The organism is Solilutibacter pythonis (assembly GCF_003697345.1).
GTDB classification, from domain to species: Bacteria; Pseudomonadota; Gammaproteobacteria; order Xanthomonadales; family Xanthomonadaceae; genus Solilutibacter; species Solilutibacter pythonis.
Map to the genome: position 1 here is coordinate 167997 of NZ_RFLY01000001.1, position 54943 is coordinate 222939.

54 protein-coding genes and 4 tRNA genes (2 of these 58 only partly in view) are annotated in these 54943 nt (G+C 65.8%); 34 read left to right on the forward strand and 24 right to left on the reverse strand.

What is annotated here, in order from left to right:
- Together EBB59_RS00805 and EBB59_RS00810 are read left to right on the forward strand one after the other, a co-directional pair.
- Positions 1-789: the 3' portion of a di-heme oxidoredictase family protein gene (locus tag EBB59_RS00805; RefSeq protein ID WP_122100252.1), read on the forward strand. It extends 516 nt beyond the left edge of the window; only the last 789 of its 1305 coding nucleotides appear in the window; the start codon falls outside the window, past its left edge; its stop codon occupies positions 787-789.
- A gap of 153 nt (positions 790-942) precedes the next feature.
- Positions 943-3018 carry a TonB-dependent receptor plug domain-containing protein gene (locus EBB59_RS00810; protein WP_122100253.1) on the forward strand — a complete coding sequence of 692 codons (2076 nt, stop codon included), beginning with the start codon at positions 943-945 and terminating at the stop codon, positions 3016-3018.
- Positions 3019-3042: 24 nt separating this feature from the next.
- Here the strand turns inward: EBB59_RS00810 and EBB59_RS00815 are convergent, their stop codons facing one another.
- The 3 genes from EBB59_RS00815 to EBB59_RS00825 all read right to left on the reverse strand — a co-directional run bounded on the left by EBB59_RS00815 (position 3043) and on the right by EBB59_RS00825 (position 4705).
- Positions 3043-3411: a winged helix-turn-helix domain-containing protein gene (locus EBB59_RS00815; RefSeq protein WP_122100254.1), complete on the reverse strand. Its 369-nt coding sequence runs from the start codon at positions 3409-3411 to the stop codon at positions 3043-3045.
- A gap of 163 nt (positions 3412-3574) precedes the next feature.
- Entirely contained in the window at positions 3575-4054 is a 480-nt protein-coding gene (locus EBB59_RS00820) for a glycine zipper 2TM domain-containing protein (RefSeq protein WP_122100255.1), read from the reverse strand.
- Positions 4055-4252: 198 nt separating this feature from the next.
- Positions 4253-4705, reverse strand: a complete 453-nt coding sequence (locus tag EBB59_RS00825; RefSeq protein WP_122100256.1) for a cytochrome c — start codon at positions 4703-4705, stop codon at positions 4253-4255.
- Positions 4706-4768: 63 nt separating this feature from the next.
- Here EBB59_RS00825 and tcdA point away from each other — a divergent pair, with 63 nt between their 5' ends.
- Positions 4769-5554, forward strand: a complete 786-nt coding sequence (tcdA, locus tag EBB59_RS00830) for a tRNA cyclic N6-threonylcarbamoyladenosine(37) synthase TcdA (RefSeq protein ID WP_122100257.1) — start codon at positions 4769-4771, stop codon at positions 5552-5554.
- A gap of 15 nt (positions 5555-5569) precedes the next feature.
- Here the strand turns inward: tcdA and EBB59_RS00835 are convergent, their stop codons facing one another.
- Positions 5570-6346 carry a TatD family hydrolase gene (locus EBB59_RS00835; RefSeq protein WP_122100258.1) on the reverse strand — a complete coding sequence of 259 codons (777 nt, stop codon included), beginning with the start codon at positions 6344-6346 and terminating at the stop codon, positions 5570-5572.
- 9 nt (positions 6347-6355) lie between these two features.
- Positions 6356-6586 (reverse strand): DUF6116 family protein, encoded by a 231-nt coding sequence (locus EBB59_RS00840; protein ID WP_122100259.1) that lies wholly within the window; start codon positions 6584-6586, stop codon positions 6356-6358.
- A 155-nt stretch (positions 6587-6741) separates the two neighbouring features.
- Between EBB59_RS00840 and EBB59_RS00845 the strand changes: the two genes are divergently transcribed.
- From EBB59_RS00845 to EBB59_RS00855, 3 genes are all read left to right on the forward strand, one after another.
- Entirely contained in the window at positions 6742-7596 is an 855-nt protein-coding gene (locus EBB59_RS00845) for a glycine zipper 2TM domain-containing protein (RefSeq protein ID WP_342769016.1), read from the forward strand.
- Positions 7597-7708: 112 nt separating this feature from the next.
- Positions 7709-8872: an acyl-CoA dehydrogenase family protein gene (locus EBB59_RS00850; protein ID WP_122100261.1), complete on the forward strand. Its 1164-nt coding sequence runs from the start codon at positions 7709-7711 to the stop codon at positions 8870-8872.
- Between the two features lie 262 nt (positions 8873-9134).
- A complete protein-coding gene (locus EBB59_RS00855) occupies positions 9135-11411 on the forward strand; it encodes a thiamine pyrophosphate-dependent enzyme (protein ID WP_122100262.1) in 2277 nt (758 codons plus the stop codon).
- Positions 11412-11775: 364 nt separating this feature from the next.
- Here the strand turns inward: EBB59_RS00855 and EBB59_RS00860 are convergent, their stop codons facing one another.
- Together EBB59_RS00860 and ygfZ are read right to left on the reverse strand one after the other, a co-directional pair.
- Positions 11776-12531 (reverse strand): YggS family pyridoxal phosphate-dependent enzyme, encoded by a 756-nt coding sequence (locus tag EBB59_RS00860; protein ID WP_122100263.1) that lies wholly within the window; start codon positions 12529-12531, stop codon positions 11776-11778.
- Entirely contained in the window at positions 12528-13352 is an 825-nt protein-coding gene (gene ygfZ / locus EBB59_RS00865) for a CAF17-like 4Fe-4S cluster assembly/insertion protein YgfZ (protein ID WP_122100264.1), read from the reverse strand. Before ygfZ ends, EBB59_RS00860 begins: the two co-directional genes overlap by 4 nt.
- A 40-nt stretch (positions 13353-13392) precedes the next feature.
- On the opposite strand from ygfZ, the gene EBB59_RS14050 reads away from it, so the two are divergent.
- From EBB59_RS14050 to EBB59_RS00960, 19 genes are all read left to right on the forward strand, one after another.
- Entirely contained in the window at positions 13393-13566 is a 174-nt protein-coding gene (locus EBB59_RS14050; RefSeq protein ID WP_211327665.1) for a DUF1674 domain-containing protein, read from the forward strand.
- A gap of 103 nt (positions 13567-13669) precedes the next feature.
- Positions 13670-14068 carry a succinate dehydrogenase, cytochrome b556 subunit gene (gene sdhC / locus EBB59_RS00875; protein WP_122100265.1) on the forward strand — a complete coding sequence of 133 codons (399 nt, stop codon included), beginning with the start codon at positions 13670-13672 and terminating at the stop codon, positions 14066-14068.
- Entirely contained in the window at positions 14065-14463 is a 399-nt protein-coding gene (gene sdhD / locus EBB59_RS00880) for a succinate dehydrogenase, hydrophobic membrane anchor protein (protein ID WP_122100266.1), read from the forward strand. Before sdhC ends, sdhD begins: the two co-directional genes overlap by 4 nt.
- 9 nt (positions 14464-14472) lie before the next feature.
- Entirely contained in the window at positions 14473-16260 is a 1788-nt protein-coding gene (sdhA, locus tag EBB59_RS00885; RefSeq protein ID WP_122100267.1) for a succinate dehydrogenase flavoprotein subunit, read from the forward strand.
- Between the two features lie 15 nt (positions 16261-16275).
- Positions 16276-17058, forward strand: coding sequence for a succinate dehydrogenase iron-sulfur subunit (locus EBB59_RS00890; RefSeq protein ID WP_122100268.1), 783 nt, complete (start codon positions 16276-16278; stop codon positions 17056-17058).
- 320 nt (positions 17059-17378) lie between these two features.
- Complete coding sequence (locus tag EBB59_RS00895) at positions 17379-17633, forward strand: FAD assembly factor SdhE (RefSeq protein WP_122100269.1); 255 nt, start codon at positions 17379-17381, stop codon at positions 17631-17633.
- On the forward strand, positions 17584-18033 hold the full coding sequence (locus EBB59_RS00900) for a hypothetical protein (protein WP_122100270.1): 450 nt from the start codon (positions 17584-17586) through the stop codon (positions 18031-18033). The genes EBB59_RS00895 and EBB59_RS00900 overlap by 50 nt, the downstream gene beginning before the upstream one ends.
- A gap of 25 nt (positions 18034-18058) precedes the next feature.
- Entirely contained in the window at positions 18059-19303 is a 1245-nt protein-coding gene (locus EBB59_RS00905; RefSeq protein WP_122100376.1) for a lipoprotein-releasing ABC transporter permease subunit, read from the forward strand.
- Positions 19296-20018, forward strand: a complete 723-nt coding sequence (gene lolD, locus EBB59_RS00910; RefSeq protein ID WP_122100271.1) for a lipoprotein-releasing ABC transporter ATP-binding protein LolD — start codon at positions 19296-19298, stop codon at positions 20016-20018. The genes EBB59_RS00905 and lolD overlap by 8 nt, the downstream gene beginning before the upstream one ends.
- A gap of 3 nt (positions 20019-20021) precedes the next feature.
- On the forward strand, positions 20022-22400 hold the full coding sequence (locus tag EBB59_RS00915; RefSeq protein ID WP_122100272.1) for a DNA internalization-related competence protein ComEC/Rec2: 2379 nt from the start codon (positions 20022-20024) through the stop codon (positions 22398-22400).
- A gap of 108 nt (positions 22401-22508) precedes the next feature.
- Entirely contained in the window at positions 22509-23120 is a 612-nt protein-coding gene (locus EBB59_RS00920) for a MotA/TolQ/ExbB proton channel family protein (protein WP_122100273.1), read from the forward strand.
- A gap of 3 nt (positions 23121-23123) precedes the next feature.
- On the forward strand, positions 23124-23567 hold the full coding sequence (locus EBB59_RS00925; protein WP_122100274.1) for an ExbD/TolR family protein: 444 nt from the start codon (positions 23124-23126) through the stop codon (positions 23565-23567).
- Positions 23564-25306, forward strand: coding sequence for a lipid A export permease/ATP-binding protein MsbA (gene msbA / locus EBB59_RS00930; RefSeq protein ID WP_122100275.1), 1743 nt, complete (start codon positions 23564-23566; stop codon positions 25304-25306). The genes EBB59_RS00925 and msbA overlap by 4 nt, the downstream gene beginning before the upstream one ends.
- Entirely contained in the window at positions 25303-26316 is a 1014-nt protein-coding gene (gene lpxK / locus EBB59_RS00935; RefSeq protein WP_122100276.1) for a tetraacyldisaccharide 4'-kinase, read from the forward strand. The genes msbA and lpxK overlap by 4 nt, the downstream gene beginning before the upstream one ends.
- Positions 26313-27077, forward strand: coding sequence for a 3-deoxy-manno-octulosonate cytidylyltransferase (kdsB, locus tag EBB59_RS00940; protein ID WP_122100277.1), 765 nt, complete (start codon positions 26313-26315; stop codon positions 27075-27077). The genes lpxK and kdsB overlap by 4 nt, the downstream gene beginning before the upstream one ends.
- On the forward strand, positions 27074-27550 hold the full coding sequence (locus tag EBB59_RS00945; RefSeq protein WP_122100278.1) for a low molecular weight protein-tyrosine-phosphatase: 477 nt from the start codon (positions 27074-27076) through the stop codon (positions 27548-27550). The genes kdsB and EBB59_RS00945 overlap by 4 nt, the downstream gene beginning before the upstream one ends.
- A gap of 7 nt (positions 27551-27557) precedes the next feature.
- Positions 27558-29396, forward strand: coding sequence for an excinuclease ABC subunit UvrC (uvrC, locus tag EBB59_RS00950; RefSeq protein WP_245978868.1), 1839 nt, complete (start codon positions 27558-27560; stop codon positions 29394-29396).
- A gap of 2 nt (positions 29397-29398) precedes the next feature.
- The gene (gene pgsA, locus EBB59_RS00955; protein ID WP_122100280.1) at positions 29399-29995 is read left to right on the forward strand and encodes a CDP-diacylglycerol--glycerol-3-phosphate 3-phosphatidyltransferase; all 597 of its coding nucleotides are present in this window, start codon (positions 29399-29401) and stop codon (positions 29993-29995) included.
- 93 nt (positions 29996-30088) lie between these two features.
- A tRNA-Gly gene (locus tag EBB59_RS00960) sits at positions 30089-30164 on the forward strand.
- 819 nt (positions 30165-30983) lie between these two features.
- Here the strand turns inward: EBB59_RS00960 and EBB59_RS00965 are convergent.
- The 9 genes from EBB59_RS00965 to EBB59_RS01005 form a co-directional block, all read right to left on the reverse strand.
- On the reverse strand, positions 30984-32066 hold the full coding sequence (locus EBB59_RS00965) for a hypothetical protein (RefSeq protein ID WP_147455469.1): 1083 nt from the start codon (positions 32064-32066) through the stop codon (positions 30984-30986).
- A gap of 374 nt (positions 32067-32440) precedes the next feature.
- Entirely contained in the window at positions 32441-33775 is a 1335-nt protein-coding gene (gene mbnM, locus EBB59_RS00970) for a multi antimicrobial extrusion protein MatE (RefSeq protein ID WP_158601675.1), read from the reverse strand.
- A complete protein-coding gene (gene mbnC, locus EBB59_RS00975; protein ID WP_211327666.1) occupies positions 33754-34308 on the reverse strand; it encodes a methanobactin biosynthesis protein MbnC in 555 nt (184 codons plus the stop codon). Before mbnC ends, mbnM begins: the two co-directional genes overlap by 22 nt.
- Before the next feature lie 7 nt (positions 34309-34315).
- The gene (mbnB, locus tag EBB59_RS00980) at positions 34316-35140 is read right to left on the reverse strand and encodes a methanobactin biosynthesis protein MbnB (protein WP_122100284.1); all 825 of its coding nucleotides are present in this window, start codon (positions 35138-35140) and stop codon (positions 34316-34318) included.
- A 63-nt stretch (positions 35141-35203) separates the two neighbouring features.
- Positions 35204-35299: a methanobactin gene (gene mbnA, locus EBB59_RS14440; RefSeq protein ID WP_122100285.1), complete on the reverse strand. Its 96-nt coding sequence runs from the start codon at positions 35297-35299 to the stop codon at positions 35204-35206.
- A gap of 199 nt (positions 35300-35498) precedes the next feature.
- A complete protein-coding gene (locus tag EBB59_RS00990; protein ID WP_245978886.1) occupies positions 35499-36614 on the reverse strand; it encodes a methanobactin export MATE transporter MbnM in 1116 nt (371 codons plus the stop codon).
- 20 nt (positions 36615-36634) lie between these two features.
- The gene (locus tag EBB59_RS00995) at positions 36635-37525 is read right to left on the reverse strand and encodes an MbnP family copper-binding protein (protein ID WP_211327668.1); all 891 of its coding nucleotides are present in this window, start codon (positions 37523-37525) and stop codon (positions 36635-36637) included.
- Between the two features lie 12 nt (positions 37526-37537).
- Positions 37538-39724 (reverse strand): TonB-dependent hemoglobin/transferrin/lactoferrin family receptor, encoded by a 2187-nt coding sequence (locus tag EBB59_RS01000; protein WP_122100288.1) that lies wholly within the window; start codon positions 39722-39724, stop codon positions 37538-37540.
- 73 nt (positions 39725-39797) lie between these two features.
- Positions 39798-40175 carry a DUF2946 domain-containing protein gene (locus tag EBB59_RS01005; RefSeq protein WP_158601676.1) on the reverse strand — a complete coding sequence of 126 codons (378 nt, stop codon included), beginning with the start codon at positions 40173-40175 and terminating at the stop codon, positions 39798-39800.
- A 427-nt stretch (positions 40176-40602) separates the two neighbouring features.
- On the opposite strand from EBB59_RS01005, the gene EBB59_RS01010 reads away from it, so the two are divergent.
- The 3 genes from EBB59_RS01010 to EBB59_RS01025 all read left to right on the forward strand — a co-directional run bounded on the left by EBB59_RS01010 (position 40603) and on the right by EBB59_RS01025 (position 43156).
- Positions 40603-40676: transfer RNA gene (locus EBB59_RS01010), tRNA-Cys, on the forward strand.
- Positions 40677-41380: 704 nt separating this feature from the next.
- A tRNA-Leu gene (locus EBB59_RS01020) sits at positions 41381-41467 on the forward strand.
- A 60-nt stretch (positions 41468-41527) separates the two neighbouring features.
- Entirely contained in the window at positions 41528-43156 is a 1629-nt protein-coding gene (locus EBB59_RS01025) for an FMN-binding glutamate synthase family protein (protein WP_122100290.1), read from the forward strand.
- Positions 43157-43166: 10 nt separating this feature from the next.
- Here the strand turns inward: EBB59_RS01025 and arsC are convergent, their stop codons facing one another.
- The 3 genes from arsC to EBB59_RS01040 form a co-directional block, all read right to left on the reverse strand.
- The gene (arsC, locus tag EBB59_RS01030; protein ID WP_122100291.1) at positions 43167-43511 is read right to left on the reverse strand and encodes an arsenate reductase (glutaredoxin); all 345 of its coding nucleotides are present in this window, start codon (positions 43509-43511) and stop codon (positions 43167-43169) included.
- Positions 43512-43684: 173 nt separating this feature from the next.
- Positions 43685-43759, reverse strand: a tRNA-Val gene (locus EBB59_RS01035).
- A gap of 62 nt (positions 43760-43821) precedes the next feature.
- Positions 43822-44097 carry a polyhydroxyalkanoic acid system family protein gene (locus tag EBB59_RS01040; RefSeq protein WP_122100292.1) on the reverse strand — a complete coding sequence of 92 codons (276 nt, stop codon included), beginning with the start codon at positions 44095-44097 and terminating at the stop codon, positions 43822-43824.
- 97 nt (positions 44098-44194) lie between these two features.
- Here EBB59_RS01040 and EBB59_RS01045 point away from each other — a divergent pair, with 97 nt between their 5' ends.
- From EBB59_RS01045 to aroA, 5 genes are all read left to right on the forward strand, one after another.
- A complete protein-coding gene (locus tag EBB59_RS01045) occupies positions 44195-45010 on the forward strand; it encodes an FHA domain-containing protein (protein WP_211327669.1) in 816 nt (271 codons plus the stop codon).
- Positions 45011-45080: 70 nt separating this feature from the next.
- Positions 45081-46166 (forward strand): 3-phosphoserine/phosphohydroxythreonine transaminase, encoded by a 1086-nt coding sequence (serC, locus tag EBB59_RS01050; protein WP_122100294.1) that lies wholly within the window; start codon positions 45081-45083, stop codon positions 46164-46166.
- Positions 46159-47292, forward strand: a complete 1134-nt coding sequence (pheA, locus tag EBB59_RS01055; protein ID WP_122100295.1) for a prephenate dehydratase — start codon at positions 46159-46161, stop codon at positions 47290-47292. The genes serC and pheA overlap by 8 nt, the downstream gene beginning before the upstream one ends.
- A complete protein-coding gene (gene hisC, locus EBB59_RS01060; protein WP_122100296.1) occupies positions 47289-48416 on the forward strand; it encodes a histidinol-phosphate transaminase in 1128 nt (375 codons plus the stop codon). The genes pheA and hisC overlap by 4 nt, the downstream gene beginning before the upstream one ends.
- Positions 48409-49716: a 3-phosphoshikimate 1-carboxyvinyltransferase gene (aroA, locus tag EBB59_RS01065; RefSeq protein WP_122100377.1), complete on the forward strand. Its 1308-nt coding sequence runs from the start codon at positions 48409-48411 to the stop codon at positions 49714-49716. The genes hisC and aroA overlap by 8 nt, the downstream gene beginning before the upstream one ends.
- 3 nt (positions 49717-49719) lie before the next feature.
- Here aroA and EBB59_RS01070 read toward each other — a convergent pair whose 3' ends face one another.
- The 4 genes from EBB59_RS01070 to purB are packed head-to-tail and all read right to left on the reverse strand — an operon-like array spanning position 49720 to position 53179.
- A complete protein-coding gene (locus tag EBB59_RS01070) occupies positions 49720-50196 on the reverse strand; it encodes a DUF7931 domain-containing protein (RefSeq protein WP_122100297.1) in 477 nt (158 codons plus the stop codon).
- A 4-nt stretch (positions 50197-50200) separates the two neighbouring features.
- Positions 50201-51391: a cupin domain-containing protein gene (locus EBB59_RS01075; RefSeq protein WP_122100298.1), complete on the reverse strand. Its 1191-nt coding sequence runs from the start codon at positions 51389-51391 to the stop codon at positions 50201-50203.
- 3 nt (positions 51392-51394) lie between these two features.
- Complete coding sequence (locus EBB59_RS01080) at positions 51395-51796, reverse strand: VOC family protein (RefSeq protein ID WP_342769017.1); 402 nt, start codon at positions 51794-51796, stop codon at positions 51395-51397.
- Between the two features lie 18 nt (positions 51797-51814).
- Complete coding sequence (gene purB / locus EBB59_RS01085) at positions 51815-53179, reverse strand: adenylosuccinate lyase (protein WP_122100300.1); 1365 nt, start codon at positions 53177-53179, stop codon at positions 51815-51817.
- Positions 53180-53389: 210 nt separating this feature from the next.
- On the opposite strand from purB, the gene EBB59_RS01090 reads away from it, so the two are divergent.
- Entirely contained in the window at positions 53390-54787 is a 1398-nt protein-coding gene (locus tag EBB59_RS01090) for a class II fumarate hydratase (RefSeq protein ID WP_122100301.1), read from the forward strand.
- A 15-nt stretch (positions 54788-54802) separates the two neighbouring features.
- Here the strand turns inward: EBB59_RS01090 and EBB59_RS01095 are convergent, their stop codons facing one another.
- Positions 54803-54943: the 3' portion of a hypothetical protein gene (locus EBB59_RS01095; RefSeq protein ID WP_122100302.1), read on the reverse strand. The gene runs 102 nt beyond the window's last position; only the last 141 of its 243 coding nucleotides appear in the window; the start codon falls outside the window, past its right edge; the stop codon is at positions 54803-54805.

The following is a 54943-nucleotide window of genomic DNA, read 5'->3' on the forward strand; positions in this document are numbered from 1 at the left end:
GGCGGGCCGCCGCCCGCCGACCTGGTGGTGATGCCACGGATGGCGCCGCAGGTGCTGGGCAGCGGGCTGCTGGAGCGGGTGCCGGAAGCGGCCATCCTGGCTTATGCCAGAAGCGTGGTCGTTGGAGGCGTGCCGGCATGGGTGGACGATGCCGAGGGGCGGCGTCTCGGGCGCTTCGGCTGGCAGGGAACCGAGCCGGATATCGCCAGCCAGACCGCCGCCGCGTTCGCGCGGGAGATGGGGTTGACCACGCCGCTGATCGCGACCGACGACTGCACCACGCGTGATGACGCCTGCCGCGAAGCCGCCGATGGCGGACACCCGGAAGTGACAGCGGATCTGTTCGAGGCGGTGGTCGCCTTCCAGCAATGGGAGCGGATGCGGCAGACGCCGGAGGGCGCGCGTCTACAGGCGGCCAGCGTGCATGGCGCGGAGCTGTTTGAGCGCAGCGGTTGCGTCGATTGCCACCGTGGCGAACTGCCGCTGGCCGATGGCCGCCGCATCACGCCTTATACCGATCTGCTGCTGCACGACCTGGGCGAGGAACTGGCCGATCGCGATGTCGCTGGCCGGTCGGTGCCCAGCCTGTGGCGAACCGCGCCGTTGTGGGGGCTATCCACCGCGCGGGAAGGCGGCCGCGAATTGCGCCTGATGCACGACGGCCGCGCCCGCAGCATCGACGAGGCCGTCGGCTGGCATGGCGGCGCGGCGGCCGCGGCGCGCGAACGCTATGACCGGCTCGACCAGACCGAGCGGCAGTTGTTGCTGGAGTGGCTTTCTTCGCTATGACGCGCGTGAGGAACGTCCCTGTCCACTGCCGTGCCCGCGCTTGTCGTCATATGAAATTGGATATGACGCTCACTGAATCATGAACAGGTCATTGCCCAGGCCGGGACGACCGCGTGGGCCACGAATCAGAACAACCACGAGGACTTCCACATCATGCAACGACCTCACCGCCTGGGCCTGGCCATCGCGTGCATACTGGCCTTGCCGTTTGCCGCTCAAGCCACCACTCCCGACGACGCCAAGCCCCCCCGCGACGAAGAAGCGTTCACCCTGGGCCGGGTCACGGTGGTTGGACAGCGCCCGGCGTCTGTCGCAACCGGCGATGCCACCATCACCCGCGAAGAGATGTGGACCTTCCATGCGTTGACGTTGGACGAAGCGATCAAGCTCACCCCGGGGGTGACGACCTCGCAGGACAGCAATGGCCGCCGCAACGAGCACGACATCTTCATCCGTGGCTTTGGTCGCTGGCATGTGCCGCTGTCGATCGACGGCGTGCGCATCTATCTGCCGGCCGACAACCGGCTGGATTTCCGCCGCTTCCTGACGGCCGACCTGGCCGAAGTGCAGGTACACAAGGGGCTGGTGCCGGTGATCGACGGCCCGGGGGCGATGGGCGGTGCGATCAATCTGGTCACGCGCAAGCCGACCCGCGCGTTCGAGGGCCAGTTTCAGGCCGGTATCGACCTGGACCGCGGCGGTGAGATGGCGGCCTGGAATACCTATGCCTCGATGGGAACGCGCCAGGACCGCTTTTACCTGCATGCCAGCGTCAGCGCCCAGGATCGCAATTACTGGCGGCTGCCGGGCGGCTATGCCGGCACCTCGATCCAACCGGCCGGCAAGCGAAACCGTTCGTCGACGGACGACTCGCGCATCAATCTGAAGCTGGGCTTCGAGCCGAACGCCACCGACGAATACTCGCTGTCCTACACCCGTCAGGCGGGCAGCAAGGGCGCCCCGCTGAACGTATACAACGATCCGCCAAACCCGCCCAACAGCTACTGGGACTGGCCGGTCTGGAACATCCGCAATCTCTATTTCCTGTCCAACACAAGCCTTGGCGACGAGGCTTACGTGAAGACCCGGCTCCACCACAACACCTTCGACAACGCGTTATACGCCTACGACGACGCGCGTTACGCCATCCAGTCGAACAGGGGGCGCTTCAGGAGCATCTACGAAGACAGCGGCTACGGCGCCAGCGTCGAGGCCGGTTTCCGCGTCTCGCCGGCCAACCGCATGCGGCTGGCCGCGCACTGGCGCAGCGACCGCCACAGCGAATACAACGTCAACCGGCCCACGCATCCGACGCTGTCCTCGCGCGAGCCAACTCAGTACAGCCGCGAGGACACCTGGTCGCTGGCGGTGGAAAATACCTGGACGCCGAGCGAGGCGTTGGAGGTGCTTCTTGGCCTCAGCCACGACCGTAACGATGTCAAACAGGCGCAGGAATACAACGCCCGCAAGGGCCTGTATGAATATCCGAAGGGCGGCAGCAGCGCCTGGAACGGGCAGGTCGGGGTGTACTGGCAGCGCGACGCGGACACCCGGCTGGGCGCCAGCCTGTCCTCGCGCACCCGTTTCGCGACCTTGTTCGAACGCTTCAGTACCCGCTTCGGCACCGCCATCCCCAATCCCGGTCTGGGCGGCGAGCGCGCCACCCAGTTGGAACTGTCCTGGCAGCGGCGGCTTTCGGAACGCACGCGTTTCAACGCTGCGATATTCCGCGCCGAAGTCGGCGACATGATCCAGACCGTGGTGGTCGATGCCGGGCCGCCGCAAATGACCCAGACCCGCAACGTCGGCGATGGTGTCTACCAGGGCGTGGAGTTCGGTGGCGAATCGCGCCTGTCCGAGCGCTGGGTGATCGGCGGCAACGCCACCTGGCTGGAGCGCCGGATCCGCGACGCGCTGCAACCCGATTACCGCCCGACCGGCGTACCCGGCCGTCAGCTCTTTCTGTACGCCACCTGGTCGCCGCTGCCGAAGTGGTCGTTCACCCCCAGCGTGGAACACGCCAGCGACCGTTGGAACAGCGGACCGGGCGCCAGTTACCTGCGCACCGGCCGCTATACCTTGGCCAATCTACAGGCGCAGTGGACGCCAAGGCCGAACCTGGTCGTCGCCCTTGGCGGCCGCAACCTACTGGACCAGGAATACGAACTGGCCTGGGGCTTCCCCAACGAAGGCCGTAACTGGTACGGGAAGTTGCAGATCAGCTTCTGACATCGTGCCCGCTGCCCGCCACGCCTAACCGCCGGTGGGCGGCGTCATATGGCGATGCAGGTAGCCGATATGGCTGGATGCCGCTTCGACGGCGCCGGCTTCCAGGTGCCGGTAGCGGCGTACCACTTCCTCGCCCCATGCCGTCAACCGCGCGCCGCCGCCGCCGTTGCCGCCCTTGGCGGTTTCCACCACCGGCGCGTCGAAGTGCCGGTTCATCGCGTCGATCAGGTCCCAGGCGCGCTTGTAGCTCATCTTCATGCGTCTGCCGGCCGCCGAAATCGATCCGGTCTCGCGGATCCCTTCCAACAGATCGACCTTGCCTGGGCCGAGCACCAGCCCCGAGTCGAATACCAGCCGGATCCGCATCCGTGCAGGAAGTGCTTTAGCCGCCATCAAGGCGTCCCTCAACGTTCATCATGTCGCTGCCCTGGTCGTCCGCGGCGGGGAGCGATGTTTTAGCACGGGGAAATCGGTGGCGGCCCCGGGGCGCGTCATGAACTTCAATACGGACAAGCGCCGGTAAAGCGGGCCGCGGCGAATGCGGCCCGCCCATGCCTCAGCGCGCCCAGGCGCGACCGTTGTAGACCCGGACGGAGGACCCCTCGCGGATGCCGCCGATGTCGTTCTGGCTGACCACGGTGCTCTGGCCGTTGTTCATGCGCACGTAAACGTTGTAATGGGCGCCGCCGCCGGCACGGTTCTGGATGGCGTTGCCGACCGCCGCGCCGGCGGCGGCGCCGGCCACGGTGGCGGTGTTGCGGCGGCCCTGGCTGTCGGTGTTCTGCTTGGCGATCTGGCGGCCGGCCACCGCGCCCACGATGCCGCCGATCACCGCGCCGGTGGCGGGCGGGGCGCTGGCGCCGCCGGAGATCATCTCGATCCGGGTCACGGTGCCGCAGTCGTAGCAGTTGGCGCCGGGGCCGGGCGGCGGCGGTGCGTTGCCGTAACCGCCGCCATGGCCGGGGGAGGTGGCACAGGCGGACAAGGCGAGCGCGGAAGCCGCGGTGGCGGCCAAGGTCAGGGTGCGGACGTTCATGACTTCTCTCCTCGGTGGCAAACGTGGATGTCGCGCGTCGACATCCTTGGCGTGGCCCGATGAATATCGGGTCAATCCATCGGCTGCTGGCGGCGAGGCGTCAGCACGGGTTCATGCCGTTGGCGCGGAGGTGAAGCCCCGCAACGAAAACGCCCGGCGCGGGGCCGGGCATTCGGTCGGGTGAAAAGTGCTTGGAAATCAGCCTTTCTTGAAGTCGTCGTGGCAAGCCTTGCACTGGCCGCCGATGTCGCCGACGGTCTTCTTCAGGCTTTCGCAGGACAGGGGAGGATTGGCCTGGGCGGCATCGAGCACGGCGCGAAAGTTGGCCGAATGCTTGGCGAAGCGCTCGTCGCTGGCCAGATCGGGGTAGGCGAAATCCACGTCGTCGCCCATCCGGCGCAGGGTTTGCAGGTGCGGCAGGCTGTCGGTGGCGTTGCAGCGGTTGATCTCGATGTTCTTCTTCAGCCGCCCCATGTGCCAGGCCTGCACCGTCATCACGCTGTCGGGGAAGCGATCCTTGCGGGCATCGAGCGCGCGCATGGCCATCACCGCGGCGATGGCGCCCAGCACCAGACCCAGCAACAGCATGAAAAAGTAGCGGCTGGCGGCGGAGGATTTCTTTCTTGGGGTTTCGTTGGCTGGCGTAGACATGCGGGCTCTCCCTCGTGAATGGCCGGCACGATATCACGGTGGCCGTGCCGGTAAAATTCATCGATGAAGATCGCAAGGGAAAGGTTCGCCGGCATCGACCGGCTATACGGCCGTGGCGCGCTGGAGCGGCTGGCCGGCGCGCATATCTGCGTGGTGGGTATCGGCGGTGTCGGGTCGTGGGCGGTGGAGGCGCTGGCTCGCAGCGGCATCGGCAGGCTTACGCTGATCGACGCCGACGACCTCTGCCTGTCCAACACCAACCGCCAGTTGCCGGCGCTCGATGGCCAGTACGGACGCAACAAGGTGGAGGTGATGGCCGAACGCTGCCGGGCGATCAATCCCGCGATCGAGGTGAGGGCCATCGCTTCGTTCCTGACGCCCGCGAACATGGCGCAATGGCTGGACGAGGGCTTCGATCTGGTGCTGGATGCCTGCGACAGCTTCCGGGTGAAGGTGGAGATGATCGCGTTCTGCCGGCGTCGCAAGCAGCCGGTCGTCACCGTTGGCGCCGCCGGTGGGCGCAGCGATGTCACCCAAGTGCGCGTGCGCGACCTCTCGCGCACCGAGCATGACGCGATGCTTTCGCTGATCCGCAAGAAGCTGCGCGGCGAATTCAATTTTCCGAAGAATCACGACCGCTATTTCGGCGTCCCCGCGGTGTATTCGCTGGAGAACGTGCGCTATCCGCAGGCCGATGGCTCGGTGTGCGGCGTGCGTCCCGTGCTCGGCAGGGACGAAGCGTTGAAACTCGATTGCGGTGCCGGCCTGGGCGCGGCCACGCACGTCACCGGTACGTTTGCCTTTGCCGCCGTGGGCAAGGCGCTGGAAATGCTGCTGAAACGACGTTAATCCGGCATCTCCGTCTCATCCGGTGACGGAGATGCCGAACAGGCGCTCGGCGTTGGCCGTGGTGGCGGTGGCGATGGCCTCGCGGCCGTCGCCGCGCAACCTGGCGATGGCATCGAGAACGGCGATGAGCCGGGCCGGCTCATTGCGGCGGCCAAGCCATTCGCTGTCCGGCTGGTCGGGAGCGTCGGTTTCCAGCAATAGCTGGTCGAGCGGCATCTCCGCCACCGTGCGCCGCAGCCGTTGCGCCCGCGCGTGGGTCACGGGGCCGCCGATACCGAGTAGAAAGCCAAGCGCATGCAGCTGGCGCGCCTGCTCCGCGCTGCCGGAGAAACTGTGCACCACGCCGCGCAGGCCGGGATACCGGCGCAGCGTGGCGATCACCGCCTCGAAGGCGCGACGGGCGTGGACGATCACCGGCAGGCCGAATTCGCGGGCCAGCTTCAATTGCTCCTCGAAATAGAATTGCTGCGCTTCGCGGTCGAGCTCGGCCATGAAGTAATCGAGGCCGATCTCGCCGATCGCGACGCGCGGCGTGGCGCCGGCCAGCAGCTCGCGCAATTGCCGCAAATGCGCCGGCCGGTGCTCGGGCAGATAGACCGGGTGCAGGCCGTAGGCCGCGTACAGGCCCGGGTAAGCCGCGCGCACTTCGGTCAGGCGCGGCCAGCCGGCGGCGGCGGTGGCCGGCAGCACTTGGGCGACGATGCCGGCTTCGCGCGCGCGCGCCAGCGCTTCGGCGCGGTCGGCACCGAAGGCATCGACATCGAAATGGCTGTGCGAATCGACGAGCCGCATGGGACGGACTCAGCGGCGGGTGGCCTGGCCTTCGATCGGCTCGACGGCGGCCGGCTTGTTGCGATCCTTCCAACTGGCCAGCAGCAAAGTGCCGAGGCCGAGCAGGATCTCATCGATGAACGGGATCGGGTCGGGCAGGAGCAAGGTCAGCACGAACAACGCGCCGACCAGCTTGAACAGCGCCGGAAACTTGAGTTTTCGGGCCCATGCGAGGAAGGGGCCGAGCAGCAGGTGACGCATGGCGATGACTCCATGAGGGTACGGGCACGCTAGCACGCGGGCGTTGGCCGAGATGTGTGGGCGACCTGGCGAAACCGGGCGTTTGGCGGGTCGTCGGTTCAGGAGGGCGTCAGTTCGGCGAGGGCGTGGCGTGCACTCGTTCAGTCTCGGCGCGCTTGAATGGCGCCGTGGCAGACAGGCGGGATTTCCCGCCGAAGGAGAACACGATGTACATCGACAACAAACTGCTTTCCGTGGCTCTGGGTTCGCTGCTGGTCGGCGGTGGCGCGGTGGCGGCATATCACAGCCTGAGCCGCCCCGATGCGCCGGCCGGCCAGCCCACGCTGGCGAGGGCCGGAGTCCCCAAGCCTCAGCCCACGCCGGAAGTGGCGCCACTTGAGCTGCGAACCGGTCCGGACGTGTCGTATGCGCCGATCGTCTCGGTGAAGCCGGTGACGCGCAGCGCGCCGCAATATGCCAGCGTCATCGGTATCGACCCTGTGACCCGTGCCGGTGAGCAGCAGCGTTCGCGCGAAGTCTGCGACGACGTGCCCGTGACGAAGCGCCTGCCGGAGCGCGACGGCAATGTCGGCGGCACCGTCGCCGGGGCGGTGATCGGCGGCCTGGTGGGCAACCAGTTGGGCAAGAACAAGGGCGGCGATCGTCGCAAGATCGAGACGGCCGCCGGTGCCGTGGGCGGCGCCTTCCTTGGCCGCTACATCGACCAGCGTCACGTTGGCGGGCAGGTGGTGCAGGCCACCGAGCGCCAGTGCCGCACGGTGACGGAGAGCGTGCCGTCGAACCGGGTCGTCGGCTATGACGTGACGTTCCGTAACCCGGACGGGTCGACCGGCATGAAGCGGATGGACAAACGACCGGGTTCGCGCATCGCGCTGGGTAGCAAAAGCGTTACCGAAAGCTACGACGTGACTTATGAGCTGGATGGGCGAAAGCGCGTAGTGCGGATGGATCGGCGTCCCGGCGTCGACCGTTTCAAAGTGGTGGATGGCGAGGTGATCACCCGCATCTGATTTCCCGCCCGCAACAGACGATGGCGAATGGAAAACGGGAGCCGGCAATGGCTCCCGTTTCCCTTGGGGCCATGGGTAGAATGCGGGATCAATCCGAACCCGATGGAAGACCATGGCTCTGCATCCTTACGACCTCTTCGACATCCGTTCCCTGCTGTCCGAGGAGGAACGCGCGGTGCAGGATTCCGTGGCCCGCTTCACCGACGAGCGGGTGCTACCGATCATCGGTGAATGCTTCGACAAGGGCGAGTTTCCGAAGGAACTGATCCCGGAGATGGCCGAGCTGGGCCTGCTGGGTTCCTCGTTGCCGGAGGAGTACGGTTGCGCCGGCCTCAATGGCGTCAGCTACGGCCTGATCTGCCAGGAATTGGAGCGTGGCGATTCCGGTATCCGCAGCTTCGCCAGCGTGCAGAGTTCGTTGTGCATGTATCCCATCCACGCCTATGGCAGCGAGGAACAGCGTCGCCGCTGGCTGCCCGACATGGCCGCCGGCCAGGTGATCGGCTGCTTCGGCCTGACCGAGCCGCACGGGGGCTCCGACCCGGCCAACATGAAGACCCATGCCCGGCGCGATGGCGACGACTGGCTGCTCAACGGCTCGAAGATGTGGATCACCAACGGCAACCTGGCCGACATCGCCATCGTCTGGGCGCAGACCGATGAGGGTATCCAGGGTTTTATCGTCGAGAAGGCCATGCCGGGCTTCACCGCGCAGGTGATCAAGCACAAGATGAGCTTGCGCGCTTCCGTCACCAGCGCGTTGTTCTTCGACAACGTGCGCTTGCCGGATGCCAGCCGCCTGCCCAACGTCAAGGGGTTGAAGGGGCCGCTCGGCTGCCTGACGCAGGCGCGCTACGGCATTACCTGGGGGCCGATCGGCGCGGCCATCGCCTGTCTGGACGAGGCGCTGACGTATTCCAAGGAGCGCATCCTGTTCGGCCGCCCGGTGGCGGCGACGCAGAGCGCGCAGATCAGGATGGCCGATTGGGCGCGCCGCATCACCGCCGCGCAATTGCTCTCCTTGCAACTGGGGCGCCTCAAGGATGCCGGTGCCATGCAGCCGACGCAGGTCAGTCTCGCCAAGTGGAACAACGTGCGGATGGCGCTGGACGTCGCCCGCGAAGCGCGCGACCTGCTGGGCGGCGCCGGTATCACCACCGAGCATTCGCCGATCCGCCACGCGTTGAACCTGGAATCGGTCATCACCTACGAGGGCACCGAAACCGTGCATCAACTGGTGGTGGGGCGCGAATTGACGGGTATCAATGCGTTCTGAGCCGGCCATCGCGGCCGTTGCGCCGGTACCTGTGTCGGGAAGCGGGCGCCTCATCCCGCGCCCTTGCGCATCGTCGATGTCGGGTGCGATTTCGAGCCGTTCGGCGATGCCGGGGCGGCACGCCATGTCGATCATCGGTGGCGCCCCATTCCGCGGCATGGCTTGGCGGCGCTTCGATGCGCGTGTCGTGGATGGCCGGGACCATATCCGCGACGAATGGCGCGCTCGCCGTGCCGTCCCCATTTAGTCAGACGAACAATCCATGACATTCGCCCAAGTTCCGAATCCGATCCCGGCCCGCATGAAGGGTCTTAACCGCGCGGAAATCTGCGACGTCAATTTCAGCGAGTTCGTCGAGAATTGGGCGGGGGCGAAGGACGTGCGTCCGGCCGCCGGCGAACCGATCCTCGACGGTAGCGCGCTTGATGCGGGCGGCTTCCGCGAATTGTTCGAATCGCAGTTGATTTCCCGCCATCTCGATTTGATGGCGCGTGTCTTGCGGGTGCAGAACAAGGTCTTCTACACCATCGGTTCCAGCGGCCACGAAGGCAATGCGATGGTGGCCCGCGCGGCGCGGCATACCGATCCGGCTTTTCTGCACTACCGCAGCGGCGGCTTCATGGCGGAGCGCTTCCGCAAGTTGCCGGGCATGGACCCGATCATGGATTCGGCGCTGTCGTTCGCCGCCAGCATGGAGGACCCCGCCAGCGGCGGCCGTCACAAGGTCTGGGGCTCGAAGCCGTTATGGGTGTTGCCGCAAACATCGACCATCGCCTCGCACTTGCCGAAGGCGCTCGGCACCGCGGTGGCCATCGAGGCGGCGAAACGGCTGGGCCATGCGCTGCCCGTCCCGGACGACAGCATCGCCATCTGTTCCTTCGGTGATGCCAGCGCCAACCATGCCACCGCGCAGACCGCGTTCAATGCCGCCTCGTGGACGGCCTACCAGAAGCTCCCCGCGCCGGTGCTTTACGTCTGCGAGGACAACGGCATCGGCATCTCGGTGAAGACGCCGAACGGCTGGATCGCCGAATCGTTCCGCCAACGTCCCGATCTCGACTACTTCTTCGCCGATGGCCTCGACCTCGCCAACGGCTATGGCGACGTGCTGCGCGCGGTCGAGCACTGCCGCCGGAGCCGCCGCCCGACCTTCCTGCATCTGCGCACCACGCGGATCATGGGGCACGCCGGTACCGATTTCGAGATCGAATGGCGTTCGATCGAGGAACTGTGCGCGGTCGAGGCCACCGACCCGCTGTTGCGCAGCGCCGCCATCGCGCTGGAATCGGGGTTGATGTCGAAGCCGGAAATCCTCGCCCTGTACGAGGAAACCCGGCAGAAATGCTTTGCCGCCGCCGAGGCGGCCGATCGCCGCCCGCGCATCGAGACCTTGCCGGAGGTGCTGCGTCCGCTGGCGCCGTACACGCCGGAGGCGGTGCGGGCGGAGGCGGTGCGTGAGCCAACCCGCGAGGCGCGCGTGAAGGCGTTCGGCGGCGAGGAGAAACTGCCGGAAAAACAGCCGCCGCGGCATCTCGCCATCCAGATCAACAACGCGCTACACGACCTGTTCGCCAAGTACCCCGAGACGCTGCTGTTCGGCGAGGACGTGGCCCAGAAGGGTGGCGTCTACACCGTGACCAAGGGCTTGCAGAAGGCGTTCGGTCCACGCCGCGTCTTCAACACATTGCTCGACGAAACCATGATCCTCGGCATGGCGCAGGGCTTCGCCAATGTCGGCCTGCTGCCGGTGCCGGAAATCCAGTACCTGGCCTATCTGCACAACGCCATCGACCAACTCCGCGGCGAGGCGTGCAGCCTGCAATTCTTCAGCAACGGCCAGTACGCCAACCCAATGTTGGTGCGTATTGCCGGCCTCGGTTATCAGCGCGGCTTCGGCGGCCATTTCCACAACGACAATTCCGTTACCGCGCTGCGCGACATACCGGGGCTGGTCGTGGGGTGCCCGAGCCGTGGCGACGACGCGGCGATGATGCTGCGCACGCTGGCCGCGCTTGCGAAAATCGACGGCCGCGTCGCGGTCTTCCTCGAACCGATCGCGCTGTACATGACCAAGGATCTTCACGCGCCCGGCGATGGCCAATGGCTGACCGAATACCCCGCGCTCGATCGGGCGCTCGAGATCGGCGAGCCGCGCGTCTACGACGCCGAGGCGAAGGATTGTGTCATCTTCACTTTCGGCAACGGGGTGCCCATGAGCCTGCGCGCGGCACGCGAGATCGAGAAGAAGCACGGTTGGCGATGCCGGGTGGTCGATCTGCGCTGGCTGGTGCCGCTCAACGCCGAGGCCATCGCCATGCATGCCGACGATTGCGCACGGGTGATCGTGGTCGATGAAGGCCGCCATAGCGCGGGTATTGGCGAAGGCGTGATCACCGCGCTGGCCGAGGCCGGGCAGGGCGGCAAGCCGATGCGCAGGGTGGTCGGTGCCGATACCTACACGCCGCTGGCGGGCGCGGCTTTCCTGGTGATCCCAAAGGACGAGGACATCGTGGTCGCCGCCGACGAACTGGCGGGCTGAGGCGTTACATATTCGGTTCGCCGTCCTGGGCGTGCGCCGGCGCTCCAAGGCCGGATCGTTTTCACCGCGCCGTGTAGCGCCGCCGCACGCGAGGGGCTGGCCCGGGAAGTGCATGCGGACGATGGCCATGCGCACGTCCGCCGCCTCGGGATGGCCATGATGGTGGGTGCGGATTGTCGGGAAGGCGATGCCGTGGCCGCTGGCGGGATGGTTTTGCCCGTGCCGTCGGCCGCTTGGCGGCACGCCCCGCCGACTCCGGCATGGACATGAGTGGATTGCGCCACGGCACCGCTCTCCGGCGAAGATTCGTGGATGCCATCCACCACCGATGGGTGGGTGGATCAGTCGTGTGGTGTCTGGTTATTCACGCGGCGATGGTGGGCCAATAATGGCTGTCCGGAGTCGTGCGGGCGCCAAAGATGGCCTGACCGATCCGCACCACGGTGGCGCCTTCGGCAATGGCGATGGGAAAGTCGCTGGACATGCCCATCGAGAGCTCGTCGAGGCCGATGCCGTCCGGTACTTCCTGGCGCAATTCGTCGCGCAGTCGGGCGAGGCGCCGGAAGCAGGCACGGACGCGGGCTTCGTCGGGGTCGAAGACCGCCAGTGTCATCAGGCCGCGCACGCGCAGGCTGGAGAATGCCGGCAACTCGCGCAGGAAGTCGCGCGCCGTTTCCGGCGCAATGCCGTATTTCTGCGGCTCGTCCGAGGTGTTGACCTGCACGAAGACATCGAGGCCGCGCCCGGCGGCCTGCAAGCGGCGATCAAGCTCGGTGGCGACGCGTAACGAATCCAGTGCCTGGAACTCGTGGGCGAAGCGCGCCACGTATTTGGCCTTGTTGACTTGCAGATGTCCAATGACGCACCAGCGCAGCGGCAGGTCGGCCAGCGCTTCGGCCTTGGTCTGCGCCTCCTGCACCTTGTTTTCGCCGAATTCGTCGATGCCGATGGCGTGGGCGGCGCGCAAGGTCTCCACGGGCCAGGTCTTGCTGACCGGCAACAGGCGGACCTCGGCGGCGGCACGCCCGGCATCGCGGCAGGCAGCGGCGATGCGCGCGCGGACCTCGGCTAGATTGGCGCGGAGCTCCTCGGGCGTGGCCGGGGGCGGCTGTACGTTCATACCAGCACCTCGACGGCCTGTTCGCCGATGCGCAGCGCGCTTTCATCGCACTCAAGCGGCAATACTGCCAGCGCCAGCGTTCCAGCGGTCGATACCACTTCGCCGATGCCGCGTTCGCCCGTCGTCACCGTGTCGCCCGTCGCCACCGCGCTGGCTGTTTGCAGCAGGCGCGGCCCGCGCTTGGCCTGGCCCAGGAAATGGGTGCGGGCGACGATCTCTTGTCCCGGATAGCAGCCCTTTTTCACGCTGTAGGCATCGAGGCGATCGAGCGAGAGCTGCTGGGGTGTCCACTTTTCCCGTTGGCTGTCGTTCAGCCGTGGCAGGCCGGCCCGGAGGTCGGCCGCGCGCCAGCGAGCGAGGGCGGGGGCGTTGCCGGTCGCCACCGCCGGGCCGATACGCAGTTCGCGCTGGTCGGGCCAGTCCAGGCGCAGAGCGTTGGCGGCATCGCCTTGGAATGCGCGGCACCCGATGGCGCCGGCATAGAGGCGACCGGAAACTTGCAGCTCGTCGCGGGGTTCCAGCTTCACCTTGCTGCGAAACACGTATCGCTTCAGCGTCCCGGCCAGTTCGGAGGGAGGGAAGTCGGGCAGTACCAGCCACAGGGTTTCGGCATCCAGCCGGAGCAGGGCGAACAGGGCGATAACGCGGCCTTTCGCGTTCAGCCATCCGTTCCATTGCCAGCCGCCGTCGGCGAGCGTGGTGACATCGTTCATGAATTGCGCCTGGGTGAATTTCAGCGCATCGGCCCCGGTGATCGCCAGCAGGCGGTGATCGGGCAGGGCGATGAAGGCGGATTCGACTTCGGTTGGGTTGTCTGACATTGTTGCAACGCCGTAAAATAAACGGATTGTGAAGAAGACGATGATAGGCCAAGACCTCCCCGATGCCGCTTCGCCCCGCGAAGCGGAGGCCGGAGCGCCCGCGCAATCCCGCCCCGAAGCCATGCCGATGCCGGTCGAGATCGGTGGCCGAGAGGGGCCGGAGCCGACGCGCTACGGCGATTGGGAGAAGAACGGCCGCTGCATCGATTTCTGACCGAGCGTCTTCGGCCTGCCGCGCTCGGCGACGCCGACGCGGGCAGGCCGGGGCGAACCCATGCCACGCGGCCACCGCCGCCCAGCCCGGAGACTGCCACGTAATGGCAAGCCAAAAACGTCCACTCTCGCCCTTCATGCTGGGGCAGACCTACAAGTTCCAGATCACATCGGTGATGTCGCTGATGCACCGCATGACCGGCGTGGTGCTCGCGCTGTCGGCCTTCGGTTTTTCCTGGTGGATCATGTCGATGGCATTGGGCGGCGTGTATGCCGAATGCGCGGCGGCGGTCACGGGTTCGTTGCCCGGCAAGGTCGTGCTGTTCCTGATCTCGCTGGCGCTGATGTATCACCTATTCAACGGCATCCGTCACCTGGCCTGGGATGCGGGGCTGGGCTTCAGGATTCCGCAAGTCTATGCCTCGGGCTACGCCGTGCTGGCGGCGACGGTGGTCTCCACCACCCTGGTCTGGTTCCTGGCGCTGTCCGGAGGCGCGGCATGAGCGACAAGAAATATCCGAAGTTCCGTACCCCGCTGCATCAGGCCAAGGGCTGGGGTTCGGCCAAGTCCGGCACCGGGCACTTCTGGTGGCAGCGCGTCACCGCGGTGATCCTGGCGATTCTGGTGCCTTACATCGTGTTCCTGCTGGCCAGCGCCGCCGGACGTGATGCGGAAAGTCTGCGTGCGCTGGTCGCCAAGCCGTGGAACGCGATCATCTTCAGCGTGTTCTCCATCGCGCTGTTCTGGCACGCCAAGCTGGGTCTGCAAGTGGTGATCGAGGATTACATCCATGACCGCACCATGCACATCACCCTGCGCATCCTCCTCATCCTGGGCAGTCTGGTCGGCGTGTTGAGCGCGATCTACGCCATCGCCCGCATCGCCATGACGGCCTGAGAAAAGATCATGACCGATTACAAGATCACCGAACACAAATACGACATGGTCGTGGTCGGCGCCGGCGGTGCGGGCCTGCGCGCCACCTTCGGCCTGGCTCAGAAGGGTCTGAAGACCGCCTGCATCACCAAGGTGTTCCCGACCCGCTCCCACACCGTGGCGGCGCAGGGCGGCATCTCGGCCGCGCTCGCCAACATGGGCGAGGACGATTGGCGCTTCCACTTCTACGACACCATCAAGGGTTCGGACTGGCTGGGCGACCAGGACGCCATCGAATACATGTGCCGCGAGGCGATCCCGGCGGTCATCGAACTGGAGCACCAGGGCGTACCGTTCTCGCGTACCGACGAGGGCAAGATTTACCAGCGTCCGTTCGGTGGCATGACCACTCACTACGGCAAGGGCATCGCCCAGCGCACCTGCGCCGCCGCCGACCGTACCGGTCACGCCATCCTGCATACGCTTTACCAGCAATCGCTGGCGCATGAGGCCGAGTTCTTCATCGAGTACTTCGCGCTCGACCTGATCATGGATGCCGAAGGCGTCTGCCGCGGCGTATTGGCGCTGGACATGGCCAATGGCACCTTGCACCTGTTCCGCGCCCACGGCACCGTGCTCGCCACCGGCGGCTATGGCCGCGCTTACTTCTCGGCCACCTCGGCGCATACCTGCACGGGTGACGGCGGCGGCATGGCCCTGCGCGCCGGGCTGGCGTTGCAGGACATGGAGTTCGTCCAGTTCCACCCGACCGGCATCTACGGCGCGGGCTGCCTGATCACCGAGGGCGTGCGTGGCGAGGGCGGGATTCTGCGCAATTCCAATGGCGAACGCTTCATGGAGCGTTACGCGCCGAACGCCAAGGATCTGGCCTCGCGCGATGTGGTATCGCGTTCGATGACCATCGAGATCCGCGAGGGGCGCGGCGTCGGCGAGCACAAGGATCACATCTTCCTCGATCTGACCCACCTCGACCCGAAGGACATTCATGCCAAGCTGCCCGGTATCGCCGAGAGCGCCAAGATTTTCGCTGGCGTGGATGTGGAAAAACAGCCGATTCCGGTGATCCCGACCGTGCACTACAACATGGGCGGCATCCCCACCAACTATCACGGCGAAGTGGTGCAACTGAAGAACGGCGACCCGGATTCCGTGGTGCCGGGGCTGTACGCCATCGGCGAGGCCGCCTGCGTCTCGGTGCACGGGGCCAACCGTCTCGGCTCCAATTCGCTGCTCGACCTGGTGGTGTTCGGCCGCGCCGTCGCCAACCGTGCGGCGGAAACGGTCAAGGCCGGCAGCCTGCATCCGAAGCTGAGCGGCGATGCGGTGGACAAGTCGCTCTCCAACCTCGACAGCCTGCGCAACGCCCAGGGCTCGCTGCCGACCGCCACCATCCGCGACAACATGCAGCGCACCATGCAGACCGATGCCGCGGTGTTCCGTACCGGCGAGACGCTGGCCGAGGGCGTGAGGAAAGTCAACGAGATCTACAGCTCGTTCGCCGATGTCGGCATATCCGACCGCTCGCTGGTCTGGAATTCCGATCTCATCGAGACGCTGGAGTTGCAGAACCTGCTGGGCCAGGCGCTGGTCACGATCACCTCGGCGGAAAACCGCACGGAGTCGCGCGGCGCCCATGCCCGCGAGGATTTCCCGGATCGCGACGACGTGAACTGGCACAAACATACCGTCTGCGCGCTGGACGAGGCCGGCAAGGCCCATATCGACTACCGCCCGGTGCACATGTACACGTTGACGGACGATGTCGAAGTCGTGCCGCCGAAGCCGCGCGTTTACTGATCGGGGAGAACAGACATGGCTCAATTCACGCTTCCGAAGAACTCCCAGGTCAAGAAGGGCAAGCACTTCGCCGCACCCGCCGGCGCCAAGGCCGTTCGCACCTTCAAGATTTACCGCTGGAACCCCGACGACGGGCAGAACCCGCGCACCGACACCTACGAGGTCGATCTGGCCAGCACCGGCCCGATGGTGCTCGACGCCCTGTTGAAGATCAAGAACGAGATCGACCCGACCCTGACGCTGCGCCGCTCTTGCCGCGAGGGCATCTGCGGCTCCTGCGCGATGAATATCGACGGCACCAACACACTGGCCTGCACCAAGGCCATCGAGGACTGCGGCAAGGGCGAGATTCCGATCTATCCGTTGCCGCACATGCCGGTGATCAAGGACCTGGTGCCTGACCTGACGCATTTCTATGCGCAGTACGCCTCGATCCGCCCGTGGTTGCGTACCCAGAGCGCCACCCCGACCCGCGAGCGCCTGCAATCGAAGGAAGACCGCGAGAAGCTTGACGGGCTGTACGAGTGCATCCTGTGCGCCTGCTGCTCGACCTCCTGCCCGAGCTACTGGTGGAACGGCGATCGCTATCTCGGCCCGGCGATTCTGTTGCAGGCATACCGCTGGATCGTCGATTCCCGCGACGAGGACACCGGCAGCCGCCTGGACGATCTGGAAGACCCGTTCAAGCTCTATCGCTGCCACACCATCATGAACTGCGCGCGTACCTGTCCGAAGGGCCTCAACCCGGCCAGGGCGATCGGCGAGATCAAGCAGTTGATGCTGGCGCGGACGATGTGATTGCTGCGCTCTCCCCTGTAAAGGGGAGAGCGGTGGGGTGGCGGCGTCATTGCTGCCGACGTGGCGCAAGCGACCCGGTGGTTGGGCATCGCTCGAAGCAATAGCCTTGGATTGTCCAAGGTCGAGAGGATTGCGTTTCTTTGCCCGCACAAGAAATGTAGCCAAGCGGCTGTGCGCTCGACGAAGCCACGGCGCGCGGATGGATGTCTCGGGGGAGTTTTCAATTCGGCATGCTTGCCTCACCCGGAAACGGCGAGCATCCGTCCGCCAGCTTCCGGGCTATCCACTCTGCGGGCCAACAATCAATCAGGAACTGGGCGATGACCGAGACCGAAGCTACCGAACTGCGCCGTATCCGCTGGCGTTGTCGGCGCGGGATGCGCGAGCTGGATCAATTGTTCGAACGTTATCTGGACCGCGTCTGGGCAACGGATTCCGAAGACCAACGCGTGGTTTTCCTACGGCTCCTGGATTGCGAGGACGACAAACTGTGGCGATGGTTCATGGGCTACGAGGCCGCGGAAGATGTCGAAATCGCATCGTTTGTACAACGCATCGGCGACCTGCCGCCTTGAGTGGCGGCCATCCCGGGTAATTGCCGGCTGGTGGCTGGCGCTGGCCGTGCTGGCGCCGCTTTCGTCGATCGCTTCCGGCTTGCCGCGGCCGGCCGCCTGGGCACTGGCGATGGTGGCCTGTCTGCTGGCGCTGCGCGGCTGGCGGGCGTTCCGTAGCCAGCCGCGGCGGCAACTGGTGGTACGCGTGGAAGGCCCGTTGAGCGTCGATGGCGCGAATTTCCATGACTGGCGATTGCAATGGCGTGGCCCGCTGGCCTTCATCCAGTGGCGCGATGGGGCGGGGCGGCTTGCCGCATTGTCGTTCTGGCCGGACACCCTGCCGCCCGGTACCCGGCGTGAACTGCGACTGGCTTCGCCGTTGAACGCCGCTGTCTCGACCGCCGTCGGGATGGCAACATAGCCAGCTGACTCGCACGATGCCCGCCATGTTCAAACCGCTTCCCGTCGCCATCGGTCTGCGCTACCTGCGCGCCAAACGCCGCAACGGTTTCATCTCCTTCATCTCGATGGCTTCGATCCTCGGCATCGCGCTGGGTGTGGCGGTGCTGATCACCACGTTGGCGGTGATGGGGGGCTTCCAGCGCGAGATTCGCGACCGCATGTTGCAGATGGTCGCGCACGCCACCATCGCCGCCGATGGCGCCGAGATGCCGAACTGGCGCGAGGTCATCGACCATGCGCGCAAGGACAATCGGGTCGCCGGCGCCGCGCCCTACGTCGATACCCAGGGCTTGATCCAGGGGCCGCGCGAGCAGCCGGCGATGATCCGGGGCATTGATCCCGCGCAGGAAAAGCAGGTCTCGGTGATCGCCGACAAGATGCGCCGCGGCACGCTGGAAACGTTGGCGCCGGGCGGGTTCAACATCGTCCTCGGCCGCGAACTGGCGGCTTGGCTTGGGGTCGGCGTCGGCGACAACGTGGTGGTGATGACCTCTAAGATCAGCGCGACGCCGGTCGGGGCGGTGCCGCAGACCAAGCGCTTTACCGTTTCCGGCATCTTCGACGCCGGCTACAACGAGTTCGACAAGGGGCTTGCGCTGGTCAACATCCAGGACATCCAGCGTGTGTTGCGCATGAACGGCGGCGTGACCGGCGTGCGCCTGAGGATGCACGACATGGACGATGCCGGACGCGTCGCCACCGATCTGGCGCTGGGTCTTGGCGGCCCGTACCGGGTCAGCGACTGGATGTACGAAAACGCCAACATGTTCCATGCGCTGAAGATGGAGAAGACGGTGATGGGCATCCTGCTCTCGCTGATCATCGCCATGGGCGCGTTCAATCTGGTGTCCTCCCAGGTGATGCTGGTGACCGACAAACAGGCCGACATCGCCATCCAGCGCACGCTGGGGGTGACGCCGGCGCAGGTCATGCAGACCTTCATGGTGCAGGGCAGCCTGATTGGCTTGATCGGCACGGTGGCGGGCGTGGTGGGCGGCATCCTGCTGACGTTGAATCTGGAATCCATCCTGGAGATGATCGAATCGATTCTCGGGGTGAAGCTGCTGCCGGAGGACGTTTACTACATCACCGGACTGCCGACCGAGTTGCGCGCCGACAATGTGGCGATCACCGCTTGCGTGGCGCTGGCGATGGCCTTCCTGGCGACGATCTACCCGGCCTGGCGCGCTTCGCGCACGCCGCCGGCGGAGGCATTGCGATATGAGTGAGGTACTCGATATCACCTTCGTGCAGGGCGAGGTCATCCGCGCCGAACAACTCGGCAAGACCTATGCCGAGGGCAAACTGCGCACCCCCGTGTTCGATGGCCTGGATCTCGCCGTGCGGGCCGGCGAGACGGTGGCGATCATCGGTGCCTCGGGCGCGGGCAAGAGCACCTTGCTGCACCTGCTGGGCGGGCTGGATACCCCGACCTTGGGCGAGGTGTTCGTCGCCGGGCAAAAGATGAGCACGCTTTCCGATGGTGCGCGCGGCCAATTGCGCAACCGGGCGCTGGGCTTCGTCTATCAGTTCCATCACCTGCTGCCGGAATTCACCGCGTTGGAGAACGTGATGTTGCCGGTGATGCTGTCCGGCGCCGATATTGCGGAATCGGCCAGGCGCGCAAGCGCTCTGCTTGAGCAAGTCGGCCTGGGGCACCGCCTCGGCCACAAGCCGGGCGAACTGTCGGGCGGGGAGCGCCAGCGCGCGGCGGTGGCGCGGGCGTTGGTCAACCGGCCGGCCTGCGTGCTGGGTGACGAGCCCACCGGCAACCTGGATGACAAGACCGCCGCTTCCGTGTTCGACCTGATGCTGGCACTCAATCGCGAGCAGCACACCAGCTTGGTACTGGTCACTCACGACCGTCGCCTCGCGCGCCGGCTCGACCGCGTGCTGGAGTTGCACGAAGGCAAGTTGCGGGCCGTCCCGATCGGCGAGGTATAGCCCATGCGCGATGCGGCAGGGACGCCGCTGCTGTCTCCTCTCACCGCCGCTTCTCTGCTGGCGGGGATGCTGCTGGCCAGCCGCCTGCCGGTGCCGTCGCCGTGGTGGCTGGCCGTGGCGCTGGCGGCGGCCGGGGCCGGATTCTGGCTCTTTTCCCCGGGTAAGCGCCGGCTCCTTGGCGCGCTGGTCTGCGGTTTCGGGCTTCTGGCGGGGCAGGGGGCGTGGCGCTTGCAGCAATGGTTGCCGTCCGCGATGGAATTGGGCGAAGCCGGTATCAGCGGCCGCATCGAAAGTCTGCCCCGGCACGAGGCGCGCCGCAGCCGCTTCGATCTGCGTGTCGATGACGACGATTCGATGCCGGAAGCGCTGCGCGGTCGATTGCTCCGGCTGTCGTGGTACGACCCATGGCGGCAACAGGTCGATGCGCCGCCCGGCCCGCGCTGGCGGGTGCATGCCGGCGAACGCTGGCGGATGCGGGTCAAGCTGCGCGCGCCACGCGGCTTGCGCAACCCCGGCGGCTTCGATGGCGAGCGGCAGATGCTGCTGGATGGCGTGATCGCCAGCGGCCATGTACGCGACGAGGATCGCGCGCAACGCCTTGCCGCCGGTGGTGGCATCACGGCCTGGCGCGAGGCGATGTCGGCGCGCATCCTGCGCGATACCCGGGCCGGTTCCGCGCGCTTCGTCGCCGCTTTGGCGCTCGGCGATACTCGGGCGCTGTCGCGGGATGACTGGCAGACCCTGCGCGCGACCGGGCTGACCCACCTGATCGCCATTTCCGGCTTCCATGTCGGCCTGGTCGGGATGGCTGCGGCGGCACTGCTGTGGGCGCTGTACCGGCTGTGGCCGTTGCCGGCACGGTATTGCCCACGGCGGATCGCGATGGCGGTGGCCGCGGCACTCGGCGCGTTGGCCTATCTGTTCGCCACCGGGGCTTCGTTGCCGACGTTGCGCACGGTGCTGATGATCGGCCTGGTCGCCGGCGCGATGATCCTGCGCCGGCAGACCGGCGTGGCGCAGACGGTGGCAGTTGCCCTGATCCTGATGCTGCTGGCCGACCCGCTGTCGGTCCTGCGCGCCGGCTTCTGGCTCAGTTTCGGCGGTGTGGCCTGGCTGGCCTGGTGCCTGCATGCGGCGAAGGGCGGCCACATCCGCCAGTTCGTGTTGGCGCAGGCGGTGGTGACGCTGGGCCTGCTGCCATTGACCGTGACCTTCTTCGGCCAGGCTTCGGCGGTGGCGCCCTTCGCCAATCTGTTGGCGGTGCCGTGGTGGAGCCTGATCGTGGTGCCGCTGGCCCTGCTGGGCACGTTGGCGGAGTGTTTGCATCCGGGCTTCGGAGCGCCGTTGTGGACGCTCGCGGGTCTGGCGTTCGATCCGGGGTGGCCGCTGTTCGAAGCGGCCGGTCAGGCGCCGCTGGCCTTGTGGTGGCTGCCGGAAGCGCCATGGTTCGCGTTGCCGCTGGCCTTGCTCGCCGCTTTCGCATGGCTGTTGCCGCGCGGGATGCCCGGACGCGCACTGGCCGGCATGCTCTGGCTGCCCCTGCTGTGGCCCGGCGCCTATCGTCCGGCGGAGGGCGAGGTCGAGCTGGTGCAGGCCGACGTCGGGCAAGGGTTGGCGATGCTGGTGCGGACGCGTTCACACGCCCTGCTGTACGACACCGGGCCAGCGCAGAGCGATGGCTACGATGCCGGCGAGCACGTCGTGGTGCCGATGCTGCATGCGCGCGGTGTCGGCAGGGTCGACGCGGCCATCCTGAGCCATGCCGATAACGATCACGCCGGCGGATTGCAAACGCTCATGCGCGCGCTGCCGGTGGCCAGGGTGCTGGCGCCGCCGGGTGCGCCGGTCGATCTCGCCGAAGCCTGCATTGCTGGGGAAGGGTGGGAATGGGATGGCGTACGTTTCCGTTTCCTGCACCCGCCCGCCCATTTCCCCTACCTGAAAAATCAGTCGAGCTGCGTGCTGAGGATCGAGACGGCACATGGCGCCGTGCTCTTGACCGGCGACATCGACACGCTTGTCGAATCTCGTCTGCTGCGTCTGTCCGCTGCCGACCTGCGCGCCGATGTGATCACCATGCCGCATCACGGCAGCGGTGGATCGTCCGGCGAGGCATTCGTCGCCGCCACCGGCGCCCGGCTGGCGTTGGTGTCGGCCGGCTATGCCAATCGCTTTCGGCACCCGCGCGAAAAAGTGCTTGGCCGCTGGCACGATGCCGGCGCCCTCACGCCGCTCAGCTTCGAGCAGGGCGCGCTTACGGTGCGGATCGGCCCCGGCGGGTTGCGCTGGCAAGGCGAACGGACGAGGCGGCGGCGCTTCTGGGATGGCGTCTCCCGGCGCGCATCGGCCGAACGGGCGGCGTCGCCGGAACCCCGCCCATGACACTGATCCCGGGCGATGCGGGCGGCTCTCCTCGCTCATCCGCCCGCCGTCGCGGCGGCGGCCTCAGTTATCCTATCGGCCATTCCGAACGTCTCAGATGCGAAAACGATGATCGAACTGGTGAAGGCCGGCGGCTGGCCGATGATTCCGCTCCTGCTGCTGTCGCTGGTGGCGCTGGCGATCATCGTCGAAAGGTTCTGGACTCTGCGCCGCGCCGCCGTGATGCCGCCCGGCCTCGGCGCCGAGGTGCGCGCATGGGCCAGCCGCGGCCAGTTGGATCCGGCGCATATCGACTCGTTGCGCGCCACCTCGCCGCTGGGCGCGTTGCTGGCTTCGGCGTTGGACGTGCGCCAGCGTGGCCGCGAGGCGATCCGCGAGCGGGTCGAGGACACCGGCCGGCATCTTGTCCATCGCATGGAGAAGTATCTCAACATGCTGGGCAGCATCGCCTCGGCGGGGCCGCTGCTGGGCCTGTTCGGCACCGTGGTCGGCATGATCCAGATGTTTCTCGTTATCGGCGAGCACGGTGTCGGCGACGTCAATCAGTTGGCGGGGGGCATCGGCAAGGCGCTGGTCTGCGCCGCCACCGGCATGATCGTGGCGATCCCAGCGCTGATGTTTCATCGCTATTTCAAGGGGCGTGTCGCCGGTTACATCGTCGACATGGAGCACGAGGCGGCCGAGCTGCTCGACGTGCTGGACCCACACGAGAAAGGCTGATCCATGCGTATCCGCGACCACCGCGCCGATGACGAACCCGAGATCAATCTAGTTCCGCTGATCGATGTCATCCTCGTCCTGATCATCTTCTTCGTGGTCACTACCACTTTCGACAGCCGCGCCGTGCTGCGCCTGCAATTGCCGCGCGCCGATGGCGAACCCGCGCCCACCCGGGCGCAGCCGTTGTCGGTGCTGGTGAATGCCGATGGGCGATATTTCGTTGGCGAACGCGAAGTGCTGCGTACCGATGTCGAGGCGCTGAAGCGCAGCCTGGCCGAGGTGGCGGGCGATGATCGCGGCCGTCCGGTGCTGCTGCGCGCCGATGCCCGCACGCCGCACCAGGCGGTGGTCACCGCCTACGAAGCGCTTGGCCAGCTCGGTTTCCGCCAGATCATGATCGCGACGGCGCCGGAGCGGCACGATTCCGCCGCGGGCAAGGCGAAATGAGCGAAGGCGGCGATCCGCGCGGCACCTGGCGTCGCCTGCGCGGCTATGCCAAGCCTTATCGCGGCCTGTTGGTTGCGGCTTTCCTGGCGATGGCGCTGGAAGCCGGGGCCAGCGCGGCGATCGTCGAGTTGTTGAAGCACATCGTCGACGACATCTTCGTCGCCCGCCAGTTCGTCTGGTGGCTGCCGGCGGGCATGGTCCTGTTGTTGCTGGCGCGCGGCTTTTTCGGCCTGGTCGGCGATTACACCATCGCCCGCAGCGGGCGCAATGTCGCCCGCGACTTGCGTCTGCAACTGATGGACAAATACCTGCGCTTGCCCGGCAGCCGTTTCGACCGCGAAACCGTGCCGTCGATGCTGACCCGCCTGGGCGCCGACACCGAGCAGGTCGCGGAGGCCGCGGTGGATGCGCTGAAGGTGATGGTCAGCAATGCGTTGCAGATCATCGCGCTTCTCGCGGTGATGTTCTGGAACAGTTGGAAGGTCTCGCTGGTTCTGCTGGTGCTGGCGCCGGCAATGGCCTGGATGATGGGCAAGGTCGGCAGGCGCTACCGTCGCCTCAACCACGAGATTCAGCAATCCGCCGCCGACATGCTGCAAACCGCCGACCAGGCCCTGCACGCCCAGCAGGAAGTGAAGGCCTACGGCGCGCAGGATTCGGAGATGGCGCGTTATGGCAACCAGACCGCCCGCAACGTGCGGTTGGCGCTGAAGGTTGAAGTGACCCGTGGTTCGTTGTCGATGTTCGTGCAGGGCCTGGGGGCGATCGGCATGGCGGCGATGCTGTTCGTCGCCGGCCGCGAGGCGGCGCAGGGCCAGCTGAGCGCGGGTGGCTTCATGGCCGTGATGACGGCCATGATCAGCCTGGTGCCGGCGCTGCGCCAGTTGACCAACGTGCAGAGCATGCTCAATCGCGGTATCAATTCCGCCGACCGCGTGTTCGACATTCTCGATGCCGCCGACGAACCCGATCACGGCACGCGCCCGCTCGAACGCGCGCGTGGCCTGATCGAATTCCGCGATGTCGGCGCCCGCTACGAAGGCGCGGATGTACCGGCCCTGCACGGCCTCAGTTTCACCGCGCGGCCGGGTACGGTCACTGCCATCGTTGGCCGTTCCGGCAGCGGAAAGTCCACGTTGATCAAGCTGATTCCGCGTTTCTACCAGCCGGAATCGGGCGAAATCCTGCTCGACGGCCACCCGCTGGCCGAATACCGGCTGGCCGATCTGCGCCGGCAGATTGCCATCGTCAGCCAGCAGGTGATGCTGTTCGATGGCAGCATCGGCGAGAACATCGCTTACGGCGAGATGCGCGATGCCGACGCCAAGCGCGTGAAAGCGGCGATCCATGGCGCCAACGCGATGGAATTCGTCGAACGCCTGCCCGAAGGCATCGACAGCGTGGTCGGCGAGCGTGGCGGCAAACTCTCGGGCGGCCAGCGCCAGCGCCTCGCCATTGCCCGGGCCATGTTGAAGGATGCGCCGATCCTCATCCTCGACGAAGCTACCGCCGCGCTCGACAACGAGTCCGAACGGTTGGTGCAGGATGCGTTGAACCAACTGATGCCCGACCGCACCACGCTGGTGATCGCGCACCGGCTGTCCACCATCGAACACGCCGATCAGGTGCTGGTACTCGACCAGGGCCGGCTGGTGGAGCGGGGCACGCATGCCGAGTTGATCGCCCATGACGGCCTGTACGCGCGTCTGCATCGCATGCAGTTCCGGGAGGCCGTGTGAGCGTAAAGCCGCATGGGACTCCGCCCTGGTGGCATGGCGAGAAGGCCATTCCGGCATGGGCGCGGCTGGCCTCGAAACTGTACGGCGCGCTGGTGCGCCTGCGTCGCGGCCTGTACCGGCGCGGCTGGCTGCGCACGCGGAAGGTCGATGCGCCGGTGGTCGTGGTCGGCAATTTCACCGCCGGCGGCAGTGGCAAGACGCCGCTGGCGATCGCCATCGTCAATCGCCTTAAGCAGGCAGGCTGGAATCCCGGCATCGCCAGCCGTGGCTACGGGCGCGAGGAAGCCGAAACCGCTCGCTGGGTCGAGGCCGGAAGCGATCCGCGCACGCATGGCGACGAAGCGGTGCTGATCGCCCGCCGCACCGGCGCCAAGGTCAGGGTGGATGCCGACCGCGTCGCCGCCGCCCGCGCGCTGCTCGAAGCCGGCTGCGATGTCATCGTTTGCGACGACGGTTTGCAGCATTTGCGTCTGGCCCGTGACATCGCCATTGAAGTGATCGATGGCGTGCGCCGCTATGGCAACGGCCGGCTGATCCCCGCCGGCCCGTTGCGCGAACGCCCGGAAGAGGCTGGCGCGCCGGATTTCCGCGTGGTGAACCACGGCATCGTCGCCGACCTGCCGGAAGCGCAACTCGGCGAATGGCCGCTGCGGCAGGTGTTCGGGCATCCCTTCCCGATGCAGGGCGCGCGGGCGCGGTCGTTTGCCGATTTCGCCGGGCGTCGCGTGCATGCGATCGCCGGCATCGGCCACCCCGATCGCTTCTTCGACCTGTTGCGCGCGCAGGGGCTGGGCGTGGTCCCGCACCCCTTCCCGGACCATCATGCCTACCTGCCGGAAGATCTCGATTTCGGCAGTGCGTTGCCGATCTTCATGACCGAGAAGGACGCGGTGAAGTGCGCGGCCTTCGCGCCCGACGATAGTTGGTGCGTGGCGATCGAGGCGCGTCTGCCGGAAGCGTTCTGGCTGGCGTTGGAAGACAAACTGGCCTTGTTCCGGAGCAGGTCATGACCGATTTCGTCGTCGCCATCCCGGCGCGCTTCGCCGCATCGCGCCTGCCTGGAAAACCCTTGCGCCCGATCGGCGGCCAGCCGCTGGTCTGGCATGTCGCCCAGCGCGCGCTGGCGGCCGGCGCGCGCGAAGTGTGGGTGGCGGCCGACGATCCACGCATTCTCGACGCCGTGCGGGGCGAAGGCATCCGCGTGGCGATGACCTCGCCCGATCATGCCTCCGGCACCGACCGCCTGGCTGAACTGGCCGACATCGCCGGCTGGGCCGACGACACGATCATCGTCAACCTGCAAGGCGACGAGCCTTTCGCGCCCGCCGCCGGCATCCGCGCGGTGGCCGGGCTGCTCGAGCGCGCCGATTGCGAGATGGCCACGCTGGCCGCCCCTGTCACGGATCGCGAAACCGTGTTCGATCCGAACGCGGTCAAGGTCGTCACCGACGCCTATCAGCGCGCGCTGTACTTCAGCCGCGCGCCGGTTCCCTGGCATCGCGATGCGTTCTCCATCGAGGGGCACGTACTGGACGAAAACCCCTGGCTGCGGCACATCGGCATCTATGCCTACCGGGCGGGTTTCCTGCGCCGTTTCGCCGCGCTGCCGCCGGGGCGGCTGGAGCGGATCGAAAAGTTGGAGCAACTGAGGGTGATGGAGGCCGGTTTCCGCATCGCCGTCGCTTTGACGCCGGAAGCCTTTCCGCCCGGCGTCGATACGCCGGAAGACCTGGCGCGCGCCGAAGCGCGCTGGAAGTCCTCGCGGCCGTGAAGATATTGATGGTTTGCCTTGGCAACATCTGCCGCTCGCCGATGATGCAGGGCTGGCTGGAGACCGCCGTCGCCGGCGAACCTGGACTTGCGGGCCGCATCGAAGTCGATTCGGCGGCGATCGGCCCGTGGCATGTCGGCCGCCCGCCCGACCCGCGCGCCATCGCCGAGGCGCGGCGCAATGGTGTCGGTATTGCCGGCCAGCGCGCCCGGCAAATCGGGCCGGACGATTTCCACGATTCCGACCTGATCCTGTTCGCCGACGCCGATACCCTGCATGAAGGGCGCGTTCGCGCGGGCGGGCGGGGGCGCGCCGAACTCGCCCGCTATCTGGACTGGGCCGGCATCGACGGCGGGCGCGACCTGGCCGACCCTTATTACGGCGATGCCGGTGATTTCGAGCGCGCCTGGTGGCGTGTCGCCGAGGGTGGCGGGGCGGTCGTTCGACGCCTGCTCGACATCCAGCGGCGATAATCGCGGCGTGTCCGAAGCCGCCTCCCAACCCTTCGATGGCCGGGCCTATGCCCGCGCGTTGACCGCCGCGCCCGGCGTCTATCGCATGTATGCCGCCGATGGCAGCCTGCTCTACGTCGGCAAGGCGGCCGCGTTGAAGAAGCGTGTGGCGAGTTATTTCAGCAAGGCGCACAGCACCCGCATCGCCAACATGGTGGCGCAGATCGCGCGGATGGAAATCACGGTCACGCGCACCCCGGCCGAGGCGTTGCTGCTGGAAAACCAGCTCATCAAGACCTTGAAGCCGCGCTACAACGTGATGCTGCGCGACGACAAGAGCTATCCCTACGTGCTCATCACCCGCGAGCGCTGGCCGCGCATTGCCTCGCAACGCGGGGCGCGCTCGCGGCTGGGGCGTTATTTCGGCCCGTATCCCAGTGCCGGCGCCGTGCGCGAGACGCTCAACCTGATGCAGAAACTGTTCCAGTTGCGAAATTGTGAGGACAGCGTGTTCCGCAACCGCTCGCGGCCCTGCCTGCAATACCAGATCGGCCGTTGCAGCGCGCCCTGCGTGGGGCTGGTCGACGAGCGCGACTACGATGAATCGGTGCGCCGCGCGGCGATGTTCCTGGATGGCCGCAGCGACGACCTCACCCGCGAACTGACCGGCGAGATGGAAGCGGCCAGCCAGGCGCTGGCCTTCGAGCGCGCCGCGCGCATCCGCGACCTGCTGGCTTCGATCCGCACCGTGCAGGCGCGGCAGTTCGTCGATGGCAATGCCGCGGAACTCGACGTGCTGGCCTGCGCGCTGGAAGCCGGCCGCGCCTGCGTGATGCTGTTGTCGTTCCGCGACGGCCGCAACTTGGGAACTCGTGGCTATTTCCCGAAACTCAACGGCGCCGACAGCGCCGAAGAAGTGTTGGCGGCTTTCGTCTCGCAGTACTACGCCGAGCAACCCGCCCCGAGGGAAATCGTGCTCGACCGGGCGATTGCCGATATCGAACTGCTGGAGGAAGCGCTCGGCGCCGCCGGTGGCCGCCGGGTGCAGATCAAGCACAACGTGCGTGGCGCGCGCGCGGGTTACGTCGACCTGGTGCGCCGCAATGCCGAAGTCTCGCTGGCGACCGAGCTGTCCGGCCGTGCCGCGCAGGCCGCGCGCCTGGCCGACCTGCAAACGATGCTGCGACTGCCGGCGCCACCGGCGCGCATCGAGTGCTTCGACATCAGCCACACCATGGGCGAGGCGACCGTGGCCTCCTGCGTGGTCTTCGATGGCGAAGGCCCGTTGCGCGCGCAATACCGGCGCTACAACATTGCCGGCATCGAGCCGGGGGACGACTACGCCGCCATGCGGCAGGCGCTGGATAGGCGCTTCCGGCGCGCGGTCGAGGAGGAGGGCATCCTGCCCGACCTGCTGCTGATCGATGGTGGCGCGGGGCAGCTTGCGCGCGCGCAGGCGGTGCTGGCCGATCTTGGCGTCGATGGCGTGGCGCTGGTGGGGGTGGCCAAGGGCGAGGCGCGCAAGGCCGGGCACGAAACTCTGTTGCTGCCCGATGGCCGCGAATGGCGGCCCGGCGCGCATTCGCCCGGCCTGCAACTGGTCCAACAGGTGCGCGATGAGGCGCACCGCTTCGCTATCACCGGGCATCGCGGCCGCCGCCAGAAAGCGCGCAGCACCAGCCGCATCGAAGACATCCCGGGCATCGGCCCGCGTCGTCGCTCGGCGTTGCTCAAGCACTTCGGCGGGCTGGTCGGCCTGAAGGCGGCCGGCATCGACGAGATTGCGCGCGTCGAGGGCATCAATCACGCGCTGGCCGAACGCATCTACACGGCCTTGCACGGTTTGGGCGAGAATGCCGCATCGTGAAAATGACGCTGACCATTCCCACCATGCTGACGCTGGCCCGGATCATGATGATTCCGGTGCTGGTGGTGGTGTTCTATCTGCCCTTCAAGTGGACCAGCGTGGCGGCGATGTCGCTGTTCGCGCTGGCCTCTTTCACCGACTGGCTGGATGGCTGGATCGCGCGGCGCTATCACCAGTTCTCGGCGTTCGGCGCCTTCCTCGACCCGGTGGCCGACAAGCTGATGGTCTCGACCGCGCTGTTCCTGATCGTGCAGGCGCATCCGACGCCGTGGATGGCGTGCTGGGCGGGGGTGATCGTCGGCCGCGAGATCGCGGTGTCGGCGTTGCGCGAGTGGATGGCCGAGCTGGGCCAGCGCGCCAAAGTCAAGGTGCAGATGGTCGGCAAGATCAAGACCATGGTGCAGATGATCGCCATCGGCTGCCTGCTGTATTCGCCCTCCAGGAATCCACCGGAGTGGCTGTGGCTAGGGCGCGAGGTGTTTCTGATCGGCGATTGGTTGCTGGCCGGCGCCGCGCTGCTGACCTTGTGGTCGGGATTCGAGTACTTGCGCGCGGCTTGGCCGGCGTTGCGGGCGGGAGAGGGCAAGCGCGCCGCTTGAACCACATGGCCGATGCGTTCGCCGCATGGCGAAAATTTTTCACGGAAGTGTTGACAGATATCCGGAAGCCCGTAAAATGCACGGCTCAGCGACGCGGGAATAGCTCAGTTGGTAGAGCGCAACCTTGCCAAGGTTGAGGTCGCGAGTTCGAGCCTCGTTTCCCGCTCCAATTTATGATTCGCAGATGTCCGTCGATATCCGCAAGGCGTTGAAAAAAGGAGCTTCGGCTCCTTTTTTCATTCCAGCAAAAAGCTACGGGAACTTACCGGCGGCCGGTAAGTTTTGGGTATCCGCTTCTAGTGTGGGACAACCCTGCTGGCTGCCCTTGGCTCCCGGTCTCCCGCCCGTGGATTTCCCGGCCTCCATTACCCAGCCTTCCATGCGGAATTAATCCCCTACGGCGAACTGAAACGCCGTTTCGCAGTTACGCTTGCGATTGGATCATCCAACCGAGCGCATTGGCGAATGGGAAGCTTGGTTCGCAGCTTTGGAGCTGCCTGGCTGACAGCTTTGCTGTTGGCGACCGGAGCATGTGCGTCGAATGTTTAGAGCACTCAAGGCATTGCCAGCGCATCCAGCCTTCCACATGCGCGAAGCCCGCCCGCGAGCCTGAAGGCGCAACTGAGCGTGCCGGATGATCACCCCCGCATACAAAAATTCAGACTGCCCTGATAAACCCCGGTATCCGCCACATCCACACTCGGCCCTACGCGCCTGAAACCAACGGTAAGGCCGAGTGTCTCGTGCGGATCAGCCCGCGATAGCGGACCTATGCCAGGCCCTACGAAGCTCAGCCGAGCGAAAGGCGGCCTTGCGCCCTTCATGGAGGGATACAACGGATGCCGACCATGCCCGGCATTCGACCATCAGCCACCCGTGCATCGTGTCGCGGCCATGAGCAACCTCCCGAGGTTCTACGACCTGGTTGGCAACCAGGCCAAGTCCACCAACCTGAGCACTGGCGCCAACACGGATTCGGCGGCTCGGATCATTTATTGAAAGTGATTCTGATGGGCACGTTTTTCAGCGTGAAGTCCGCCGCTCTTTCCGTGTAAGGCGCCTTGTTCCAGCTCCAGTGCTGAATGAAATTGATGGTTACGTCAAAATTCCCTTCATAGCCATTCTTGGTCGATTTGGGGCCGCCAGCCGGATTAGACGCTACGAAGCTGACTTTTTGCACGGCCCTTTTGATTCTCGCCTTGCCAAAATCCCCCCAGCCCTTGCCGTCCAGACCTGTATACATTGCCGCCAGAGTGTCGATCTGATCGCTGTTGAGCGAGTGTTTTACCGGCTCGCCACTGGCTTTGTCGACGAACATGGGCCGGTCGGTCGTGGGATCGACGTTCCAGATGGGGAATAAAGTCGTGGCGAACGATGGATCGGTGATGTCGAAATATCCATCCAGTGCCTGCGTCAGTGTGGCGTAGGTCGCGCTTTTTGGCTTGTCGCCTTTGATGGTGACGTGCGCCGGCGTTTTCGTCGCGGCCAGGGTGGATTGATCGACCCGACGATAATCGGTTAGCTTGACCTTCGTCAGCCCCTCCAGCACCAGCCGGTCGACATTTTGTTTGCCAATCGTCTTGCCCGCTTGGGCGGTCAGCGTGAAACGCAGGTGCAGATCGACGATGGGTTGCTGCTTCGAATCAGGAGCCAGATCAGTCAACACTTCCTTCGAACCAGGCTGCATGGAAATCACGACGTTATCCAAGTTGGCGAGATCGTCCGCTTTCAGCGCGTTTTCGGTGGGCAGGATTTTGTTCAGCGCCGCGACGAATTTCGGTGCGTCCGTCAGATGGCCAGCGACATCGATGCCGAGGTTGTGCTGGAGCGCCGCGATGACGGAGATTTTGCGCACCCGCAGACCGGCGCGAGTGGTCGTGTTTTCATTGCCGTCGTTTTCATACGAGGGTATTGCGTCCTTGAATGCGCTGCCGGTCGCGGCGCTCAGAGCGTGGTCGTTGGTGATACTCGAAATTGACTCGAACATGATGTCTGATGTGGTCATGCCATCAGCCGCAACGGCCATTCCGGGCAGTAATAGGGTGATCATTCCTAATTTCTTTAGTTTCATTTGAAATTTCCTATCGATTTTCAGGTGAGTGCAACTTGTATATCACATTGGAGGGTGCTGCGTACCGGTCGGGGCGAATCTTTCCCTTCCGTGACAAAATCTAGCCATTCAAACGGTTGGCCGGTGCCATCGCGCATGCTGGCGTGTTCATGGATGGGAAGCCGAGGGGGCGGTAGCCCAGCAAGTCCAGGTCCAGCGTTCCCTATACGTCTTCGTCGCCGGTGGTATGAACCGCTGCGCGCGGTGAGGATGGTGCGGGAGTGCCGTGGGGAGTGGGCCATCGCCCCCTGGATTGGAGACATTTTGTGAATGCCGCGCCCGAGTGCTTCGAGATGAAGAAAATCCAGCCGTGACTTGCCGGGCCGTCGTTCGCATCACGAGTTCTCGGCGATACCCGTGGCGGCATCGCGCATGCGGGCCGATGCCCGGTATCGGAAGGTCAGCCACGCGAATATCGAAATTTCCGGAAGCCAGAGATAGGCATAGGCCAGTGTCGGCGAATCGAGTTTCAAGCCAATCGCTATCAGTGGCAACCCCAATATCCAGCCCATCAGGGAATCGGCCTTGGCCACGTTGTTGAAATCTCCACGGCCTTGCAGCGCGGCGCGCAAGATATTGGTCGCCAGCCGTACCGGCAAAGACAGCGCCAGAGACCAAACGAAGATGGACCACCACGGTCCTTGTTGTGCGTAAACGCTGAGACCGAGCCAATGCTGCCCCAGCGCGAGCAGCACGGCCACCATGGCTATCATCGGAATGCCATGGCTCAGCAATTCACGCATGAGCGCTTGAACCTCGCAGTCGGGCCGACCCGAAAACCGGATGGCGAGGAAGCGCGAGAGCGCCGCGAGCGGGGAGAAAACGAGCATGGCCAGGGCCACGCCGGCACCGAATGCGTCCAGCCGTTCCGTCGTGACCATTGATATGCCGGGCCATGCGAACAGGCCGACCGTGATAAGCCCCAATAGTTGCATCGATAGGATGCGTTGCCCCTCCCAGGCGCCCTTGATGGCTTGTTCGCAGCCCCAGCGCTTTGGTGGCAATAGCGGGAATCCGCCGGTTTGCTTGCGCAAGCACATCAGAACCCAGCCACTCGACGCGGCTTGAACCAGCAGCGAAGCCATGAAGCACCCGACGAAACCGGCTTCGATGATGTTCAGGAACACGATGTTCATGGCGACTTTGGCCGCCACTTCGCAAACTTTCCAGCGCAAGATGGTGGTCCCTCGATGCGTGGCGTGCAGCGCAAACGCCGCGCAGGCATTGAGTATCCGAAACGGTGCGCCGGCGACGAACCAGGGAATCGCCGATTCCAGCATCGCCACCAGGGCTTCATCGCCGCCGGCCACCCACGGCGCCAACGCGGGATAGAGGAGCCACCCCGTCAGCAGTAGCACGATGCCGATCAGCCCCGCCAATCCCATCGCCCAGCGGATGACGAGACTGGCACTGCCGTGTCGCGCCGCTTGGGCGATGGCGACCGATACCACCGCGCCGAAGGCCATTGCCGCGACCCAATCGATCAATACCAGCCGCGTGAACAATACATACGCGCCCGACATGCCGGGCGCGTGCCGGGCGAGCATGGCCACGTCCACCTGTAGCGACAACTGTGCTACGACGAATGCCAGCAACAGGGCCGCGAAGCCCCGCCAGAATGCGCTGCCGCGAATGGTGGGGGAGGGCGTCATCGCGGCAGGGCTTGCCATCCGGGAAATCCGTCGTCCAGCGACCGGGCCGGGAGCAGGAAGTGGCCGAACGGGGTGCCAGGTGCCGGGAGCGCCTCTTCCAGTTCGATGCGCTCGATTTCCCGGCCGCCATCGAGCGATGCGGTTTTCCAGCCGCAGACGAGATCGGGAACGTCGGCGCCCCCCAGAGCGATTCCCTGGAATTCCGAGCGGTCGCCGGTGGCCCAGCGCGCGGCCGATGCGCCCATCAAGGCATAGCGCAACCCAGGCGTGACCTGATCGCGAAAGGGGGATTGCCGCAGCCAGATATCCACCCACAGGTAGTAAGTCCAGTTCAGGGATAGTTTCTGTTCGTTCGCCCACGCCATGAAGGGGCGGAAGATGGAAAGCCCATCCGGGCCGGAGAGTTCCAGCAAGCCGGGGCAAATGTCGAACAGGGTGTGCCAGTACACCCGCAGGCTGGTGTCGATACGTACGAAGGCACGTGATTCGCGCGGGTAGTTTCCTTGACGCGCCGGTACGGTCAGGGCGTCCAGCAGATCCGTATCGATCATACGAAGGTCAAGCGCATGATGCATCGCGGGTCCCCATGGATGGTTGGGCGAACAAGGCGCGCAGGCGATCGAGGTCTTCTTCGATCTCCGCTTCCTCGAAGTTGTCGTCGCGCTCATAGGTGATGGTGGCCCCGGGCGTGTCGAAGCGCGCGCGGTAGCGCTCCAGGAATGCAAGCGTCGTATCGGACAGCGCCCGGTCGTGGGTATCCACGATCAAATGCGGGGCCAGGATGGACAGGTTGTAGCCGGCGACGTGGAAGTGGCTGTTGGTTTCGATGACCCCCTCCCACGCCTCCAGCGCAACGCCACAGTTGAGGTGGGCGCATACCGCGTTGGATACGTCGAACAGGACGCCGGCGCCGGTATCGCGCTGCAAGCGCTCGTGGAATCGAGGCGCGTCGTGCCCGCCATCCATGATCGATGGATAGTTTTCCAGGTGCAGGCGGCATCCCAGTTTCTGTTGCCACCAGTCCACTCGGCGTTTGACCTGCTCGTAGTCGCGGACGTAGTCGATCTCGGCCAGGTGGTAAAGCTGGCGCCCCTCATGGGTGAAGCGCGCGATGTGATCGGAAACATAGAGCGGCTTGAGTCTGTCGATCAAATCGCGCAGCCGCCGCGCCATGCTTTCCAGAGCGGCCTCGTCGTTCTCGATGAACTTGGAGAACATGATGTGAAACCCCACGGGGGCGTCGAAGCCATTTTCCAGTTCGTCCGGCGGCACCGATAGGAAGTTGTCGATCAACATCTCGACATAATCGATCCGGCCGGACGCCAGCAGGCGGCGCACCAAGGGCGCGGTATCTCCGAGGGTATAGTTGAATCCAATGCGCACGGCGTGCTCTCCTGTGGAAGAGCCCGCCACCGGCAATGTCTCGCGGTGGCGGGCCGGACTTGCTTAGTTCACGCCGACCGGGGCGCAGCACGAGGCGCAGCAAGCGCCCGCGCGTCCGGCGACGACCATCGTGATTTTCCTGGCTACTTTGATCTTCATGAGTTTCTCCTTGGTGAATCGTGAATTTAAGAAGCGGATGCCTTCGTCATGGCGTCATCGATCTGGATGTTGGGAGCTTTCCCGCAACATCGCCGCAGGCATCGCGCAAGATTGTTGATTGGGTGAAACATTATTTGTTTATCTCGATAGGCGGCCTCGCTTCTTTGGTTGAAAATCCATGCCGATCGGGGACTCGCGTTTATTTTTCCGACTTCCACGGGTCCGAGAACCTCGGGTCTTTCAGGAAGGCTTGGTCAGTCAGTGATTTTAGGAAATTCAGCAGGTCCCGCTTCTCTTGTTCGGTAAGGTCGATTTTCGAGATGAGTCCGCTTTTGTAGGGGTTCATTCGGCCATCGCCCTGGTTCGGGCCGGACGTGGTGATGCGTCCCCCCTGGGAGTACTGCTCGATGACGTCCTCCAGCGTGGCAACGCTGCCGTCGTGCATGTAAGGGGCGGTGACTTCGATATTCCTCAGGCTGGGCGCCCGGAAGGCGCCCATGTCCTCAGGCTTCCCAGTGACCTCGAATACGCCCCGATTCGGGTACGGATAGCCGCCCTTGCCGTCGATGTTGTACAGCCCATTGTTGTGGAACAGCGTTTCGATGGAGCGGCTTTTCTTGTGTACCACCTGGTCGTTGAAGTTGAAACTGCCATGGCAGTGGTGACATTCGGCTTTTTCGCCGAAGAACAGCGCCATGCCACGCGTTTCGGAATCCGACAGCGTCCCTTTGCCTTGCAGGTAGTGGTCGTAACGGCTGTCGACCGAGACCATGGAGCGCTGGAAGGCCGCGATGGCCTTGATTACCGTGCCCATATTCAATGGATCGGCTTCGCCCGGGAAGGATTGCTTGAACAACGGCGGGTAGATCGGTTCGGCCCGCAGGCGATCGAGCACTTCCGGCCGGTTTGCGTCGTTGACCCCCATTTCAATGGGGTCGTCGCCGAACAGTGGAGTTTCCATTTGCCGTTCCAGCGAAACCAGCGCCGGACTTGCCCAGTTGTAGGTCGCATGCCAGGCGCTGTTGGCCAGGCTTGGCGCATTGCGATGCGTGCGCTCTCCGGTCGAGCCCAGGGATACTGGCCGTCCATCGGTGAAGGCCCGGTTCTGGTGGTGGCACGAGGCGCATGACAGCGTGCCGTTTCCGGATAGGCGCATGTCGTAGAACAGGCGCCTGCCGAGTTCCACTTTCGCAACCGACATGGGGTTGCCCTCCGGCACCCGGGGTTCGGGTATGTGCGAGGGCAGGTCCCACGACCAGGCAGTCATGGCGGCCGTGGCCAGGGCCGCCACGGGCAACGCCGCCAAACCGATCACGGCGAGCAAGGTTCGGCGCGTCATTGCTTTGGACGCACGCGAAATATGGGTGAACGCCCGGGTTTGACCGGGGCGTCCTCGTCGAGCGTAAGCCCTAGCTGCCTGAATATGGTGTCGCATTCCGGGTCGTCCGGCGCACTCATGCAACCGACCGCGCCTTGGCTGTCTTCCGAAATACGGCTGGTCTGGAACAACGCCGCCAGGTCCAATTCGATCCGTTGGTTGGCTGGATCGAATGGATCCATCACCAGTGGAATGCGATTCGAGCGCAGGCAGGAGATCGTCGCGTCCGTGACCGGGTTGCCGGTACAGCCGGTGGAACCCAGATGCACGTACCAGGATGCGGAGCGGGAGCCATCCGCCTTGACGACGCCGCCTTCCGGGTCGATCTCCACCTTGATGAACTTGCGGCCCGCCTGCCAGCTCCAGCCCATGGCGAGAATGTCCAGCGGCGCGCCTTCCAATTCCGTGCTGGTGTGGTTCAGCGGCGAAGGCACGCCGACGGTAAAGGCCAGGCCGGTGTAGCGACCTGCCGGCACCGTCCCGCTGACCAGCATGTTGGTGTCAGGCGTGCCGCCAACGCATGCGCCAGTGGCATCCTCGAAATCGAGCAGCGCCACCTGTTCGTTCTGCCAATCGTTGGCGGTCAGGGTGATGGGCGTCCGTATGCCGTCGGCATCGATCAACGCCACGTCCTGTACGTAGAAGCGCGCATCTCTCAATGTCGCGCGCCTGGCATCGCTGCCGAGCGCGCCCAGCGGTTTTCCGCATCGCGCGGCTTGACCATTGGCGACCATCTCGAAGGTGATCGCCACAGGTTGTTGGGTCTCCGCAAGAGGTGTGGCGGCGCTTGCGTATCCGCAAATACCGATTATCGGGGCCAATGCCGCCGCCATGAGGGTCATGTGCATGTCGTCCTCCGGTCAGAAGCGGGTGCCGAGCGTGACGTTCACGCTGCGCCCCTCTTCGTAGCTGAAGGTGTTGGCCATGGATTGCTGGTAGGTGGCGTATTCCTTGTCGAACAGGTTGGTGACGCCGACATCGACGCGGTATCGACGGTGCTCGTAGCCCACCCCGACATCGTGGGTGGCGTAACCGCTGCGCCGGCGCAGTAGCGTCGAATCGTAATCTTGCGCGCGCACGAACTGGCCGAGGTAGTGCAGGGACCAGTGGCCGTCCAGCCGGTATCGGGTGCCAAGGGCCAGCTTGTCGGGAGGCGCATACAGGTGGGCGCCAGTCTGGGCGTTCTTCGAGCGCAGCCGCGAATAACCCAGGCCCAGGGCCAGGTCGTTCCGGACGTAGGCCACCTCCAGCTCGCCCCCGCGTCTTTGGCCCTTGGCGACGTTGAGCCGCTGGAATATGAGCCCGGTGCCGACGAACGGCGCTTCGCGCGTGTAGCGACCGACCGTCTTCTGCTCGATCATGTCCTCCACGTCCTCGGTGAAATAACTCGCTTTGATCCGTAACTGGTCGCCCGCACCGAGTACCTCATCGAAGGAGAGCATGGCGCCCACCTCCTTGGTCTTACTGGCTTCTGGCCTGAGTGCGGGGTTGGGGCGGAAATTGAACAGCGCCCGGTTGGTGTTGAGGCTGCCGAACATTTCCGTCACGCTCGGCGCTCGAAAGGCTTCGCCGTAGCTGCCGTAGACCGCCAGAAACTCCCATGGCTGGTATTTCAGCGTGAACTTAGGCGAGACGCGGTCGTGGCTGGACGCGTTCTGTCCCGGTGAGGTCAGCCGGTAATCGTCGCGCCGAAGCGCGCCGATCAAGGTCCAGCGATCCAGAATGGAAACCTCATCCTGGACGAACAGACCCACGGCGCGCATGCGGCCATTGGGAAGCACCGTGTTGGCCTGTCCGGCCGACGTGTTTTCGTTGGTGTCCCTGTAAAAGTCCAGGCCATAAGTCAAGCGGTGGGATGCCCATGAGCCCGTCTCGAAACGGCTGCTGTTCTGCAAGCCTGCCCCGACCGTTTGGGTCATCATGGAGGTCGACGGCTGCCGTGGAACGGAGCGGCTCTCGCCATTGAGCTTGAATCGGGTCTGATAGACCGTCAGCTTGCCGTCGAGCAGAGGGAGATCGGCATCCCGAAAGGTCCAACTGCCGGTGTACTGTTCCTGGTTGCGCTTGAGTTTCTGGGAGAAGGGGAAAAGCAGGTTTCCGCCCGGGTTGGTGGGCCCCACCAGCTTGTCCGCGAAACGCTGGTAGCTCATCTCGAAGCGATTGCGTTCACTCGGGGAGAATCCGGCCTTGAACAATCCGCTCTTGAGGTTTCCATCGTTCGGATATCTCGCATGCTCGCCTCCCGCGCCAGTACGGATATCGCCGAAGTCGCGGTAGGTGGCGCTGGCCAGGAAATCGAACCGTCCCGCGCGCATGGCGGCTGAGAGATTCGTGGAGGACGCCTCGTTGGCGCTGCGATAACCGGCTTTCACACGGCCGCCGAAGGTTTGGTCAGGCGACAGGAAGTCCTTGGCGCCGATGGTCTCGAACGCCATGACGCCGCCCAGGCCGCCACTGCCATAGGCGGCGGACATGGGGCCACGCACCACGTCCACCTGCTTGATGAAATCCGGGTCGATGAGCAGGAGTGTATTCACGCCGCCATCGTTGTTACGGCGGGCGCCATCGACGGAAATGATGATGCGGGGGCCTTGTAGACCCCGGATCGCCGGGCTTTGAGCGGCCGGACGCGGGCCACCGCCATAGTTGACGTTTGGTAGTGTGCGAAGCACCGTTGAAACGGTGCTGGCCTGGGCATCGTCCAATTGCCCCCGATTCACGGTGGACACGGAAGCCGGCACCCCGAAACTCGAGTTGGGACTGCGAGTGGCCGTGACGGTGATCGTGTCCAGAACCGTCACCTTGTCCGCATGGTTCGATGAGTCAACGGCCGCATCGGCGGCTTGTTGCGCATGCGCCAAGTTTGCGGTCAGCGAGCAGGAGGCCGCCAGCAACAACGCACACGGTGCAGAGGAACGTTTGGAACGAGATAAGGTGGAGGCGCTGGCGCGAGGCCGTGAACCGAACTGCGCATTGATGGCGGCGGCAAGCGCGCAGCGGCGCGGAAGCACAGGGACGGCACCCTGCGCGGAGGAAACTCCGAACATGAGAAAACTCCAACGATGATCGTGAACGCGCGCGCTCGGGCAGTCATCCCGTGACGACGCGATAGGCGACGGATCAAACGTTGGAGGGCGGTGCGCGTGCCTGGTGTGTGGTTCTGAAACCTTCGGCTAGGAGGCGCTCGACAGGCGGCGCCTGGGGGGCGTGAGTGTTGAGGTCGGTCGCGGGGATGAAGGCAGGCGAGGGCGGAATGGCGATGCCGTGTACAAGCGGACACAGCGCGCACATGCCGCCGGAGGACATCGTTCCGGCGTCTTGCTGATCTTGATCGATGTCGATGCCGAAACCCGACAGGGGGACGGTTTTCATGCCCGTCCCCGTGCAGATGACGATGCTTTCCTTATCCGCCGAGATGGACGCCAGGGGCATGCTCGCTACGGCGAAGGTCTGCAACAGGAACGCCAGCGCAACGGCAATCGTGCCGAAGCGGTGCATCCTGTGACGAAGCAGCCTCCGAAATCGCATGTCGTTTCTTTTCTTGCCTGGATGCGTTGAGATGCAAAATACCCCGACGGCGATGCTACTGCCGTACTTCCTGGCAGTCCAGTGACGTAGAAGACAGTTCCAGACATCGCGGACGTGTAGACGTTGCACCCCCGCCATTGGTCTCGCATGCCGCCAATCATCGATGGCGCGCGCGATGTCCGTGTTCCTCGATGAAGGGTGTGGGATGAACTTTGTTGTCGAGGACGGGAAATGAAGCTATAGTGGCGTGCTTCACTGCTGGGCGTGGGTGACTGGGAAACAAGACGCTGAGGATCCGTTGGCTGGCGCGTTTTCCGCTCCGCCCGCCAGAGCCCCGGTTCACCGGGATTTTTCGTTTGGACGGATCGCTTCGGCATCTGTCACAATCCACTTCGATGGCCGGATGGCAGAGTGGTTATGCAGCGGATTGCAAATCCGCGTACGCCGGTTCGATTCCGACTCCGGCCTCCATCGAAAACAGCAGAAAACCTCGGGAAAACCGGGGTTTTTTGTTTTTTCTACCCGTTGCCTTGTGCGTCGCCGGATGTCGTTTTTGCGGAGCGCCCCGCAATTTTCGGGGTTGGCGACGCTTTTCGACCGACGCGATTGCGCACATGGCGCTGCGTTGTCGCTTCGCGGATGTGGCCGGGCAGGTGCGTGGGTCACGCAGTTGGCCGGCTTCGGTAGTGTCTGTCGCGGCCTTGGCGCGCAGGTCGTGGAATTGCACGCCCTCGACGCCTGCCGCCTTGCAGGTCTCCATCAACCACCGGCTCACCGCATTGGTTCCCACTGGGTTTCCGTGCAGGTCGACGATCAGGCGAGTGTTGATGCGCTTGCGCCCTGACTTGCGTTCGCGGATGCGTGCCAGCAGTTTGGCGAGGCCGTCGATCACGTTGATACGTACCTTCTCGCGGGTTTTTTCGATTCCGACTCCGGCCGCCATCGATGAAATGCGAAAGTCCCCAGGAATTTCCTGGGTCTTTCGTTGTTTCAGGGCTTGGCCAGGGCGGGGGAGCTGGGGCTGGAACGAAGTGCGAAACGCCCGGGCCGCCCCCGTATTCCGGTGGGCGAGAAACGTGTAACCTTCCCGCCTGCCGTGTAGGCGAGTCGTCCCGAATGGCGGCCAGGGGGTCGCCCAAGCGACGCGCCGCGTGGTCAAGCGATCATCGCATCATGCCCGGATGGCGAAACTGGTAGACGCAAGGGACTTAAAATCCCTCATCCGCAAGGGTATGTGGGTTCGAGTCCCACTCCGGGCACCATTGAGCCGAATAGCCGGATGACGCATCGACGTCGCGCCGGCGCTTGTCCCGGGAGTTCCCATGCTGCGCCACCTTGCCTGGCATTGTTGCATCGCTTTCGCGTTGGTTTCGTTGGTGTTGGCTCTGGGCGCGCATCCGGCCTGGTGGTGGGGGTTCGGTGTCGCCGGCACGCTGGCCGCGCTCGGTTTGTGGGACGTGTTGCAGACGCGCTCCACCTTGCGCCGGCTGTATCCGGTGCTGGCGCATTTCCGCTATGGGCTGGAAGGCATCGGGCCTGAGATCCGCCAATATTTCATCGAGCGCGATACCGAGGAGGTGCCGTATTCGCGCGAGCAGCGTTCGCTGGTCTACCAGCGGGCGAAATCGGTCAGCGACGTGGTGCCGTTCGGCAGCGAACTGGATGTCTATGGCGCGCGATACGAATGGATCAACCACTCGATGGCGCCGACGCCCCACCACGATGCCGATTACCGCATCGTCATCGGCCCCGATTCCGCCAAGCCTTACGCGGCCAGCGTGTTCAACATCTCGGCGATGAGTTTTGGCGCGTTGTCGGCCAATGCGATCCGTGCGTTGAACCTGGGCGCGAAGCGCGGCGGTTTCGCCCACGACAGCGGCGAAGGTTCCATATCGGTCTACCACCGCGAGCATGGCGGCGACCTGATCTGGGAGATCGGTTCCGGCTATTTCGGCTGCCGCGATGACGATGGCGCTTTCAGCGCCGAACGCTTCGCCGCGCAGGCGCGCGATCCGCAGGTCAGGATGATCGAGTTGAAGCTGTCGCAGGGCGCCAAGCCTGGGCATGGCGGCGTATTGCCCGTGGCCAAGGTGACACCGGAGATCGCCGCCACCCGTGGCGTGCCGATGGGCGTGGATTGTGTTTCGCCAGCACGGCATTCGGTGTTCGATACGCCGGTTGGCTTGCTTGAGTTCGTCGCCGCGCTGCGCGAGCTTTCCGGCGGCAAGCCGACGGGTTTCAAGCTTGCCATCGGCCATCCCTGGGAATGGTTTGGCATTGCCAAGGCGATGCGGGAGACCGGGATACTGCCGGATTTCATCGTGATCGACGGCGCCGAGGGCGGCACCGGCGCGGCGCCTTCGGAATTCATCAATCACGTCGGCGTGCCGATGCACGAGGGCTTGCAACTGGCGCACAACACGCTGGTGGGGCTGGGGATGCGGGAAAAGATTCGCCTGGGCGCGGCCGGCCGGATCACCAGCGCCTTCGACATCGCCCGTGTCATGGCGCTGGGCGCCGACTGGTGCAATGCCGCGCGCGGCTTCATGTTCGCGCTGGGCTGCATCCAGTCGCAAAGTTGCCACAACGACCGTTGCCCGACCGGCATCGCCACCCAGGACGCGCGCCGCTGGAAGCGGCTGGATGTCGCGGACAAGGCCGCGCGCGTGCACGCCTTTCACGACAACACGCTGAAGGCGTTGCGCGATCTGCTCTGCGCGGCCGGGTTGACGCATCCCCAGGAACTGGGGCCGGAACACATCCTGCGCCGCGTGTCGCCGACGGAGATCCGCGCCTACGGCAATCTGTTCGCGCGTTTGTCGCCGGGCGAGCTGTTGCAGGAGGCCCCGCCGCGGCACGCGGTATTCCGCGAGTATTGGGGCATCGCGCGCAGCGACAGCTTCGAGCCGCCGGTGAGCATTGCTTCGTTGCGGCTCAGCAAGGCGCTTTGAGCGCGGCGGTTCAGAGCAGTTCCAGCACTCGCTCGGGTGGCCGGCCGATCACCGCACGTTCGCCATGCTCGAAAATCGGGCGTTCGATCAGGATCGGGTGCTCGACCATGGCCGCGATGATCGTTTCGTCATCCTTGTCCTGATTACCCAGGTCGAGTGCCTTGTATGCCTCTTCACCCTTGCGCAGCAGCTCGCGCGCGGGGATGCCGAGCTTGGTCAGCAAGGCGCGCAGGGTGGCCGCGTCGGGCGGGGCGTCCAGATAGGTGAGCACTTGGGGCTGGATGCCGCGCGCTTGCAGCAGGGCCAGGGCTTCGCGGGACTTGGAGCAGCGTGGGTTGTGGTAATAGCGGGTCATGGTGGAATAGGCCTGGTGGAGTGGGCGTTGCGGGGGAATGGGCCGGGCATGGGCACGCCCAGGCCGATACCAGAATCATGCCCTCGGCTGAGCTTCATGTGCGCGCATTTCGGTGTGCGATGCCGAAGGAAGGCGCAAAAACAAAACCCCCTGAAATCTCAGGGGGCCGTTTTTGGTGGGCAGTGCAGGGATCGAACCTGCGACCCTTGCCGTGTGAAGGCAATGCTCTACCGCTGAGCTAACTGCCCGAAAGGGCTGCGCAGTATAGGCGCCAGCGCGTCGCTTGCCAAGCCTCCCGAGGCAGTGGTCTTCACCCGAGCTTCTCCGCCAGCACGCGGCGGATCTCGGTTTCGATCATCCCCTGCATCGCCGAGTACGGAAAGCCGAGCTGGGCGTTGACCTGGGCTCGTCCCGGTGACAGGGCGATCCGGCCATCGACGCCGCCATGCTGGAGCCGCAGTTCGTCGCCCTCCCAGGCGGATTCGATGCCGAAGCGCTCCCGCAAGGTGCGCGCCACGCCTTCGACAGCCAAGCGTGCCTCGCTCATGCCGAGTGCGGTGGGGTGGAGGATGTCGAGGTCGGCCATGGGGTTCCGTGCGGATGGGGGGAGCGCGATTTTGCCTGCATCGCCACTTGCTTGCAGCCGGTGATGGATTCACAGGTGTGTGCCAAAATCGGCCGAAGTGAATACCCATCCCGAACCGCAACCCGTCCTCCGCTTCCCCGGCCACGCGCATAGCGACCTGCCGTTGCGGCGTGGCATGAATGGGCTGTGCCGCGACCCGGATTTCGACCGGGGGCTGCTGCTGGCTTCCCCTGGAGGACGCTCGCTGATCGATTTCTGCTTCGATGCGCGCGGCCTTTGGCTGCATGTCGCCGAGGGCGTGCACAGCGTCCACGTCAATGGCCGGCCGGTGCAGCATCTGGCCTTTCTGCGTCTGGGCGACGGCATCCATTGCGAAGGGGTGGAAATGCGCTTGGTGGATCGTGAAAGCCGCGCCAGACGCGAGCTACCGCCCAGCGAGGAGGACGAGCGGCGGTCCGGGCATCGGCCGCTGCTGCTGCGCGGTCTCTGCGGGCGCGATCACGGTCGTGCTTTCCCGCTCGACCAACTGGTGCGTGTGGGCGGGCGCAACGCCACGATCCGCCTGGATGGCGCGGATGAAACGGTGGCCGAGCTGTTCCAGCAAAGTGGCAAGGTCTGGCTGAGCGCGGCCGAACCGCTGGGCCGGGTGCGGGTGAATGACGAGCCGGTCGCGGTCGCCTGTCTGCGTCCCGGCGATCAGCTCGGTTTCGCCGGTGGCGAGCGCTACGTGCTGGACGTTCCGGGACGTGCCGCCGAGCGCGGCGTGGCGCCGCCCGCGCAGAAGCGGAAGATGCCCGATCCCGCGAGCGACACCGCCGCCGCCGCGCCGCGATGGCGCATCCCCTGGCTTCTGGTCGCCGCCGTGGCGAGCGCCGCGGCGCTCGCCGCCTTGCTCTGGTTCGGCGTGCGCTGAGCTGGGCGCGCCACTTGCCAGCCAACGACGGTTGTGTTGCGATGCGGCATCCGTTTCCGCATCGTCCGACATGCCCCATCGTGTGTTCAATTTCAGCGCCGGTCCGGCCACCCTGCCGGCACCCGTGCTGCGTCAGGCGCAGGCCGAACTGCTGGACTGGCATGGCCTTGGCGTCTCCGTTGCCGAGATCAGCCATCGCAGCGCGCCCTTCATCGAACTGGCCGCCGAAGCCGAAGCCGATCTGCGCACCTTGCTCTCGGTACCCGACGACTACGCCGTGCTGTTCATGCAAGGCGGTGCGACGTTGCAACAGGCGCTGATCCCGCTTAATTTCGCTGCGCCGGGGCAGGCCGCCGATTACCTCGTCACCGGCCACTGGGGCCAGACCGCGTTGAAGCAGGCGCGGCCCTGCGTGGATGCGCGGGTGGCGGCAAGCGGCGCCGAGAGTGGCTTCCGCGAGGTGCCCGCGCGGGGCGAATGGCGGCTTTCCGGCGATGCGGCTTATCTGCACGTTACCGCCAACGAGACCATCCATGGCGTCGAACTGCGCGAGCGCATCGAGGCCGACGCGCCGGTATTCGCCGATTTCAGCTCCAGCATCGCCTCCGAGCCTGTCGAGGTGCGCGATTACGGCCTGATCTACGCGGGCGCGCAGAAGAACCTCGGGCCATCCGGCATCGCCGTGGTGATCATCCGCCGGGCGCTGCTGGCGCGCGCCGGCCAGCCGCGCGCCGAGATCCTCGCCTATGCCTCGCACGCGGCGCGCGATTCCATGCTCAACACGCCGCCCACCTTCAACTGGTACCTGCTGGGGCTGTGTCTGAAGTGGATGCTGGCCGAGGGCGGTGTCGAGGCTTTCGGCCAGCGCAATGCCGCGCGCGCGGCGCGGCTTTACGCCGCCATCGACGGCTCCGGTGGCTTCTACCGCAACGAGGTGGCGCCGGCGGTGCGTTCGCGCATGAACGTGCCGTTTTTCCTCCACGCCGCCGAACTCGATGCCGAATTCCTGCGCCAGGCCGGCGAACGCCAACTGATCGGCCTCAAGGGGCACAAAGTGGTGGGCGGAATGCGCGCCTCGCTCTACAACGCGCTGCCGGACGCGGCGGTGGATGCATTGATCGACTTCATGCGGGAGTTCCAGAAGACCCATGGCTGAAAAGAAGCGGGTGGCGAAGAAATCCGCGGCCGTCGCGGCCAGGAAGCCGGCGCTCGATCTTGCCGCCGTGCGTGCCGAGATCGATGGCATCGACCGCCGTATCGGCGAATTGATTTCCGAGCGCGCGCGTTGGGCGCAGCAGGTCGGCCGGGCCAAGGGCAAACTGGCGGCGGCGGTGGATTACTACCGTCCGGAACGCGAGGCGCAGGTGCTGCGGCAGGTGATCGACCGCAACCAGGGGCCGCTGGCGGACGAAGTGCTGGTAAGGCTGTTCCGCGAGATCATGTCGGCCTGCCTGGCCCAGCAGGAGCCGCTGCGAATCGGTTATCTCGGCCCCGAGGGCACCTTCTCCGAGCAGGCCGTACACAAGCATTTCGGCCATTCGGTGAAGGCGTTGCCGATGGCGAGCATCGAGGAGGTGTTCGACCAGGTGGCCTCCGGCGATGCCGATTTCGGCGTGGTGCCGGTGGAGAATTCGGGGCAGGGCACGCTGTATTCCACCCTCGACATGTTCCTCTCCTCGCCGCTGAAGATCTGTGGCGAGGTGGAGTTGCGCGTGCACCAGTACCTGCTGTCGAGGAGCGGCCGGATCGAGGACGTGGAGCGGGTGATTTCGCATGCCTTCTCGCTTGGCCAGTGCCGTGCCTGGCTGCGCCAGCACCTGCCGCTGGCCGAGCGGCAATCGGCGCCCAGCAATGCCGAGGCCGCGCGCCGCGTCCGCAATGCCGACGATGCCGCGGCGATCGCCGGCGAGAACGCCGCGCACGTCTACGGGCTCAAGGTCATCGCCGGTCCAATCGAAGACCGCCAGGACAACACCACCCGCTTCCTGGTGCTGGGCCGTGAGATGTTTCCGCCCTCGGGCCACGACCGCACCTCGCTGCTGGTGACATCGAGGGACGCGCCGGGCCTGCTTTACCGGGTGCTGGAGCCGCTGGCGCGCTGCGATATCAGCATGAACCGGATCGAATCGCGGCCCGGCCATGGCCAACTGTGGGAATACGCCTTCTTCATCGATGTCGATGGTCATGCCGGGCAACCGCCGCTGGCCGAGGCGATTGCCGAGATGCGCGCGGCTGGCCGCGACGTGCGCGTGCTCGGCGCCTACCCGGTGGCGATGCCGTGAGCCGCGATTTCGAGGCGCTGGCGCAGGCGGGCGTGCGAGGTTTGCGCGCCTACGATCCCGGGCACGATCTGGTCGCGTTGCGGCGCGAGGCGAAAGCCGCGCTGACCGAACTGGGCGCCAACGAGAACAGTCATGGCGCTTCGCCGTTGGCGCTGGAAGCCGCGCGAGCCGCATTGGCCGATGTCTGGCGTTATCCCGACCCGCTTGGCGGCGACTTGAAGCGGGCGCTGGCCCGGCATCATGGTGTCCGGGCTTCGCAGATCGTGCTTGGCAACGGTTCACATGAATTGCTGATGCAGTTCGCGCAGGCATTCGCGGGGCCGGGCGAGGAGGTCGTCGCTTCGCGCCATGGCTTCGCCGTATACGCGCTGGCGGCGCAGGCGGCGGGCGCGAAGCTGGTGCTGGCCGATGCGCTGCCGCGCGATACCGCGATGCCGCTGGGCCACGATCTCGATGCGCTGGCGGCCGCGCTCACACCGCGCGCCAAATTGGTTTACCTCGCCAATCCCAACAACCCGACCGGCACCTGGTTCTCCGCCACGGCGTTTGCGGCGTTCATGCGGCGCGTCCCGCCGGAGGTGATCGTGGTGGTGGACGAAGCATATGCCGAATACGTCGACGCGCCGGAATGGCAAAGCGCGGTCGCGCTTTTGCCGACGCATCCCAATCTGGTCGTCACCCGCACCTTCAGCAAGGCGCACGCGCTGGCCGGGCTGCGGGTGGGGTATGCGTTGGCGCATGCGGAATTCGTGGCGGTGATGGAGCGGCTGCGCCAGAGCTTCAACGTCAACATGCCGGGGCTGGCCGCCGCCGAGGCGTCGCTGGCCGACCCGGTGCATTTGGAGGCCGCTGTCATCGCCACCCGCCTCGCGCGCGGGCGCTTGGCCGAAGAATTACGATCGCGCGGCTACCGGGTCTGGCCTTCGCAGACCAATTTCCTGCTGGTGGCGTTCGGCAGCGAAACCCCCGCGCTGGAAGCCTGCCTGCTGGCGCAAGGCGTGGTGCCGCGGCCGATGGCCGGCTATGGTTTGCCGGAATGCCTGCGCATCACGGTTGGCGATGCCGAGGAGAATGCGCGCCTGCTGGCCGCGCTCGATGCCTGCCGGAGCCACGCGCATGGCTGACTGGCGGGCGGGTGGGGCGGGCGGGCCGGTACGCGGCCGGATCACGGTGCCGGGCGACAAATCGGTGTCGCACCGGGCGATCATGCTGGCGGCGCTCGCCGATGGCGTCTCCCGCATCGAGGGCTTCCTGGAGGGCGAGGACACCCGCGCCACCGCGCGCATCTTCGGGCGGATGGGGGTGAGGATCGAAGCGCCGGAGGCCGGCGTGCGTATCGTGCATGGCGTCGGCATCGATGGACTGCGCGCACCCGATGGCCCGCTCGATTGCGGCAATTCCGGCACCGCGATGCGTCTCCTGGCCGGCCTGCTGGCGGCACAGCCGTTCGCCTGCGCGCTTGTCGGCGACGAGTCGCTGTCCAGGCGGCCGATGCGTCGCATCACCGATCCGCTCGCCTCGATGGGCGCGCGCATCGACACCCGGCCCGATGGCACGCCGCCGCTGCGAATCTCGCCGGCTGCGCGGCTGGCCGGCATCGACTACGCAAGCCCGGTGGCGAGCGCGCAGGTCAAGTCGGCGCTGCTTCTGGCCGGTCTGTATGGCGATGGCGAAACCACGGTGCGCGAGCCGCACCCGACCCGCGATTACACCGAGCGCATGCTGCGCGCCTTCGGCGTGGATGTCGCGTATGCGCCGGGCCATGCGCGATTGCGTGGCGGCCAGCGCCTTTGTGCCGGCGACGTGCGGGTGCCGGGCGATTTTTCCTCGGCCGCTTTCGCCATCGTCGCGGCCACTTTGTTGCCGGGCTCGGAACTGCTGATCGAGAACGTCGGCATCGACCCGCGCCGCATCGGCCTCCTGAGCGCATTGCGCCTGATGGGGGCGGACATCGAGATCGTCGATCCGCGCGAGGAGGCCACGGGCGCTATCGCCGACTTGCGGGTGCGGCATGCGCGCCTGCGCGGCATCGAGGTGCCGGTGGCGGTCGTGCCGGACATGATCGACGAATTCCCGGTGCTGTTCGCCGCCGCCGCCTGCGCCGAGGGCACCACCCGCGTGCGCGGCGCGGCCGAGCTGCGGGTCAAGGAATCCGACCGTATCGCGGCGATGGCCAGTGGCCTGGCGGCGCTCGGCATCGAGGTGCGGGAAACGCCCGACGGGGTGGAGATCGTGGGCGGCCGGCCACGGGGCGGGCATGTGCGGAGCCTGGGCGATCACCGTATCGCGATGAGTTTCGCGGTGCTGGCGCAATGCGCGGCGGAGGACGTGCGCATCGAGGATATCGACAACGTGGCGACCTCCTACCCCGGCTTCGATGCGGGGATGCGCGGCATTGGGCTTGCGATCGAGACCGTCCGGTAGCGCTCAGATGCCCAGCGCGCGCAGCTCGGCCATCGGGCGGGCGCGCTCCCATGCCTCGTCGAAGCGGCCCGCCAGTGGGCGCGCATGCTGGCCGCCGTCGCTGAAGGTGGCGGCCAGCGGGGCGCCGCTGTCGAACAAAAGCAGCCGCCCCCGGTCGTCGACCATGAAGCCCTGGGTGGCCGGCGGCGCGAAATCGGCATTGGTCTGGCGTAGCAGGATGAGGCTGGGCAGGCGTTGGGCCAGCGTGACCAGTGCGGGGTGATCGCGGAGCAGCCCCTCGGTTTCGACCAGGAGCACGCGCGCCGCGCGCCGCGAATCGGCGGTGGCGAAGCCGCGCAGGGTGTCGATGAAGGCGGGTGACGACCACAGCGCCGCATCCAGCGCCGGCACGAAGCAGGAGAGATGCCGCGAAGCGCCCGCGGCCATGCCGGCGATGGCCGCGTTGAGGGCGTCGATGCCTTCGGCGCGCTGCGTGGTCATCGGCTTATTCGTCTTCGACCAGTTGGTAGTGGCCGGCATCGGCCAGCGTCTGCAACAGGGCGCGGCCGCGCGCGGTCAACGTGGTGAGCAATGCCTGGTCGAGCATCTCCGCCCCGGCGATCCGCCTGGCATCGGCCACGGTGGCCGGCCAAGCGCCGCCGTTGGCGAACAGCAGGGCGTCGTTGCCGGACTGGCGCCAGGCCATGCGCGAATACGGGTGGCGCGCCCAGACGGCGCCCTCGGCGATGTCGCGGGCCAAGTCGCGCCCGGTGGCATCGGCGGGCGAGGGGGCCTGGCCCTCGGCCACGCGATAGGCGCTGACGAAACGGCCGAACCATTCGCCCAGTTCGTCGCGGCTGCTCAGGCGCAATTGGTTGAGCGCGCTCAGGGCGCGGTCGAGCGCGGCTTCGTCGATTTCGTTTGGGTCCTTCGGCAGATCGAGATCGGTATCGGCGTAGCGGATGCGTTCGTCGGCGTCGAAGGCGAGGGTATCGGCGTAATGTTCCAGTAACTCGGCGCTGGAGGGCGCGCGCAGGCCGACCGAGATGGTCAGGCAGGCGTCCTCGGCGATGCCGTGGTGCGGTACGCCGGGCGGCAGGTAGAGCATGTCGCCGGGGGCGAGCACCCAGTCCTGGTTGGGATCGAAATGTTTGAGCAGGCGCAGCGGCACGTCGTCGCGATAGGTTTCGTCCGGGCGGGCGCGGGTGTCGATCTGCCAGCGGCGGTGGCCCACGCCCTGGATCAGGAACACGTCGTAATTGTCGATGTGCGCGCCGACCGAGCCGCCGGGAGCGGCGAACGACACCATGATGTCGTCCATCCGCCAGCGCGGCAGGAAGGGGAAATGGTCGAGCAGGGCGCGCACGTCGGCATCCCATTTGTCCACGTCCTGCACCAGCAGCGTCCAGTCCTGGCGCGGCATGTCCGGGAATTTCTCCTCCGGGAACGGGCCGCTTTCCAACTGCCAGCCATCTGTTTCCCAGTCGTGTCGGACGATCCGGGCCAGTGCGCCTTCTTCGCAGGCGAGGCCGGCCAGGTCTTCCGGCTGGATCGGCGATTCGAACGCCGGGAAGGCGTTGCGGATCAACAGCGGTTTCTTCTGCCAGTATTCGCGCAGGAACTGCACAGGCGGCATGCCGAGCATGCCTTTGCCGCTGGCGTCGATTTCGACGGGAACGATGTGTTGGGCTGACATGGGTTATCCGTGGGTCGTGATGATGGCGTCGTAGCCTGTGGCGTTGAATTCGATCAGGCACCAGCCGTGGCCGAAGGGATCGGCAAGCTGCACGATGCGCCCGAAAGGTTCGTTGCGGATATCGCCTTCCCGCCTTGCTCCGGCGTCCAGGGCACGTTCGAGAACTGCCCGGAGGTCGTCCACGGCGATGTCGCAGTGCAGCGGTGTCCAGTGGCGCGAATAGCGTCGCGCTTCGCCGTTATGGGCGCAGGTGCCGGCGGCGTTTTCCAGCAGGAATACCGCCAACGGCGCGCCGCTCATTTCGATGGCCGCGTCACCCAGGCGGCGTTCCTTGCGCCAGCCGAACGCCTGGCCGTAAAAGCGCGACGCGGCTTCAAGGTCGGGAACGTCGATGTTGAGCAGCATCCGCATGATGGGAGGCGCTCAGATGTCCCGAGCCAGGGCTTCCGCCAGGCCGGTGTAGCCGCCCGGCGTCATGCCGAGCAGGCGCTGCCTGGCATCGGCGGGCAGGTCGAGTCGCTCGACGAAGGCGCGCAGCGATTCGGCGGTGATGCCCTGGCCGCGGGTCAGGGCCTTCAGTTGCTCGTAAGGCTCGGGCAGGCCGTGGCGGCGCATCACCGTCTGCACGGCTTCGGCCAGCACTTCCCAGTTGGCGTCGAGATCGGCGGCGAGGCGCTCGGGATTCACTTCCAGCTTGTCCAGGCCGCGCAAGAGGGCGTCGAAGCCGATCAGCGCATGGCCGAAGGCGGTGCCGAGCGCGCGCAGCACGGTGGAATCGGTGAGGTCGCGCTGCCAGCGGCTGATCGGCAGCTTGGCGGCGAAATGTTCGAATAGCGCGTTGGCGATGCCGAAGTTGCCTTCCGCGTTTTCGAAGTCGATGGGGTTGACCTTGTGCGGCATGGTGGAGGAGCCGACTTCGCCGGCTTTCAGCTTCTGCCTGAAGTAGCCCTGCGAGATGTAGCCCCAAACGTCGCGGGCCAGATCGATGCAAATGGTGTCGATGCGTTTCATCGCGTCGCTCAATTCGGCGATGCCGTCGTGCGGTTCGATCTGGGTGGTGTAGGGCTGCCAGTCGAGGCCGAGCGATTCGACGAAGGCGCGCGAGAACGCCGGCCAGTCCACGTCGGGATAGCTGGTGACGTGGGCGTTGTAATTGCCGACCGCGCCATTGATCTTGCCGGGCATCGGCAGCGCCGCCAGCACGGTGCGCTGGCGTTCCAGCCGGGCGACGACGTTGGCGATTTCCTTGCCGACGGTGGTGGGCGAGGCGGTCTGCCCGTGGGTGCGCGAGAGCATTGGCAGCGCGGCGTGCGTGTGCGCCATGTTGCGCAGCCTGGCGATCAGGCCATCGAGCTTGGGCAGCACAGCCGCATCGCGGGCCTCGCGCAGCATCGATGCGTAGCTGAGGTTGTTGATGTCCTCGCTGGTGCAGGCGAAGTGGACGAATTCCATTGCCGGCGCCAGTTCCGCATCGGCCTTCATTGCGTTCTTGATGAAGTATTCGACCGCCTTGACGTCGTGATTGGTGGTGGCCTCGATGTCCTTGACCGCTTGCGCGTCGGCGACGGAAAAGTCGGCGGCGATGGCGCGCAGGCGGGCGATGGTGGCCTGTGGGAAGGGGGAAAGCTCGGCGACGCCCGGTTCGGCGGCCAGCGCCAGCAGCCATTCCACTTCCACCTTCACGCGCGCCTTGATCAAACCGTATTCGGAAAAGATCGGGCGCAGGGCGTCGACCTTGCCGGCATAGCGGCCGTCGAGCGGGGAGAGGGCGGTGAGAGCGTGGGACATGGGGTTTCCGGGGCGAGGGTCACTGCCCGCCATTTTAATTGGGTATTCGGATACCCGTGTGGCTCGCGCGTCGGTTCGCGTCGGACGATGCGGGCATTCGCGCGTCGTGCGACGGGCTTGGGCGGGTCGTCATGCGGCCGGCCTGACGATACGCCATCATGCCGGTATGGAGGCATGATGGCTTCCACCATCCATATAGGAGCGAAGGCGATGACCGATTACCGTACCGAACACGACAGCATGGGCGAGTTGCAGGTGCCCGCCGATGCCCTTTGGGGGGCGCAGACCCAGCGCGCGGTGGAGAACTTCCCGGTATCCGGGCTGGGCATGCATGCGTCCTTCATTCATGCGCTGGGCGCGGTCAAGGCCGCCGCCGCCGAGGTGAACGGCAGGCTCGGGCTGCTGGACGAGAAGCGCGCCACGGCGATCGCCAATGCCGCCGAGCTGGTGGCCAATGGCGATTTCGACGAGCAGTTCCCGCTCGATCGTTTCCAGACCGGCTCCGGCACCTCGACCAACATGAACGCCAACGAGGTGATCGCGCACCTGGCTTCGTCGAAGCGGCTGGCGGTGCATCCCAACGACCACGTCAACCTGGGGCAAAGCTCCAACGATGTCATCCCGACCACCATGCGGGTGGCCTCGCTGGTGGCGGCCAAGCAGGTACTGCTGCCGGCACTGAAGCATCTGCGCAAGACCATCGGCCGGCGCGCGAAGGGGCTGACGAAGACGGTCAAGACCGGACGCACTCACTTGATGGACGCGATGCCGTTGACCTTCGCCCAGGAATTCGGCGCCTGGTCGGCGCAATTGTCCTCCGCCGAGGCACGCATCGAGGACGCGCTGAAGCGGGTGCGGCGGCTGCCGATTGGCGGCACCGCGATCGGCAGCGGCATCAATGCGCATCCGAAGTTCGGCCGGAAAGCGGCCGAATCGCTTTCGAAGCGGCTGGGCGTGAAATTCGAGTCGGCCGACGACAAGTTCGAGGGACTGGCCGCGCAGGACGATCTGGTGGAGCTTTCCGGCCAACTGAACGCCTTGGCGGTGGCTCTGACCAAGATCGCCAACGATCTGCGCTGGATGAATGCCGGCCCGCTGGCCGGCCTGGGCGAAGTGGAATTGCCGGCGCTGCAACCGGGCAGCTCGATCATGCCGGGTAAGGTCAATCCGGTGATCTGCGAGTCGCTGGCGATGGTCTCGGCGCAAGTGATGGGCCTGCACGCGGCCAATACCGTGGCCGGGGCCAGCGGCAACTTCCAGTTGAACGTGATGCTGCCCTTGATCGCCAACAATCTGCTGGATGCGATGGAATGGCTGTCGAACGGAATGCGCCTGCTGGCCGACCGGGCGATTGCCGGGCTGAAGGTGCGCGAGGACGTGGTGGCGCAGGCGTTGGCGCGCAACCCGATTCTGGTGACGGCGTTGAACCCGCTGATCGGTTACGAAAAAGCCGCGGCGATCGCCAAGCGCGCCTACAGCGAAGGGCGCGCGGTGCTGGAAGTGGCGATCGAGGACAGCGGGTTGCCGGAGGCGGAACTGCGCAAGCTGCTGAATCCGCAGGCGCTTACCACCGGCGGCATACACCCGGGGGCCGCCGCCGGCGGTTGAGCGGCGAAAGGCGGCTTATTCGAGCGCGTTCACCGCCTTGCCGCCGATGCGGACAATCCCGGCATCGCGCAGATCGACTTCCGCATCGGCGGCCGGGCGCGGATAGTGCACGCCGCCGACGCTCAGCGCCGTGGCATCGAGCAGGGCCTCGATATC

Excerpts from the sequence above, each read along its gene's own strand:
- EBB59_RS00810 (WP_122100253.1), top strand. The coding sequence starts at position 943 with ATGCAACGACCTCACCGCCTGGGCCTGGCCATCGCGTGCATACTGGCC.
- EBB59_RS00815 (WP_122100254.1), bottom strand. The coding sequence starts at position 3,411 with ATGGCGGCTAAAGCACTTCCTGCACGGATGCGGATCCGGCTGGTATTC.
- EBB59_RS00820 (WP_122100255.1), bottom strand. The coding sequence starts at position 4,054 with ATGAACGTCCGCACCCTGACCTTGGCCGCCACCGCGGCTTCCGCGCTC.
- EBB59_RS00825 (WP_122100256.1), bottom strand. The coding sequence starts at position 4,705 with ATGTCTACGCCAGCCAACGAAACCCCAAGAAAGAAATCCTCCGCCGCC.
- tcdA (WP_122100257.1), top strand. The coding sequence starts at position 4,769 with ATGAAGATCGCAAGGGAAAGGTTCGCCGGCATCGACCGGCTATACGGC.
- EBB59_RS00835 (WP_122100258.1), bottom strand. The coding sequence starts at position 6,346 with ATGCGGCTCGTCGATTCGCACAGCCATTTCGATGTCGATGCCTTCGGT.
- EBB59_RS00840 (WP_122100259.1), bottom strand. The coding sequence starts at position 6,586 with ATGCGTCACCTGCTGCTCGGCCCCTTCCTCGCATGGGCCCGAAAACTC.
- EBB59_RS00850 (WP_122100261.1), top strand. The coding sequence starts at position 7,709 with ATGGCTCTGCATCCTTACGACCTCTTCGACATCCGTTCCCTGCTGTCC.
- EBB59_RS00855 (WP_122100262.1), top strand. The coding sequence starts at position 9,135 with ATGACATTCGCCCAAGTTCCGAATCCGATCCCGGCCCGCATGAAGGGT.
- EBB59_RS00860 (WP_122100263.1), bottom strand. The coding sequence starts at position 12,531 with ATGAACGTACAGCCGCCCCCGGCCACGCCCGAGGAGCTCCGCGCCAAT.
- ygfZ (WP_122100264.1), bottom strand. The coding sequence starts at position 13,352 with ATGTCAGACAACCCAACCGAAGTCGAATCCGCCTTCATCGCCCTGCCC.
- EBB59_RS14050 (WP_211327665.1), top strand. The coding sequence starts at position 13,393 with ATGATAGGCCAAGACCTCCCCGATGCCGCTTCGCCCCGCGAAGCGGAG.
- sdhC (WP_122100265.1), top strand. The coding sequence starts at position 13,670 with ATGGCAAGCCAAAAACGTCCACTCTCGCCCTTCATGCTGGGGCAGACC.
- sdhD (WP_122100266.1), top strand. The coding sequence starts at position 14,065 with ATGAGCGACAAGAAATATCCGAAGTTCCGTACCCCGCTGCATCAGGCC.
- sdhA (WP_122100267.1), top strand. The coding sequence starts at position 14,473 with ATGACCGATTACAAGATCACCGAACACAAATACGACATGGTCGTGGTC.
- EBB59_RS00890 (WP_122100268.1), top strand. The coding sequence starts at position 16,276 with ATGGCTCAATTCACGCTTCCGAAGAACTCCCAGGTCAAGAAGGGCAAG.
- EBB59_RS00895 (WP_122100269.1), top strand. The coding sequence starts at position 17,379 with ATGACCGAGACCGAAGCTACCGAACTGCGCCGTATCCGCTGGCGTTGT.
- EBB59_RS00900 (WP_122100270.1), top strand. The coding sequence starts at position 17,584 with ATGTCGAAATCGCATCGTTTGTACAACGCATCGGCGACCTGCCGCCTT.
- EBB59_RS00905 (WP_122100376.1), top strand. The coding sequence starts at position 18,059 with ATGTTCAAACCGCTTCCCGTCGCCATCGGTCTGCGCTACCTGCGCGCC.
- lolD (WP_122100271.1), top strand. The coding sequence starts at position 19,296 with ATGAGTGAGGTACTCGATATCACCTTCGTGCAGGGCGAGGTCATCCGC.
- EBB59_RS00915 (WP_122100272.1), top strand. The coding sequence starts at position 20,022 with ATGCGCGATGCGGCAGGGACGCCGCTGCTGTCTCCTCTCACCGCCGCT.
- EBB59_RS00920 (WP_122100273.1), top strand. The coding sequence starts at position 22,509 with ATGATCGAACTGGTGAAGGCCGGCGGCTGGCCGATGATTCCGCTCCTG.
- EBB59_RS00925 (WP_122100274.1), top strand. The coding sequence starts at position 23,124 with ATGCGTATCCGCGACCACCGCGCCGATGACGAACCCGAGATCAATCTA.
- msbA (WP_122100275.1), top strand. The coding sequence starts at position 23,564 with ATGAGCGAAGGCGGCGATCCGCGCGGCACCTGGCGTCGCCTGCGCGGC.
- kdsB (WP_122100277.1), top strand. The coding sequence starts at position 26,313 with ATGACCGATTTCGTCGTCGCCATCCCGGCGCGCTTCGCCGCATCGCGC.
- pgsA (WP_122100280.1), top strand. The coding sequence starts at position 29,399 with ATGACGCTGACCATTCCCACCATGCTGACGCTGGCCCGGATCATGATG.
- EBB59_RS00965 (WP_147455469.1), bottom strand. The coding sequence starts at position 32,066 with ATGAAACTAAAGAAATTAGGAATGATCACCCTATTACTGCCCGGAATG.
- mbnM (WP_158601675.1), bottom strand. The coding sequence starts at position 33,775 with ATGGCAAGCCCTGCCGCGATGACGCCCTCCCCCACCATTCGCGGCAGC.
- mbnC (WP_211327666.1), bottom strand. The coding sequence starts at position 34,308 with ATGATCGATACGGATCTGCTGGACGCCCTGACCGTACCGGCGCGTCAA.
- mbnA (WP_122100285.1), bottom strand. The coding sequence starts at position 35,299 with ATGAAGATCAAAGTAGCCAGGAAAATCACGATGGTCGTCGCCGGACGC.
- EBB59_RS00995 (WP_211327668.1), bottom strand. The coding sequence starts at position 37,525 with ATGCACATGACCCTCATGGCGGCGGCATTGGCCCCGATAATCGGTATT.
- EBB59_RS01000 (WP_122100288.1), bottom strand. The coding sequence starts at position 39,724 with ATGTTCGGAGTTTCCTCCGCGCAGGGTGCCGTCCCTGTGCTTCCGCGC.
- EBB59_RS01005 (WP_158601676.1), bottom strand. The coding sequence starts at position 40,175 with ATGCACCGCTTCGGCACGATTGCCGTTGCGCTGGCGTTCCTGTTGCAG.
- EBB59_RS01025 (WP_122100290.1), top strand. The coding sequence starts at position 41,528 with ATGCTGCGCCACCTTGCCTGGCATTGTTGCATCGCTTTCGCGTTGGTT.
- arsC (WP_122100291.1), bottom strand. The coding sequence starts at position 43,511 with ATGACCCGCTATTACCACAACCCACGCTGCTCCAAGTCCCGCGAAGCC.
- EBB59_RS01040 (WP_122100292.1), bottom strand. The coding sequence starts at position 44,097 with ATGGCCGACCTCGACATCCTCCACCCCACCGCACTCGGCATGAGCGAG.
- serC (WP_122100294.1), top strand. The coding sequence starts at position 45,081 with ATGCCCCATCGTGTGTTCAATTTCAGCGCCGGTCCGGCCACCCTGCCG.
- pheA (WP_122100295.1), top strand. The coding sequence starts at position 46,159 with ATGGCTGAAAAGAAGCGGGTGGCGAAGAAATCCGCGGCCGTCGCGGCC.
- aroA (WP_122100377.1), top strand. The coding sequence starts at position 48,409 with ATGGCTGACTGGCGGGCGGGTGGGGCGGGCGGGCCGGTACGCGGCCGG.
- EBB59_RS01070 (WP_122100297.1), bottom strand. The coding sequence starts at position 50,196 with ATGACCACGCAGCGCGCCGAAGGCATCGACGCCCTCAACGCGGCCATC.
- EBB59_RS01075 (WP_122100298.1), bottom strand. The coding sequence starts at position 51,391 with ATGTCAGCCCAACACATCGTTCCCGTCGAAATCGACGCCAGCGGCAAA.
- EBB59_RS01080 (WP_342769017.1), bottom strand. The coding sequence starts at position 51,796 with ATGCTGCTCAACATCGACGTTCCCGACCTTGAAGCCGCGTCGCGCTTT.
- purB (WP_122100300.1), bottom strand. The coding sequence starts at position 53,179 with ATGTCCCACGCTCTCACCGCCCTCTCCCCGCTCGACGGCCGCTATGCC.
- EBB59_RS01090 (WP_122100301.1), top strand. The coding sequence starts at position 53,390 with ATGACCGATTACCGTACCGAACACGACAGCATGGGCGAGTTGCAGGTG.